At 68.0% G+C, this 57,671-nt stretch carries 44 protein-coding genes and 4 pseudogenes (1 of these 48 running past the window's edge); 33 read left to right on the forward strand and 15 right to left on the reverse strand.

All coding sequences use genetic code 11. The features are described from left to right. The coding region (gene qcrB / locus B0T44_RS19055; protein WP_077121856.1) for a cytochrome bc1 complex cytochrome b subunit at window positions 1-1,189 on the forward strand (1,189 nt) is incomplete at its 5' end. A gap of 58 nt (window positions 1,190-1,247) precedes the next feature. Here qcrB and B0T44_RS19060 read toward each other — a convergent pair. After that, a complete protein-coding gene (locus B0T44_RS19060; RefSeq protein ID WP_077121854.1) occupies window positions 1,248-1,736 on the reverse strand; it encodes a polyadenylate-specific 3'-exoribonuclease AS in 489 nt (162 codons plus the stop codon). A 156-nt stretch (window positions 1,737-1,892) separates the two neighbouring features. Between B0T44_RS19060 and B0T44_RS19065 the strand changes: the two genes are divergently transcribed. Continuing rightward, a complete protein-coding gene (locus B0T44_RS19065; protein ID WP_077121841.1) occupies window positions 1,893-3,278 on the forward strand; it encodes a class II 3-deoxy-7-phosphoheptulonate synthase in 1,386 nt (461 codons plus the stop codon). 295 nt (window positions 3,279-3,573) lie between these two features. On the opposite strand, the pseudogene B0T44_RS28155 reads toward B0T44_RS19065, so the two are convergent. Together B0T44_RS28155 and pknB are read right to left on the reverse strand one after the other, a co-directional pair. Further along, a pseudogene (locus B0T44_RS28155) lies at window positions 3,574-3,685 on the reverse strand (hypothetical protein); the annotation flags it as partial. Between the two features lie 131 nt (window positions 3,686-3,816). After that, window positions 3,817-5,763 (reverse strand): Stk1 family PASTA domain-containing Ser/Thr kinase, encoded by a 1,947-nt coding sequence (gene pknB / locus B0T44_RS19070; RefSeq protein WP_077121839.1) that lies wholly within the window; start codon window positions 5,761-5,763, stop codon window positions 3,817-3,819. 148 nt (window positions 5,764-5,911) lie between these two features. Here pknB and B0T44_RS19075 point away from each other — a divergent pair, with 148 nt between their 5' ends. Next, window positions 5,912-6,280, forward strand: coding sequence for an Rv2175c family DNA-binding protein (locus tag B0T44_RS19075; protein ID WP_077121837.1), 369 nt, complete (start codon window positions 5,912-5,914; stop codon window positions 6,278-6,280). Between the two features lie 78 nt (window positions 6,281-6,358). On the opposite strand, the gene B0T44_RS19080 is transcribed toward B0T44_RS19075, so the two are convergent. From B0T44_RS19080 to B0T44_RS19095, 4 genes are read right to left on the reverse strand one after another with little or no spacing between them, the layout of a single operon-like run. Next, complete coding sequence (locus B0T44_RS19080; protein WP_081512326.1) at window positions 6,359-7,423, reverse strand: phytoene/squalene synthase family protein; 1,065 nt, start codon at window positions 7,421-7,423, stop codon at window positions 6,359-6,361. After that, window positions 7,420-9,063, reverse strand: coding sequence for an alpha-(1->6)-mannopyranosyltransferase A (locus B0T44_RS19085; RefSeq protein ID WP_081512328.1), 1,644 nt, complete (start codon window positions 9,061-9,063; stop codon window positions 7,420-7,422). Before B0T44_RS19085 ends, B0T44_RS19080 begins: the two co-directional genes overlap by 4 nt. A gap of 60 nt (window positions 9,064-9,123) precedes the next feature. Further along, complete coding sequence (gene crtI, locus B0T44_RS19090) at window positions 9,124-10,824, reverse strand: phytoene desaturase family protein (RefSeq protein WP_081512330.1); 1,701 nt, start codon at window positions 10,822-10,824, stop codon at window positions 9,124-9,126. Continuing rightward, window positions 10,821-11,957 carry a polyprenyl synthetase family protein gene (locus B0T44_RS19095; RefSeq protein ID WP_077121848.1) on the reverse strand — a complete coding sequence of 379 codons (1,137 nt, stop codon included), beginning with the start codon at window positions 11,955-11,957 and terminating at the stop codon, window positions 10,821-10,823. Before B0T44_RS19095 ends, crtI begins: the two co-directional genes overlap by 4 nt. Before the next feature lie 90 nt (window positions 11,958-12,047). Here B0T44_RS19095 and B0T44_RS19100 point away from each other — a divergent pair, with 90 nt between their 5' ends. Continuing rightward, window positions 12,048-13,049, forward strand: a complete 1,002-nt coding sequence (locus B0T44_RS19100; RefSeq protein WP_077121846.1) for a methylenetetrahydrofolate reductase — start codon at window positions 12,048-12,050, stop codon at window positions 13,047-13,049. 309 nt (window positions 13,050-13,358) lie between these two features. Here B0T44_RS19100 and B0T44_RS19105 read toward each other — a convergent pair whose 3' ends face one another. The 5 genes from B0T44_RS19105 to B0T44_RS19125 form a co-directional block, all read right to left on the reverse strand. Continuing rightward, window positions 13,359-14,621 (reverse strand): glycosyltransferase family 2 protein, encoded by a 1,263-nt coding sequence (locus tag B0T44_RS19105; protein ID WP_077121833.1) that lies wholly within the window; start codon window positions 14,619-14,621, stop codon window positions 13,359-13,361. A 391-nt stretch (window positions 14,622-15,012) separates the two neighbouring features. After that, on the reverse strand, window positions 15,013-15,702 hold the full coding sequence (locus B0T44_RS19110) for an LppM family (lipo)protein (protein ID WP_245839715.1): 690 nt from the start codon (window positions 15,700-15,702) through the stop codon (window positions 15,013-15,015). A 158-nt stretch (window positions 15,703-15,860) separates the two neighbouring features. Then, complete coding sequence (locus B0T44_RS28725) at window positions 15,861-17,030, reverse strand: carotenoid biosynthesis protein (protein WP_425436892.1); 1,170 nt, start codon at window positions 17,028-17,030, stop codon at window positions 15,861-15,863. Then, the gene (locus tag B0T44_RS19120; RefSeq protein WP_077121831.1) at window positions 17,027-18,592 is read right to left on the reverse strand and encodes a phytoene desaturase family protein; all 1,566 of its coding nucleotides are present in this window, start codon (window positions 18,590-18,592) and stop codon (window positions 17,027-17,029) included. Before B0T44_RS19120 ends, B0T44_RS28725 begins: the two co-directional genes overlap by 4 nt. 15 nt (window positions 18,593-18,607) lie before the next feature. Further along, window positions 18,608-19,219, reverse strand: coding sequence for a GNAT family N-acetyltransferase (locus B0T44_RS19125; protein WP_077121829.1), 612 nt, complete (start codon window positions 19,217-19,219; stop codon window positions 18,608-18,610). Window positions 19,220-19,403: 184 nt separating this feature from the next. On the opposite strand from B0T44_RS19125, the gene B0T44_RS19130 reads away from it, so the two are divergent. The 24 genes from B0T44_RS19130 to B0T44_RS19250 all read left to right on the forward strand — a co-directional run bounded on the left by B0T44_RS19130 (window position 19,404) and on the right by B0T44_RS19250 (window position 47,178). Further along, window positions 19,404-19,844, forward strand: a complete 441-nt coding sequence (locus B0T44_RS19130) for an SAV_6107 family HEPN domain-containing protein (protein ID WP_245839713.1) — start codon at window positions 19,404-19,406, stop codon at window positions 19,842-19,844. A gap of 124 nt (window positions 19,845-19,968) precedes the next feature. Beyond that, window positions 19,969-20,397, forward strand: a complete 429-nt coding sequence (locus B0T44_RS19135) for an SCO2097 family morphological protein (protein ID WP_077121825.1) — start codon at window positions 19,969-19,971, stop codon at window positions 20,395-20,397. A 458-nt stretch (window positions 20,398-20,855) separates the two neighbouring features. Then, window positions 20,856-21,287: a division/cell wall cluster transcriptional repressor MraZ gene (gene mraZ / locus B0T44_RS19140; protein ID WP_077121823.1), complete on the forward strand. Its 432-nt coding sequence runs from the start codon at window positions 20,856-20,858 to the stop codon at window positions 21,285-21,287. A gap of 239 nt (window positions 21,288-21,526) precedes the next feature. Next, window positions 21,527-22,522: a 16S rRNA (cytosine(1402)-N(4))-methyltransferase RsmH gene (rsmH, locus tag B0T44_RS19145; RefSeq protein ID WP_342749245.1), complete on the forward strand. Its 996-nt coding sequence runs from the start codon at window positions 21,527-21,529 to the stop codon at window positions 22,520-22,522. 105 nt (window positions 22,523-22,627) lie between these two features. Further along, window positions 22,628-23,581, forward strand: coding sequence for a cell division protein FtsL (gene ftsL / locus B0T44_RS19150; RefSeq protein ID WP_139795331.1), 954 nt, complete (start codon window positions 22,628-22,630; stop codon window positions 23,579-23,581). Continuing rightward, window positions 23,578-25,470, forward strand: a complete 1,893-nt coding sequence (locus tag B0T44_RS19155) for a peptidoglycan D,D-transpeptidase FtsI family protein (protein WP_077121512.1) — start codon at window positions 23,578-23,580, stop codon at window positions 25,468-25,470. Before ftsL ends, B0T44_RS19155 begins: the two co-directional genes overlap by 4 nt. A gap of 89 nt (window positions 25,471-25,559) precedes the next feature. After that, entirely contained in the window at window positions 25,560-27,164 is a 1,605-nt protein-coding gene (locus tag B0T44_RS19160; protein WP_081512332.1) for a UDP-N-acetylmuramoyl-L-alanyl-D-glutamate--2,6-diaminopimelate ligase, read from the forward strand. Continuing rightward, a complete protein-coding gene (locus B0T44_RS19165) occupies window positions 27,161-28,669 on the forward strand; it encodes a UDP-N-acetylmuramoyl-tripeptide--D-alanyl-D-alanine ligase (RefSeq protein ID WP_077121514.1) in 1,509 nt (502 codons plus the stop codon). Before B0T44_RS19160 ends, B0T44_RS19165 begins: the two co-directional genes overlap by 4 nt. Continuing rightward, complete coding sequence (gene mraY / locus B0T44_RS19170) at window positions 28,666-29,742, forward strand: phospho-N-acetylmuramoyl-pentapeptide-transferase (RefSeq protein WP_077121516.1); 1,077 nt, start codon at window positions 28,666-28,668, stop codon at window positions 29,740-29,742. The genes B0T44_RS19165 and mraY overlap by 4 nt, the downstream gene beginning before the upstream one ends. Before the next feature lie 49 nt (window positions 29,743-29,791). Then, the gene (gene murD / locus B0T44_RS19175; RefSeq protein ID WP_077121518.1) at window positions 29,792-31,243 is read left to right on the forward strand and encodes a UDP-N-acetylmuramoyl-L-alanine--D-glutamate ligase; all 1,452 of its coding nucleotides are present in this window, start codon (window positions 29,792-29,794) and stop codon (window positions 31,241-31,243) included. Continuing rightward, on the forward strand, window positions 31,240-32,655 hold the full coding sequence (gene ftsW, locus B0T44_RS19180; protein ID WP_077121520.1) for a putative lipid II flippase FtsW: 1,416 nt from the start codon (window positions 31,240-31,242) through the stop codon (window positions 32,653-32,655). Before murD ends, ftsW begins: the two co-directional genes overlap by 4 nt. Window positions 32,656-32,678: 23 nt before the next feature. Beyond that, window positions 32,679-33,842 carry an undecaprenyldiphospho-muramoylpentapeptide beta-N-acetylglucosaminyltransferase gene (gene murG, locus B0T44_RS19185; RefSeq protein ID WP_081512341.1) on the forward strand — a complete coding sequence of 388 codons (1,164 nt, stop codon included), beginning with the start codon at window positions 32,679-32,681 and terminating at the stop codon, window positions 33,840-33,842. Between the two features lie 98 nt (window positions 33,843-33,940). Continuing rightward, window positions 33,941-35,380 (forward strand): UDP-N-acetylmuramate--L-alanine ligase, encoded by a 1,440-nt coding sequence (murC, locus tag B0T44_RS19190; protein WP_217697575.1) that lies wholly within the window; start codon window positions 33,941-33,943, stop codon window positions 35,378-35,380. Window positions 35,381-35,386: 6 nt separating this feature from the next. Continuing rightward, on the forward strand, window positions 35,387-36,079 hold the full coding sequence (locus B0T44_RS19195) for a cell division protein FtsQ/DivIB (RefSeq protein ID WP_342749241.1): 693 nt from the start codon (window positions 35,387-35,389) through the stop codon (window positions 36,077-36,079). Between the two features lie 382 nt (window positions 36,080-36,461). Next, complete coding sequence (gene ftsZ, locus B0T44_RS19205) at window positions 36,462-37,760, forward strand: cell division protein FtsZ (RefSeq protein WP_077121526.1); 1,299 nt, start codon at window positions 36,462-36,464, stop codon at window positions 37,758-37,760. 44 nt (window positions 37,761-37,804) lie between these two features. Continuing rightward, complete coding sequence (gene pgeF, locus B0T44_RS19210) at window positions 37,805-38,533, forward strand: peptidoglycan editing factor PgeF (RefSeq protein ID WP_175648146.1); 729 nt, start codon at window positions 37,805-37,807, stop codon at window positions 38,531-38,533. Next, window positions 38,530-39,285: a YggS family pyridoxal phosphate-dependent enzyme gene (locus B0T44_RS19215; protein WP_077121530.1), complete on the forward strand. Its 756-nt coding sequence runs from the start codon at window positions 38,530-38,532 to the stop codon at window positions 39,283-39,285. The genes pgeF and B0T44_RS19215 overlap by 4 nt, the downstream gene beginning before the upstream one ends. 102 nt (window positions 39,286-39,387) lie before the next feature. Further along, window positions 39,388-40,197 (forward strand): cell division protein SepF, encoded by an 810-nt coding sequence (locus B0T44_RS19220; protein ID WP_077121532.1) that lies wholly within the window; start codon window positions 39,388-39,390, stop codon window positions 40,195-40,197. An 89-nt stretch (window positions 40,198-40,286) separates the two neighbouring features. Continuing rightward, window positions 40,287-40,589, forward strand: a complete 303-nt coding sequence (locus B0T44_RS19225) for a YggT family protein (RefSeq protein ID WP_077121534.1) — start codon at window positions 40,287-40,289, stop codon at window positions 40,587-40,589. 69 nt (window positions 40,590-40,658) lie between these two features. Next, a complete protein-coding gene (wag31, locus tag B0T44_RS19230) occupies window positions 40,659-41,507 on the forward strand; it encodes a DivIVA-like cell division protein Wag31 (protein WP_077121536.1) in 849 nt (282 codons plus the stop codon). Window positions 41,508-41,570: 63 nt separating this feature from the next. Beyond that, window positions 41,571-41,768 carry a hypothetical protein gene (locus B0T44_RS19235; protein WP_077121538.1) on the forward strand — a complete coding sequence of 66 codons (198 nt, stop codon included), beginning with the start codon at window positions 41,571-41,573 and terminating at the stop codon, window positions 41,766-41,768. A gap of 285 nt (window positions 41,769-42,053) precedes the next feature. Then, window positions 42,054-45,197, forward strand: coding sequence for an isoleucine--tRNA ligase (gene ileS, locus B0T44_RS19240; RefSeq protein WP_077121540.1), 3,144 nt, complete (start codon window positions 42,054-42,056; stop codon window positions 45,195-45,197). A gap of 59 nt (window positions 45,198-45,256) precedes the next feature. Continuing rightward, window positions 45,257-46,291, forward strand: a complete 1,035-nt coding sequence (locus B0T44_RS19245) for a hypothetical protein (protein WP_139348019.1) — start codon at window positions 45,257-45,259, stop codon at window positions 46,289-46,291. 365 nt (window positions 46,292-46,656) lie between these two features. Then, window positions 46,657-47,178 carry an NlpC/P60 family protein gene (locus B0T44_RS19250; protein ID WP_438269032.1) on the forward strand — a complete coding sequence of 174 codons (522 nt, stop codon included), beginning with the start codon at window positions 46,657-46,659 and terminating at the stop codon, window positions 47,176-47,178. 10 nt (window positions 47,179-47,188) lie between these two features. Here the strand turns inward: B0T44_RS19250 and B0T44_RS19255 are convergent, their stop codons facing one another. After that, window positions 47,189-48,064, reverse strand: coding sequence for a UTP--glucose-1-phosphate uridylyltransferase (locus B0T44_RS19255; protein ID WP_077121544.1), 876 nt, complete (start codon window positions 48,062-48,064; stop codon window positions 47,189-47,191). A gap of 601 nt (window positions 48,065-48,665) precedes the next feature. Between B0T44_RS19255 and B0T44_RS28595 the strand changes: the two are divergent. From B0T44_RS28595 to B0T44_RS19270, 4 genes and pseudogenes are all read left to right on the forward strand, one after another. After that, window positions 48,666-49,913 (forward strand): annotated as a pseudogene (locus B0T44_RS28595) (DNA polymerase IV); the annotation flags it as partial. A 399-nt stretch (window positions 49,914-50,312) separates the two neighbouring features. Then, window positions 50,313-50,498: pseudogene (locus B0T44_RS28600) on the forward strand (DNA polymerase IV); the annotation flags it as partial. Between the two features lie 26 nt (window positions 50,499-50,524). Continuing rightward, a complete protein-coding gene (locus B0T44_RS19265; RefSeq protein WP_483869948.1) occupies window positions 50,525-51,112 on the forward strand; it encodes a WKL family lipoprotein in 588 nt (195 codons plus the stop codon). Between the two features lie 156 nt (window positions 51,113-51,268). Further along, window positions 51,269-54,556: an arabinosyltransferase domain-containing protein gene (locus tag B0T44_RS19270; RefSeq protein WP_245839690.1), complete on the forward strand. Its 3,288-nt coding sequence runs from the start codon at window positions 51,269-51,271 to the stop codon at window positions 54,554-54,556. A gap of 19 nt (window positions 54,557-54,575) precedes the next feature. Here B0T44_RS19270 and B0T44_RS19275 read toward each other — a convergent pair. Continuing rightward, window positions 54,576-54,701, reverse strand: a pseudogene (locus tag B0T44_RS19275) (type II toxin-antitoxin system Phd/YefM family antitoxin); the annotation flags it as partial. Window positions 54,702-54,721: 20 nt separating this feature from the next. Next, window positions 54,722-55,651 carry an EamA family transporter RarD gene (rarD, locus tag B0T44_RS19280; RefSeq protein WP_077121548.1) on the reverse strand — a complete coding sequence of 310 codons (930 nt, stop codon included), beginning with the start codon at window positions 55,649-55,651 and terminating at the stop codon, window positions 54,722-54,724. A 35-nt stretch (window positions 55,652-55,686) separates the two neighbouring features. Between rarD and B0T44_RS19285 the strand changes: the two genes are divergently transcribed. Further along, window positions 55,687-57,671 carry the 5' portion of a cation-translocating P-type ATPase gene (locus B0T44_RS19285; protein WP_077121550.1) on the forward strand. It continues 454 nt past the right edge of the window, so the window shows 1,985 of its 2,439 coding nt (coding positions 1-1,985); the start codon lies at window positions 55,687-55,689; its stop codon lies beyond the right edge, outside the window.

Here is a 57,671-nt window from a genome sequence, read left to right on the forward strand (position 1 = left end):
GCTGTTGATCCTGGCGATGTTCGAGGGGTTCTTCGGGTATTCACTGCCCGATGACCTGCTCTCGGGTACCGGGCTGCGGGCCGCGTTCTCCGGTATCACCATCGGTATCCCGGTGATCGGCACCTGGATGCACTGGCTGATCTTCAACGGCGACTTCCCGGGCGACATCATCATCCCGCGCCTGTACGTGGCGCACGTGCTGCTCGTCCCCGGCATCATGCTTGCGCTGATCGCCGCGCACGTGGCGATCGTCTGGTATCAGAAGCACACGCAGTTCCCCGGTCCGGGCCGCACCGAGAACAACGTGGTCGGCGCTCGTATCGTGCCGGTGTTCGCCGCCGATCAGGGCGCGTTCTTCGCGTTCACGCTGGGCTTCATCGGGCTCATGGGTGGCGTTATGACGATCAACCCGATCTGGAACCTCGGCCCGTACAACCCCTCGCAGGTGTCGGCGGGTTCGCAGCCGGATTTCTACATGATGTGGACCGACGGCATGGCCCGCCTGATGCCTGCCTGGGAGCTGTACCTGGGGCCCTACACCATCCCCGGCGCGTTCTGGGTGGCTCTGGTCATGGGCTTGGTGTTCACGGTGCTGATCGCCTACCCGTGGATCGAGCGGAAGCTCACCGGCGACACCGCACGGCACAATCTGCTGCAGCGGCCGCGTGACGTCCCGGTCCGCACCGGCATCGGCGCGATGGCGATCACTTTCTACTTGGTGCTGACCCTGTCCTGTATCAACGACATCATCGCGCTGAAGTTCGATATCTCGCTCAACGCCACCACCTGGATCGGCCGCATCGGACTCCTGCTCGGCCCGCCGATCGCCTACTTCCTGACCTACCGGTTCTGCCTCGGCTTGCAGCGCAGTGACCGCGCGGTCCTGGAGCACGGTATCGAGACCGGTGTGATCAAGCGGTTGCCGCACGGTGAGTACATCGAGGTGCATCAGCCGCTGGGCCCGGTGGACGAGTACGGGCATCCGATTCCGCTGGAATACCAGGGCGCGATGGTGCCGAAGAAGATGAACAAACTCGGCGCGGCGGGCCAGCCCGGTACCGGCAGCTTCCTGCGGCCGGACCCCTGGCAGGAAAGCGAGCAGCACTTCGCCAACGAATTGGAGGAGGAGCACAAGCAGCTCACCGCGCTGAAGAAGGTTCAGGAGCGCGCCGACATCGACGAGCACTGACCCGTCGTAACGACACAGGCCCCCGAGTGACGGCTCGGGGGCCTGTTCCGTTTCCGGTTCAACGCCGCCGGGAAGCCTCGATGGCCTCATACTTCGCCAGATTGTGCCTGGCATCGGCGAGAGCGTCATGCGCATCGGGGGGCACCGGCGGCAGCGCCGGACGGCCATAGCACTCCCAATGCTGGCGCAGCTCATTGGTGTAGCGGGGCAGCGCGGTCGGCAGGTCGACCATCGAACCCCACAGCTGGCACAGCGCGACATGGTCGTAGGCCCCGACCCACGCCCACAACTCCGGTTGCACAGTCGGGCGCGGCACCAGGAACCGATACAGGTCGTCGCGGATCTGCGCCCGGGTACGCCACAGCGGGGACGTGGGAGCGGGTAGCTTCGGCAGCACATGACGGCGTACCCACGGCCCCGCCCGTTCGGCGTCGAACTCGTTGGACACCGCGTAATACTCGCGTCCGTCCTCGCAGACCACGCCGATCGAAATCAGATCAATGGTCCTACCGTCTTCGATGAACTCGGAATCGTAGAAGTACTTCAAGTAATCGGTCTCCTCGCCGAAATCTGTGTAACGGGTCGAGATTACGGGCCGGCGCGGACCGAACGGTACGTCGGGCGGCGGGACCCGACCCACAATGGAGCGGGATGAGGAGGGCGCCGTCGAACCCGCACCTCACGCGGTCCGTATCCTGAATGAGTGAACTGGACCGTCGACGTGCCCATCGATCGTTTGCCCGAACTGCCCCCGCTGCCCACCGAGCTGCGCAAACGGCTCGACGACGCGCTGGCCCGGCCTGCGCTGCAACAGCCGTCCTGGGACAGCGAGCAGGCGGCGAACATGCGGACGGTACTCGAAAGCGTGCCACCCATCTGCGTGCCCGCCGAGGTAGAGGAACTCCGCGCCCGCCTGGCCGAAGTGGCGCGCGGCGAAGCGTTCCTGCTGCAAGGCGGCGACTGCGCCGAAACCTTCGCAGACAACACCGAGCCCCATATCCGCGGCAACATCCGCACCCTGCTGCAGATGGCGGTCGTCCTCACCTACGGCGCCAGCCTCCCCGTGGTGAAAGTCGCCCGTATCGCCGGCCAGTACGCCAAACCCCGCTCATCCGACACCGACGCACTGGGCCTGAAATCCTATCGCGGCGACATGGTCAACTCGCTGGCACCCGACGCGGCGCTGCGCGAACACGACCCGTCCCGGCTCGTCCGCGCCTACGCCAACGCCAGCGCCGCCATGAACCTCGTCCGCGCCCTCACCAACGCGGGCATGGCCGACCTGCACCGAGTGCACGACTGGAACCGCGATTTCGTCGCCCAATCCCCGGCAGGCGCCCGCTACGAAGCGCTCGCCGAAGAAATCGACAAAGGCCTGCGGTTCATGACCGCCTGCCGCGTCAACGACCCCAGCCTGCAATCCGCCCGCATCTACGCCAGCCACGAAGCGCTCGTGCTCGACTACGAGCGCGCTATGCTCCGCCTCGGCGAACACCCCTCCGGCGAACAGATCCTCTACGACCTGTCCGCCCACTTCCTGTGGATCGGCGAACGCACCCGGCAACTCGACGGCGCCCACATCGCCTTCGCCGAACTCCTCGCCAACCCCATCGGCCTCAAAATCGGCCCCACCACCACCCCCGACCAAGCCGTCGAATACGTCGAACGACTCGACCCCAACAACGAACCCGGCCGCCTCACCATCGTCTCCCGCATGGGCAACTCGCGGGTCCGCGACATCTTGCCACCCATCGTGGAAAAAGTGCAGGCCACCGGACATCAGGTCATCTGGCAGTGCGACCCGATGCACGGAAACACCCATGAAGCCTCCACCGGCTTCAAAACCAGGCATTTCGACCGGATCGTCGACGAGGTCCAAGGGTTCTTCGAAGTGCACCGTGCGCTCGGCACGCACCCCGGAGGCCTGCACATCGAACTCACCGGCGAAGACGTCACCGAATGCCTCGGCGGCGCGCAGGACATCTCCGACCTGGACCTGTCCGGCCGCTACGAAACAGCATGCGACCCCCGCCTCAACACCCAGCAGTCCCTGGAACTGGCCTTCCTGGTAGCCGAAATGCTGCGTTGATCGGCGCGCTGGCACGCGCGTGTTCGTGGCCCTCTAAGGCTCGCGTTTCAGCCCTCGCGGTGCATGCGCGAGTGCCGGACGTTCGTCCGTCCCGGTGCTCCTAGCTGCGAGGGCTGAAAAGCGAGCCGGGCCGCGAACGAGCTCGTAAGACTCGCCCTGGGCGGGGCTGGGTGAGTAGGTGAATAGGGTGTGGGCGCGGCATCATTCCAGATCGTAGATTCGTACCCCTACAAGAGTGGCCTGTCCACAACAGACTGCCCGTTTCCGCACGCATCCGGCCGGACCTCGTTTGCGGTCCGGCTGCGACGTTGCGCAGGCCTTCGCGTACCAGCGCCTGGGCGAAGCACGGTGGCGGTGGCGGTGCCGTCGCCTGCGACGTCGTCGGTCTTCTCGGCGACTTCCTCGACCGGATCGGGTCGTGTGTCGGCAATGACTGAGCATGCGCAGGAGTTTTGCTGAGTGGGGTTCAGTACAAACCACCTGTTCCGCTCACCCAGCCCCCATCTGAGGTAGACCGATCAGGGGCTGGGGAGGCGTATCACGGCAGAGCCACGATTGTGACCGTGGATCCTTCCTCCACGTTCGCGTTCACTGCGGGCGTCTGAGAGACCACCACAGAGGAATCCAGCGGTGCCAGCTGGCGGACTTTTACCTGCAGGCCCAGCGCTTCCAGGGTGCGGCGGGCTTCGGCGACCGACTGGCCGAGTACTTCCGGCATGGTGATGGCTTCGCAGATCACCAGGGTCACCGGGGAGCCGGAGTCGACGGTGGTGCCTGCTGCGGGGTCGGTGCCGATGACGCGGCCTGCTTCGACGCTGGGGTCGAATTGGGGGCGGGTGCCGGCGACGGTGATGCCGAGCCGATCGAGGGCTTTGCGTGCCTCTTGTTCGGTTTTCGCGCGCAGGTCCGGCAGTCGTACGGGTTTGGCGCCGTTGCTGGTGTAGACCTTCACTTGCGCGCCCATGGGCAGTACGGTGCCGGGGGCGGGTTCGACGCGGGCGAGGGTGCCTTCGGGGGCGGGGCTGCCCACTTCGCCGGAATCGACGGGTAACAGCCCCTGGTCGCGGATCAGTTGGTCGACCTTGTCGAGGTCGTCGCCTGGGCTCAGGTCGGGGACGCGGGGTTTGCCGCTGGAAACCAGGATCGACACGGTTGATCCTTTGGTGACGCGGGCGCCTGCTCCGGGATCGCTGCCGACTACGTTGCCGACCGGGATGGTGTCGGAGGCTTTCTGCCGAATGTCGGTCTCGAAACCTGCGGCGCTCAGTTCGGCGGCAGCGGTATCGGTGTCCAGGCCGGCGATCGGTGGCACAGAGGAATACCGGCCGACGCCCAGCCACCAGCCGCCGATGCCGACGAGCAGGGTCAGGACCGCGACGATCGCGATCCACAGCAGCGCGGTGCGCCGGGATCTGGCGCGGTCGTCGGCGTACGGCGAGTGCGGGCCCTGCGGGTGGTGGCGGGGCGGTGGTGGCGGGATGTATTCCGGCGCTGCGTGGTATTCGGTGCGGGGGGCTGCGGTGGTCACGACCCTGGTGGGTTGCGGCTGCTGGGCCTGTGGGGCAGGACCTGCCTGGCGTGTGCCGGCCTGCGGCGCGGCTCGGAAGGAGGCGCTGAGGTGTTCGGCCGATTCCTGTGGGGCGGGCACCCGGTAGGCGGGCAGGTCCAGGGTGCTCGCTATGGAACGCAGCTCGGCGGCCATCTCGTTGGCGTCGGCGAACCGGTGCGAGGGCTCGCGCGCGGTGGCGCGGGCGACCAGCCGGTCGAACTCGGGCGGCACCCCGGCGATCAGTTCGCTCGGACTGGGCACATCGTTTTCGATGCGCTGGTACGCCACCGACAGCGAATTGTCGCCGGTGAACGGGACCTGCCCGGTGAGCAGTTCGAAGATCAGCACACCGAAGGCGTAGACGTCGCTGCGGGAGTCGGCGGTGCCGGAGGTGACTTGCTCGGGGGACAGGTAGGCGGCGGTGCCGAGGATGACGCTCGCCGAGGTGGTGTTGGCCGCGGCGACGGCCCGTACCAGACCGAAGTCGGCGATTTTCACCTCGCCGGAATCGGAGATAAGCACGTTCTCCGGTTTGACGTCGCGATGTACCAGGCCGGCCTTGTGCGCGACGCCGATCGCTGCGAGGACCGGTTCGGCGACCGCATATACCGCGTGCGGCGGCATCGGGCCGCGTTCGCGCAGCAGCTCACGGAGGGTGCCGCCCTCGACCAGTTCCATGATCAGGAACGGGTGTTCCCCGTCGACGCCCTGGTCGTACACGGCGACCAGGGAGGGGTGTTTGAGTTTGGCGACCGCCCTGGCCTCGAATTCGAACCTGCTCAGGAACTGGGGGTCACCGGCGAATTTGGGGTCCATCACCTTGATCGCGACCGGACGGTCCAGGCGTGTGTCAACCCCCCGGAACACCATCGACATCCCGCCCCGCGCGATGGGTGCGTCGATGCGATAGCGTCCTTCCAGCATCTGGCCGATCACTAGATGTCCTCCGGCTTTCCCAACCTTCTCCCCCTCGCGGCGTGCGCGACAAGAGACCGGCCGCGCTCTGCGGCCCTCACGATGGTATCGGCCGAACGTTCGCGGGTGTCTCACGCAGGCCATGCCTGCAGCGTCTACCGTTATCGGCGTGAGTGCATTTCCCTGCAGTGACGATGTCCTGCCCGCCTCCGTACCGTTGATCCCGCTGCCCGATGTCGCCGACCGGCTCGGCATCGCGGTGACCAAGGTGCATCAGATGCTGCGCGACAATCAGCTGCTCGCGGTCCGCCGCGGCGGGGTGGTCGGCGTCCCGGACGTCTTCTTCGACGACAGCGGCACGGTGATCAAACACCTGCCCGGCCTGATCACCGTGATGCGCGACGCGAAGTACACCGATGAAGAGATCCTGGAATGGATCTTCACCGACGACGACTCTCTCCCCGGTAAACCTGTGGAAGCCCTCCACGGGCCGCTGGCGCGCGAAGTCCTGCGCCGGGCCGCCGCCGAACCGTTCTGAGCCACAGCGTCGCGCCGTCGCCCGTTTCGGTCCACGGCGCGGCCTCGACCTGCCGTGACGGGCGCCTGGTCGCTGGGCTCAGCGCTGGACCAGCGCGGCTAACGCAACACGCAGACGCTGGTGGGTGGGAACTACGGCGCGGCGGTCGAAGACCTGGTAGTCGGCTGCCTCGATCCGGTCGAGAAGGGCCGAGTAGAGGGTGCGCGCGGTGCGGATAGCAGGCCGCGCCCGTGGGGCGAGCAGGTAAACGCCCGGGTCGGCGCGGCGGTAGAGGTCGCGGTTGAGGGCGATGAAATGCGCCAATGCGTGACGCACCCGGCGCTCGGTGCGTCCGGTGCGGCGGCAGTGGGCCAGCAGGCCGTCGTCGACACCGAAGGCAGCGAGTTCGTCGGCGGGCAGGTACACCCGGTCGCGGTCCAGGTCCTCGCCTATATCGCGGAGGAAGTTGGTGAGCTGGAAGGCGTCGCCCAGCGCGGCGGCGGCAGGTTCGGCGGCGGTGACCGGGCCGACGGTGCCCAGAATCGGCAGCATCTGCAGGCCGATCACGGCGGCCGAACCATGCATGTACTCGTTCAGTTCGGTCATGGTGGCGTACCGGTTGCGAAACAGCGGCGAGCCGGGGACGTCCATGCGCATCGAGTCCAGGAACGCCCAGAAATGCCGCGGGTCGATGTCGTAGCGCCGGATGGTGTGGGTCAACGCCCGCAGGATGTGCGCCAGCTGGTCGTCTGCTCCCTGCGGCCCGAACACCGGCTCGTGCTGGTGCAGCGCGGTCCGTAGCCGCTGTTCGATCCGATCGATAGCTGCTGCGGGGTGACTGCCGGGTGTGCTGCCGTCCGGCCGGAGATCGGAAGGAGGCCTTTCGGTTCGGGCGGTACCGGTGGGCGCTCGCTCGCGGCCGCGGTCTCCGCTTGCGTTCCGGAGAGCCGGGGTGTCGACGATATCGTCCACCACCCGCGCGAACGCGTACAGGGCGTGCACCGCGGGGCGGCGTTCGGGCGCGAGCAGGCGGGTCGCCAGAAAATAGGTGCGGCCGTGTTCGGCCGCGATCCGCCGGCACAGCCGATAGGCGGCAGCCGTCTCGGGGTCGGTTCCGGGAGCGGTGCGATGCAGACGGACGGTGGTCGGCTCGGCGCCGTTCATGGGCGGGCGGCGATGGCCGGTTCGACGCTCGGTCTGGTGCTGCGCAACCGCAGTGGGTCGACGGTGCGCAGCGACAGCGCCGCCACCCCGGCGGCGAACGTCGCGGCCGCCACATGCCAGAAGTTGTACAGTCCGATCGATCCGTCCGGCTGGAATACCAGCATCAACCAGGTGCACAACCCGACCAACGTCATCAACGTCGCGGTGGACAGCGCGAACGCGGCGGCCAGCGCCAACGGCCACGAGTAGTACCAGGGCAGCGCGGCAGGGGAGAGGATGATGATCGCGACGAACGCGATGAGGATGCCGAGCACGGCGTCGCGTTCGGTGAGCTTGAACCGCCACCATGTCCAGACCAGCACCACCATCAGCACGGCCGCACACAGCATGCGCGTCACCTCGAGCACCGGTTCGAGGGAAAGCGAGGTGAACCAGGTGGTTGCGTGCGCCATGATCGTGGGCAGCGACAGCCAGTTGATGATCTTCTGTGAACCCGACAGCGCGGTCAGCCATCCGATACCGACCCCGGCGATCGCCGACGTGGCGACGAACACCACGGCGAACACGCTCAGGCCGAGTCCGGCGATCTTGGCGAACATCACCGCGGGATGCGGTAGCGGTTCCCGGCCCTCTTCGGCGCGCCGGTCGCGTTCGTGCAACATCCAGATCCACACCAGGAACGGCAGCGCCACCCCGGCCGTGGCCTTGATCGCCACCCCGATCGCCACCACCACGATGCCTGCCACATGGTGGCGTTCCAGCACCAGTGCGATACCGGCGCACATCAGGCCGACCATCAGCATCTCGTTGTGCACGCCGCCCATCAGGTGGATCAGCACCAGCGGGTTGAGCACCGCCAGCCACAGTGCGACTGTGGGTTTGCCGCCCAGGTGTTTGGTCAGATACGGCACCGCCCACATGATCAGCGCCAGCCCGGGTAGCATCACCAGCCGCAGCGCGATCGTCCCGGCTACGACATTGTCGCCGGTGACGGCGGTGATGCCGCGGCCGAGCAGCAGGAACATCGGGCCGTACGGTGCGGTGGTGGTGGTCCAGACGGTGCTCACGTTGTCCAGCAGCACGCCGGGGTTTGCGACCGGCCCCACCTTGTAGGGGTCGAACCCGTCACGCAGCAGTGCGCCCTGAGCCAGATACGAGTAGGCGTCGCGGCTGAACATCGGCACCGAGAACAGCAGCGGGAAGGTCCAGATCCCGACGATGGCGCGCAGTTCGTTCAGCCGGACCCCGCTACCGGGCCGGTCACCGCTACCGATGGTGGCGCGGCCCAGTCGCACCCAGGCGGTGATCATCAGCAGCACGCCGATCCAGACGAACATCATCGACAGCGCGTAGCCGTGCCCGAATCGCAGCCACGACAGGTGCATCGCTTCCAGCAGCGGGTCCCGTTTCCGGACACCGCCCGCGCCGAATCCGCCGAAGGTGATCATCACCGCGCCGACGAAGCCGAGCAGGGCTGCGTGCCCTTCGGGGCTGCGCAGGAAGTCGGTGCAGAACCGCAGCCAGGCCAACACGGAGGAGCCTGCTTGTCTGCCGGGTGCGGCGGTAACGGGTGGTGTCGCGGCTTCGCGGGTGATCACGGTATGTGGCGTGGTGGTGGCGCTGCTGTCGGGGGGTGGCATATCGTGTCGGTCCCCCCAGGGTGGGTCGGCGGTCGCAACCGCGGGCGAATAGGTCGGCGCTCAGTCTACGGCGTCGGTGGGTGAGGTCGTCTGGATGGTCGGCGGATTTGTGGTGTGGGCGCTGCGATTTTGCCCGATGACCCGCTGGGCCGCGAGTTTTCCCGACAGCAGCACGGTCGGCACGCCGACACCCGGTGTGGTGCCGCAGCCGGCGAGCACGATATTTCCACCGCCGCCAGGGAAGTTGGACGGCCGGAACGGGCCGGTCTGGCGGAACAGATGTGCCGCCGAGAACGGGCTGCCTGCCAGCATGCCCTGCGACAGCCAGGTGCGCGGGGTGTCCAGATGGTCGACGACGAAACCGGTGGTGACACCGCGATAGCCGCGCTGTTCGAGCACGCCGAGCACTTCGTGCAGATAGGCGGGGCCGAGCCGGTCCCAGTCCAGCGGTGCCGCGTCCAGATTGGGGCAGGGGGCCAGTACCGAGAACGGTTCGTGCCTGCCGTCGGGGCGGTCCAGGTAGAGGCCGGGATCGCTGAGCGCGGGCCGGGTGAGCAGCAGGGAAGGATCGCTCATCAGCTTGCCGCCGCGGCGCGGTGCGATTTCGGCAAAGGTGGTATCCCAGGCCGCGCCGAAGTCGATGGTGTGATGTGCTCGCACCGGCCACTTTTCGGTGACCGAGGTGGGGATGGTGCCGTGGGCGACGACCGCAGACGGGGCCGCCCGCAGGCTGCGTCGGCGGTGCAGCCCCAACCGATCGATGGAGCCGATATCAGCGGTGACGACGACAGCGTCGCAGTCCAGCACCCGCCCATCGGCGAGCCGCGCCCGGCGCACCCGTCCCGGCTTGCGTTGCCCTGTCCAGGACCGCCGTCCCCGGCCGGTGTATTCGAAACCGGTCACTGCCACGCCGAGCTCGAGCGTGCCGCCCGCTGAGGTGAACGCCCCCGCCATGGTCTCGGCGATCGCCCGCATCCCGCCTTCGGGGAAGTACACGCCCAGCGACGTGTCCATATGGGGGATGGCCCCGTACACGGCCAGCGCCTGAGCAGGTGACATACCCGCGTACAACGCCTGGAAGGTGAACAGCCGCGCCAGCCGCGGATCACCGAGAATCCGGCCGACGCGCGGCCCGAGCCTGCCGAACCCGCCGAGCCGCACCAACTCGGCCAGCGCGGCCCGTTTCCGTGGCAGCCGCACCATATCCAGCGGCGAATCGAAGTTGGTGTCCATGAACTCGGTGAACTCGGCCTGGTAGATCCGGCCGAGCCAGGCCCGTAACCGGCGATAGTTCGCCACCTCGGCCGGGCCGCAGACGCGAGCCACCTCGGCCGCCATCTGCTCGGCGTCACTGAAGACCCGCATATCGCTGCCGTCGGCGAACCGTGCGTGATAGGCGGGCGTCAGCCGGTGAATCCGCAACGGCGGCACGGCGCGGTCACGGCTGCAGCCCACTGCCGCCAGCGCATCGTCGATCAACTCGGGCAGTGTGAGCACCGTTGCGCCGGAGTCGATGTCGTAGTCGGCGAACCGGTAACGCCCCACCCGGCCGCCCACATGGTCGGCCCGCTCCACCACGGTCACCGCGCGGCCCGCACCCTTCAGATACAGCGCCGCCGCCAGTCCCGCCAGCCCGGCCCCGACCACCACGACCCGGTCGGACGGCCCGTCGACGGTCCGTACGGGTGCCTTACCTGATGCCTGTCGCTGTAGGTGGTCGCATCGTCCGGCGTGCGCAGCCGGCGTCCCGGCTGTGTTCATGCGGTGCGCCGGGTGGCGGCCAGAGCCATTGCGCGCAGGCGTTCCTTGGCGGGTTCGGTGGCCGAGCTCGCGTCGATGGCGGCGAGGGCGCGGTCGGTGAGGTCGGTGATGCGGGCTTCCACCGCGTCATGGGCGCCCAGTTCGATCAGCACGGTCCGCAACCGTGCCACCTGCTCGCCGCTCAGGTCGGTGCCGATGCTGTTACGCAGCAGAGCGGCGGCGATGGGATCGGTGCGGTCGGCGCGGGCCAGCGCCTCGGCGAACAGTACCGTGCGTTTGCCTTCGCGCAGGTCGTCACCGGACGGTTTACCGGTTACCTCGGGGTCGCCGAACACGCCGAGCAGGTCGTCGCGCAGCTGGAATGCGATACCGATGTCGGTGCCGAAGGCGCGGTAGGACTCGATCAGCCCAGAGCCGGCGTCTGCGAGGACCGCACCGAGATGCAGTGGGCGTTCCACTGTGTAGGCAGCGGTTTTGTAGCGGTTGATCCGCAGCGCTGCCGTCACCGATTCCTCGCCCGCGGCTTCGCCCCGGATATCGAGCAACTGACCGCCGAGCACCTCGGTGCGCATCTTCGCCCACACCGGTGCGAACCGGCCGATCGCGGCGTCGTCGAGGCCGGAGGCGTGCACCATATCGTCGGCCCAGGCCAGCGCGAGATCGCCGATCAGGATCGCCACCGAAACCCCGAAGTGTGCGGCGTCGCCGGACCAGCCCGCGTCACGGTGACGTTGTTCGAAGTCGACGTGCACTGTCGGGAAACGGCGGCGGGTGCGCGAGGAGTCGATGATGTCGTCGTGGATCAGTGCGCACGCCTGCACCAGTTCGAGCGCTGCGCACGCGGTCAGCACGGCCCCGGCTTCGGCCGAGTCGGGGGAACCGCCCGCGCCGAGCCAGCCGGTGTACGCGAACGCGGGTCTGGTGCGTTTGCCGCCGCGCAGCACGAACGATTCCAGCGCCGCGGCCGCGTCGACGAAGACCGGGCCGAGACGGGCGACGGTATCGCGTCGACCGGCGAAGAAATCGGTCAACGCCTGTTCCACGGCGGCGGCGAAAGGCGCCGTCCCTGGAATGGCCGAAGCAGGGCTCGGCCGGGTCGGGGTACCGGGTCCGGCGGACAGGGTGGCCTCCAAGATCGTTCCAACGCGCTGGTCGTGATCGAAGATACGCGTACGCTCCGGCGACCCGCCCAGGTGGCGGGCGGTCACCTCTACACTGGACCGGTGACTTTCGACAACGCCCGGGGACGTTCGACCCCTTATCGGCCGTCCCCGACGTCGCCGAATGTCTCGGCGACCCCTTCGGTCGTGCAGAGCTTGCAGTTGCATTCCGGCAGTGCTGTGCCTTTCTCGGTGGAGTTCTCCCCGCCCAGGGATGCGGCAGGCGAGGAGCGGCTGTGGCGCGCTGTGCGCACATTCGAACGGATGCATCCGGCGTTCATCTCGATGACCTACGGCGCGGGCGGCACCACCCGCGACCACACCGTTCGCATCACCGGTGAACTCGCCGAGGAAACAACCCTGCTGCCGGTCGCGCATCTGACCGCCGTCGAACACAGCGTCGCCGAACTGCGTTCCATTGTCGGCGCTTACGCCGATTCCGGTATCCGCAACATACTGGTACTGCGCGGCGACCCGCCCGGCGATCCGCTGGGGGAGTGGCACAAACATCCCGACGGCGTCGAATACGCCGAAGAGCTGGTGCGGATCGTGCGCGACCTGGGCGATTTCCATGTCGGTGTGGCCTCGTTCCCGCAGGGCCACCACCGTTCGCCCGACCTGGATCACGACACCGCCCACCTGGCCGCGAAACTGCGTGCGGGCGCGGAGTATTCGATCACCCAGATGTTCTTCGACGTGGAACACTATCTGCGCCTGCGTGATCGGCTCGTCGCGTTCGACTCGGTCGAGGGTGCCAAACCGATCATCCCCGAGCTGATGCCGATCACCTCGCTGCGCACTGTGAAGCGCGCGGAGGAACTGTGTGGGCGCCCGCTGCCGCAGGCGGTGCTCGACCGGCTGCACCGCGCCGCAGGCAACGGAGCGGAAGAGGACCGCGCCGCGGTCCGCGAGGTCGGCATCCAGATCGCTACCGAGATGGGTCAGCGACTCATCGACGAGGGCGCGCCCTGCCTGCATTTCATCACCCTCAATTTCGCCAAGGCGACCAGCGAGGTGCTCACCAACCTGGGCTACGGCGTCACAGCGGCCCCAGTCAGCGCCTGAGTGCGCCTTCGCTCCGGACGTACCTCCGCCTTCGCTCCGGCCATGCGCATTTATGTCTACATTCCGCATAACGCGCGGCTGGGCGGGGTCTGCCTACCTACCGCCTTTGCGTCGGGCGTGCGGCCCGCGTATCTTCTCGCACTCGCTCCGGCGTATCTCCGTTTTCGCTCCGGCCATGCGCTTTCAGGCGTACCTTTCGTATTCGCACGGCTGTGTGCAGTCTGCCTGGCTACCACCTTCGTGCCGGACGTGCGGGTCTGCGCACATCCGCTTTCGTTCCAGCCATGCGCGGCCCGGGTATATCGGCTGTTATGGAGTACTTGTAGGTCCGGGCATGCCGGACCGGGCAGCTCCTGCCCTGGGCAGGCGTCTGCCTTTCCACCGCAGGGATCCTTGCCGGTGGGCGCGATGGGATCGCGCCCACAGTGTCAGGTACGCGGCGACGGACACCGGATGCGCGGACGCTGCCACCAGATCGGCGGCCCTCGGCGGGTCACCCGTTTCGATACCTCGCGCCAGCAAGCGGCCCACTACCGCGGCGACGTAGCCGAGCGCACCGACCCGGCGTAGGCGCGCGCCCCCGAATACGGCCGCCAGTGGTGGGAGCAGGAAGGCCAGCGCTGCCAGACCACCGACGACGGCCCCGGCTGCGACCGATCCGCGGTAGGCCGACCAGAGCCAACGGCTGTAGCCGGCCTCGAGTTCGGCCGCACCGCGATACATCCGGGTCCGAGCCGAGGGTCCCGCCGCGACCGCGGTCGTCCGGTAGCCGCGCCTGCGCAGGTGCCGGGCGATATCGAGGTCCTCGGTGGCACTGGACGCCACCGCCGCATGCCCGTCGATCGCGCGGTAGGCGGCGGCGTCGAACACCAGGAACTGTCCGCACGCCACCGCCGTCGACGGCCGAATGCTCCGGCCGGATACCGTCATCGGCAAGGTCGCCGCCCACGACCAGCACAGCAGCGGTTGCACCAGTGCTTCGGCCGCCGACCCTGTTTCCTGTAGCGGCCAGGGCGACACCAGCGCCGCCCTGCGTGCACGCAGCTCGCCAACGGCTGCCGCGACAGCATCCGGCGCCACCCGCACATCGGCATCGACGAACACCAACGCCTGCGGCCGGCCGGTCTCGGCGGTTTCCTGGGCCTGGCGGGTATCCGCCGCTTCTCCGTGCGTTTCGCCGAACGCGATATCGGCGAGCCGGGCGCAGGCAGCTGCTTTCCCGGTCCAGCCGGGCGGAGGCCCGCCGATGCCGCGAACCACGGTGAACCGCGGGTCGCCGTCGATCGCCGCCTCCGCCGCTGCATAGGTGCCGTCCCCGGAATCGTCGTCGAAGATCAACACCCGCATCCTCGGAATCCCGGTCTGCGCGCGCAGATCCGCGATGAGACCGGGCAGCTGTTCGGCCTCGTCCCGCGCGGGTACACACACCGTCACCTCGTCTTCGACAGGTGACGGTGCGCGCACCAGTCGCGCCATGGTGATTCGGTTCCACCCGGCCAACGCGGCGGAAAACACCGCCAGCCCGGTTCCTACGGCCACGGTGCGCTGCAACACGGACCGGTCGTGGGTCATAGCACCACGCGCCCCGCACGCTGTCGGCCGAGCTTCCACCAGATCCCGCATGGGGGCCGGTCGCCGTATCGGGTCACCGGATGTGGTGGTCTGTGCGGCAGCCGACGACGCGGCGCCCGCTTTGTCGCCGGGGACAGCCTGCGGATTCGGTAGTGGTCTGCGCGGGTCTGCGGGCGGTTCTTCCATGTACCGACACTGCTACCCGCGGGATCAGGTGAGCGGCGCGTACAACGGTGGAGCCGGCGCAGGTGACCGGCGCGGCCGAGATGATCGCGTCCCACAGCGTGCGCCGCGGGCGCAGTATTTCGTGTGGGAACTCCCGCGGCTCCGCCGGGACCGGCCCCAACGCTTCCGCTGTGGCCGCTGCGGCCCACCGATGGGGTCGTCGTGTTCATTCGTTGCGGACGTGCTCCCACCAGCGGCGCAGGGAAAAGCCCTGTGGGGCGCCGGGGGCGGCGGGGTTGCGGTCGAGGTAGGCGAGGGCGGCGATGATGGCGGCGACGGCGAGAGTGACACCGCCGACGATGCCCGCCCACCCGCCGAACGAGCGGGTGTTGGGGTCGGCGTAGCCGACTTCGGCGCGTACCGTGCTGACCTCGCCGGACGGCAGTTTCCAGGAGACGATGGACTCGCCCTCCCTGGTTCCGTTGGTCTTGGCAACCCGCGCCGGGAACGCGACGCTGAGCTGCACGTCCGAACCGTGGGGTGGCACCGATTCCAGATCGATCCGTCCATCCAGGCTCACCAGATCGCCGTTGCGGCGGAACTGTAGCTGGAACATGCCCGAGGTTTCCTCGGACAGCTGCTCGAGCTGCTGTACCTCGCCGAAGGACAGGTCATCGAAATACACTTCGCTGCCGACGTAACCGTCCTGGTCGTACGGTTCCACCCGTACCTTCGTGGCCAGTGATTCGGGCACCTCCAACTGCGGTCCTTTGTCCTCGCTGTTCTCCGGCACCACCGCCGCGACGATCCGCCCCGACACCCGGTCATTGGACGACACACCCATCGACGTCTGCACGCGCAGGCATCCGGTGAGCGCGGGTACCAGCAGCGCCGCCAACAGGAAGACGGCCGTCACCCGCGCACGCAGGGAGTTCCGGGCACCCGGCGGGCGAGGCGAAAGGACCGGGGCGTCTGGTACGGCGGGGGAGGGACTCGGCTGCACGGGTAGATATCGTGCCAGGCGCGACGCAGCGGATGCCACGCGACGGGCGCAACGACGACGCGGATACCGCCTCACCGGAACCGGATACGCTCGTTCCCGCCCCGCACCAGCCGGATCAGCAACCCGACACCGAGCCAGGCCAGCCCCAGACCGCCGTAGACCGCCGAGACGGGCAGGCCGAGGAACACCGCGTGCGCCAGCATCGAACCCAGCCACGTCCACAGGAACATCGCCACCGCAACGCCCACCGGTCCGTCGCTCGCATCACCCGGCGCAACCCGCTCCCACACGGTGAGCAGCCCTGCCATGACCAGCGCCACCGCGAACCACCCGAGATAGTTGGTGTACGGGATATGGCTCATCCCCGGCAGCCCGGTATCCGTGACACACCAGGCCCACTGCCCGTCGGCTACCATCTGCGGATCCAGGAACAGATCCCAGCCGACGGCCCCCGCCGCCAGCACCACCATCCGCACCGCGGGCCGCCGCACCAGCAGCCCGGCGATCACCCAGATCGGGTAGATACCGCCCGTCCACGCCAGCGGAACCACCAGCGGCACGTCGGCAAGCGCAGGCCCGAGCCGGTCGAGCGCATAGGAGTAGCACCCGTACGGGATACCGGTCGCGGTCCCCGCGATCTCCGACAGCAACCCGAGACCCGAGACGATCACCAGGAACCCGAGAGCGTAGGCGGCACCACGAACCGCGGCGGCGTGCGCCAGAGCAGTCCCGGCCGCCAACAAGACAACGACCACCGTCACCTGGTCCCGCGCCGCTCCCGTGACCAGTGGATAGGCGATCTGGGCCAGGATCCACAGCATCAGTGAAACAGCCGGAAACAGAGCACGTTTCCGCTGTCGGGCACCCTGCAGCAGCGCCGTGCGCCGGTCCGCGTCCGTCGATCGCGCGGTCGCCGGGCGGTGCCTGCGCAACGCCTTCGCCGTCGCGGCGACCACTCCGGTGCGGTAGCGCGCGGAGGGAGCACGCCCGGCCGCCGCTGCTGTCTCATCGGCATGAGAGCGGGCATCTGCTGAAACCGGGCCGGTCTCGAGCGATGGGCGCGCCCCCTGATGTCGGTCCGAGCCGCCTGGCAGATGCTGTGCCCGGTCGGTATGCGGTCCGCCTTCGCGCCGTTGGCGCGGACTGGATGTGCTGTCTTGCGGTGAGACAAGGTTCGTCGCGTCCTCGTGACGCTGCCCGCTCGCGTGATCCGGCGGCGTCGCGTCGCGTCGATCGTTCATCGCCGCCGCAGCCGGCCAAGTCCGCCGAGATCGCGCAACACCAGCCGGGCGGCGCTGCGGCCGCTCGCCCCGGACACGCCGCCGCCGGGATGGGTGGAGGCGCCGGTGAGATACAGTCCCGGCGCACCGGGTACTCGCTGGCCGGACAGTTCCGGCAACGGCCGCCACATCAGCATCTGATCCAGTGTCATCTCCACATGCATGACGTTGCCGCCGCGCAGACCCATTTCCCGCTCCAGATCGACCGGTGTCTGCACGAACCGGTGTCGCACCGTGTCGGCGAAACCGGGAGCGAACCGGTTCAGTTCGCCGATGATCCGGTCGGCTTCGGGGCCGGCGTGGTCGGCCCAGTCCCGTCCGCCGGACAGCCGGTACGGATGCCATTGCGCCCACAGCGACAGCTGATGTTCGCCCGATGCGGCGATGCTCGGGTCGAGGGCGCTGAAACTCATCGCCAGCACCACCGGCCGCGGCGGCAGTTCACCGGCAAGGGCGGCGCCGTGCGCGAGCCGCAGCTGTCGCCGATCGGCGACCAGGAACTGCAGGCCCCGGGCCGATTCGCTGCTGTCGGCGCCCGGATAGTGCGGTAGTGAACTCGTCGCAAGCCGGACCACCATGCCGATACCAGGGCCGACCCGGATCCGTCGCTGCCAGTCGTCGAGCGCAGCGGCATCGAAACCACCCGCGCGCAGCAGGTCGAGGGTGGTCAGCACGTGGGTGCCCGCGATCACCGTGTGGGTGAACAGGCTCCGGCCCGATGCCGTGCGCACCCGCCAGCCGGAACCGTCTTTGTGCAGCGCGGTCACCGCATCGCCCGCGGTGACCGTCCCACCGTCGGCGCGCAGCCGGGCCACCAGCGCCGCGCTCAGCGCACCGCTGCCGCCGACCGCCCGGCCCGGCGCAATAGTGTGCATGAGCGTGGCGAATCCGACCATCGGGGCCGTACCCGGTTCCGACATCGGCGGTCCGGACTGGGCGCCGAACCAGGCCAGCGAAGCTTTGAGCCGCTCGTTGTCGAACAGACTGTCCAGTAGTGCGTCCCCGGGCTGCAGGAACTCGCGTGAGAGTGCGCTGCCGCCGCCGGGAGCGTTCAGCCCCCAGAACGAGCGCAGCAGCCTGCCCGGTGTCGGCCCACCGCCGAACGAGCGCATCACCCGCGCGCTGCGCGGGCCCCACACCTCGACGAAGCGGCGGTAGGCGTCGGCGTCATGGTGGCCGCAGGCGGCGGCGATCGACGCGCACGTGCGATCGAGGTCGTGGTGGAACACGATCGGCGCGGCGCCCGTTTGCGGGCAGGCGGGGGTGAAACCCCAGGGATCGCAGTCGATATAACGCAACCCGAACCGCGCCAGCTCCAGTTCCTCGATGATCCCGGTGTGCCGGATCATCAGATGGGCCGAGGAACCGCGGTCGACCAGATGCCCGGGGAATCGCGGCACCGTCGACACCGCACCGCCGAGCACCTCGTCGCGTTCGAGCACCTCGACACGGTGTCCAGCCCGAGCCAGATAACAGGCCGCGACCAGGGCGTTATGGCCTGATCCGATCACGACAACACTCATCTGAACCTCACAGCCTCACAGCGGCAGCCGACGGCCCAGGATCGCGAAGTGCCGGTTGTCACCGGCGAATATGAAATTCCTGATCACGTCATCGAATCCGTGCCGCCGGTACAGCCGCCAGGCGCGGTTGTCCTCGGCGTGCACTTCCGGTGTGGACAGCAGCACCGCGCGTTCGGGCCGGTCGCGCAACAACCGGCGCAGCAGGATCGCGCCGATCCCGCGACCCTGCGCTGAGGGGTGCACATGCAGTTCCGTGAGTTCGAAATAGTCGGCCAGCAGTTCCCGCGCCGAATGCTCCGGCCAGCCCGAACGCCGCATCCCGGCATGCACCTGCTGCTGCCACCACTGCTGCGGGCCTCCGTGGTAGCCATAGCCTATGGCCACAATGGGCGCGCTGCGTAGATCGACAGCACCGGCATCATCGGGCAGTACCGCCGCGACGGCCTGCCAACCGGGCCGCGTGGTGTGTTCGGTCCACATCGGCGCGCGATGGTGCTCGGTGCCGCGCGGGTAGTCCATGGCCGCGACATACACCGCGAGCGCGTCGGGTAGCCGCGAGCGCAGCGCGGCGACGGAGAGGTCGACGACGACTGGTGCGGGGGTGTGATTGGGCTTGACGGCAGTCATTGCTCTTTCGCGGTCGCGTTCGGGCCCTGAAGTTTGTCGGTGGGCGTCTCTATATTCAAGCTCGAGCCAAACGATCGAATACCTGTTCGTCTTCGCCGCAGGGGCTGCATGGGTCAGGCCAGCGTGCCATACGCCGGAACAAGAGCCTGCTCGGAGGCGGGGGCGACCGGTGAAGGGACGGCTGATGACGGATCGAAATGTTCATCCGGGGCAGCCCGGCCGAGCGGGAATGCTACTGCAACGCGCCGACGGGCTGCTGCTGCAGGCGGCAGCCGAGGAGGACCCACGCGAGCGGTTCCGCACCGCCTACCTGGCCGCATTACGGGGTGCGGGCGCGATACTCGCCCTCACCGGAGCCGATGCGGCACCGCGTGCGCGCTCGCGCAATGCCTGGGTGATGTTACAGCGCGCGGCGCCCGAGTTCGTCATGTGGTCGGACTACTTCAGCGCCCGATCCGATACCAGGGCCGCACTGGAGGCCGGGCTGCCGCGGGAGGTGTCCGGCGGGCAGGCCGACGAGTTCTGCTCCCGGGTCGGCGCCTTCCTGCACGATGTGGAGGATCTGATAGCTCCCGCCGCCCGATTGCGGCCCGTGGTGGACCAGGGCTTTGGAACGAGGGCGTGAGTTATCGGCGAGTAGGTGGTACGGCCCTGATCGAACTCGTATCATTAGGGACAGATAGCCGCCAAGGGGTTATCTGTCGTCTACCCGGAGACGACAGCCACGTCCTAGTGCCGGGGGAGGTACCGTGCCACTCTCCGAGCACGAGCAGCGCATGCTCGAACAGATCGAGAGCGCGCTCTATGCTGAGGATCCGAAGTTCGCCTCGTCTGTCCGTGGCGGACGCCTTCGTACGACCTCGAGTCGACGCAGACTCCAGGCCGCGGCGCTGTTTGTCCTCGGCCTGTTCCTACTCGTCGCCGGTATCGCCGCTCCGGTGAAGCCCGGCGGCTTTCCGATCATCAGCTTGATCGGTTTCGTCGTCATGTTCGGCGCCGGTGTGCTGCTGCTGCTCGGCGGCGCCAAGCGCAAGCCGGGTGAGCGCGGCGGCGACTCGCCACGCCCCGGTGCGTCCGGCTCGCCCAGCGGCCCTGGCGCGCGCGGACGGCAGCGCCGATCCGGTGGATTCACCGAGCGGATGGAAGACCGCTTCCGGCGCAGGTTCGAACAAGACTGAGTCGCGCACGACTGGAGCGAAGGCGAAGCGCACCCGGCAAATCTTCAGCCAGCAGACGGGCAACGGCGGTGCCGTACCGGTCATCCGGTGCGGCACCGCCGTTTCTGCGTCCTGGCAAGGATGTTTTCCACATCGCCCCACCAGCGCCCCCCACCCTCCCCCACTGCACCGCTCAGGGGGTCGTATTCCGGCGTTTGCTGGAAGTTTCCCGGTGGAAGTGTACTGATGGTCCGAGGACGCGCGGGCCTAGGCAAAACACCGGAAAAGTTCTCCCACCTAGTGATAGCTGGGGTGACCTGCGGAATCGCCGAAGCGGGGAGCCAGATCACCCCGTGTTTCGATTGAAAGTGGGGGAAAGTGGGGTAATGTGGAGCGCGCACTACAGGAGAGGCCGTAAGGCGCTCGGCCGGACCATCCGGCCACACACATCCGAGGTGGTCCGGTAGGAGGGTGTCGGGATGTTTCTCGGTACCTATACACCTCGGCTGGACGATAAGGGGCGACTTACGTTGCCTGCGAAGTTTCGAGACGATCTGGCGGGAGGGTTGATGGTCACGAAAGGGCAGGACCACAGCCTTGCCGTGTATCCCAAGGAAGAGTTCACCGTGCTCGCCCGCCGAGCTACTTCGGCGTCCCGTAGCAACCCCCAGGCTCGCGCGTTCCTTCGGGCGCTCGCGGCCGGAACAGATGAGCAAAGCCTGGATGCGCAGGGCCGGATCGTGCTGTCGGCGGACCATCGTCGCTACGCCAACCTGTCACGGGATTGCGTCGTGATCGGCTCGGTCGATTTCCTCGAGATATGGGACAAGCAGGCGTGGGAGTCCTACCTCGCCGAGCACGAGGAGGACTACGCGCAAGCAAGAGACGAGGCGTTGGGCGGAATTTTCTAGCCCCTACGAGTGCCACGAGGCCTCTGCCCGGACGCGGACCCTGACGTACTTCCCCGACGCCAGGTGCCGCTTCGGTCAGAGACCTCGCGGCATTCGTATCTGCCCGAGCGTTCCCATTCGGCACGGCCTCCGATCGGAGCGGCCGGCGATCACAGCAACTATCCGACAGCAGCGGTGTCTGCGGCAGCACACCGCGGTACCAGGCGACCCGAACACGGTGCGCGACGAAGCGAGGCAGGATCCGGGAGGTCGAGGTGAACCGTGAAGGGCACGGCTCCCGTCATATTCCGGTTCTGCTCGAACGCGCAGGCGCACTGCTCGATCCCGCACTCGGCGCTCCCGGTGACGTCTACCTCGACGCCACCCTCGGCCTCGGCGGGCACGCCGAGTACTTTCTGCGCACCCATCCCGAGCTGCGTCTGATCGGCCTCGACCGCGATACCGCGGCGCTCGAATCGGCGGCCGAGCGGTTGCGTCCCTATCGGGACCGCATCACCCTGATACACACCCGCTACGACGGCATTACCGACGCGCTGGCCCAGGCCGGTCTGCCCGTCACGGGCTCGGTCAGCGGCATCCTGATGGATCTCGGGGTCTCGTCGATGCAATTGGACTCCGCCGAACGCGGTTTCGCGTACTCGGTGGACGCGCCGCTGGACATGCGGATGGATCCCACCACCGGCATCACCGCCGCCGATGTACTCAACACCTATAGCCACGGCGAACTCGCCCGAGTGCTGAAAGCCTACGGTGAGGAGCGTTTCGCCGGCCGTATCGCCGCCGAGATCGTGCGCCGCCGCGCGCGGCAGCCGCTGCGCAGCAGTGGTGAACTGGTGCAGCTGCTCTACGACACCATTCCCGCCGCGTCCCGTCGTACCGGTGGGCATCCGGCCAAGCGGACCTTCCAGGCATTGCGGGTCGAGGTCAACGGCGAGCTCGATTCGCTGCGGGCGGCGCTGCCTGCGGCACTGGACGCGCTCCGTCCAGGAGGGCGGATCGTCGTCATGTCCTATCAATCGCTCGAGGACCGGGTGGTGAAACAGGAACTGGCGCAACGGTCTGCGTCCCGCACGCCGATCGGCCTGCCAGTGGAACTGCCCGGAATGGGGCCGGAGTTCCGGATACTCACCCGCGGCGCCGAGCAGGCGAACGAACGCGAGATCGAGGACAACCCGCGTGCGGCGCCGGTGCGGATGCGCGCGGCCGAGCGGATCGCGCAGAGGGAACAGCGATGACGACCGGAGGCGGGTGTTCCGCAAGAAAACAGGAGGCCGAATGAACGATCGCGGATCACTGCTGCGTCCGATCGTGCGGACACGCCGGCCCGGGGGGAGCACGGCATGAGTGTGCGGACACGTAGCGGTGACATGGGGCGGGTGGCGCGGCGCGTGCAGGCGGCGCAACGAGTGAAATCCGGTGCCGCACAGCGGGCGTATACACGCCGGCGCACGCGTGCCGAAGGACAGCCGGGGGGCTCGATACTGCCCATGCGCTCGGGAAACGGGATGGCCGGGCGGATCCCGTTCGTCGCGGCGATCCTGGTCATGCTCGGCTGTGGTCTCGCACTGACTTTGTTGCTGACCACCCGGGCGGCCGAGGACAGCTATCTGCTCAGCGATGCCAGGGAAGTCAACCAGGCGCTGGCCGACGAGCGGGCCGCCCTCCAACGAGAAGTGGCCGTGGCCGATTCGGCGCCCGAACTCGCCGCCCGAGCCAGGGAACTGGGCATGATCCCGGCCACCGACCCTGCTCGCCTGATGGTGGCGCCGGACGGCACGGTCACCGTGATCGGTGAACCCGAACCAGCCCACGGGCAGCCCGTACCGCCCCTGAACCCGTCGCCGACGTCGCCCGCGCCGCGGGGTCAGTCGCCGCACGGGGAGCGGATCGTGCCGGTCACGACGTCGCGGCAGCCGGAGCCGGGGCGCGACGAGCGGGTCAGCGCAGCCCCACCCGCGGAAGCCCAGCAGGACTCGGATCAGGCAGCGCCCGGCGACACTCCCACCCCGTCCGGCGAGGTCGCGCCCAGTGGCGCCCCCGCAGGCAGTGATCCACAGCAGGCCGCCCCGAATCCGGTACCGCCACCTGCGCAACCGGAAGGCCCCGCACCGCAGGCGCCCGCGAACGCAATTCCGCCCGCCGCCGAGGGCGCGGGCGAGCAGGCACCGCATCCCGCCCCAGCCGGACCCGGGCAGGGGCAGCCGGGCGGCGGCGAGCCGGTGCAGGCGCGGCCCGCTCCCGCGGCCGATATCGCGGCCGGCCCGCTGCCCGCGGCTGGTGAGGGATCCCGATGAAGCGTTCCGGTTCCGCGCCGCGCCGCGGGCGTGGATCCTCGGCCCCGAGGCCGAGGGGCACGGCCGCGCCCGTGCTCGACCGGCCGTTACGCATCAGGCTGGGCGTCGGCCGGGTGGTGATGCTGGTGGCGCTGGTGGTCGTGGCGCTGCAATTGCTGTGGATCCAGAGTATTGCCGCGCCTGGCCTTTCTGCGCAGGCGGCCAGCCAGCGCACCGCTCACAAGATCGAACACGCCACCCGAGGCCCCATCACCGACCGCAACGGGAAATCACTGGCCTTCACGATCATCGCGCAAGCCCTGACCTTCCAACCGGTCCGGGTGCGCAAAGACCTCGCCGAAGCCAAGGCCACCGACGACACCGCCCCGGACCCGGAGCAGCGGCTGCGCGATATCGCCGCGACCATCCACCGGAAGCTGGGTGACAAGGGGCTGGGGGGTCTGTCGGAAGACGAACTGCTGCGCAAGCTGCGCAGTGACGAAACCTTCGTCTACCTCGCTCGCAAGGTAGACCCCCGGATCGCGGGCGAGATCAGAGACGAATTCCCCGAAGTCGGCGCGGAACGCCAGGACCTGCGCGAATACCCCGGCGGTTCGCTCGCCGCCAATGTCGTCGGCGCGACCGGGTGGGATGGGCACGGCCAGATCGGACTGGAATCGGCGATGGATTCCGTGCTGGCGGGCACCGACGGTTCACACACCTACGACCGCGGCTCTGACGGCGCGGTCATTCCCGGCAGCTGGCGCGACCGCCAGCCCGCCGTCGACGGCAATGGGGTCGAACTGACCTTGGACTCGTATCTGCAGTACTACGTGCAACAGCAGGTGCAGCAGGCCAAGGACAAGTCCGGCGCCCGATCGGCCTCCGCGGTGGTGCTGGACGCCAAGACCGGCCAGGTACTGGCGATGGCCAACGACAACACCTTCAACCCGGCGCTGGGACCCCAGTACTGGGCTTCGGCCGACCTGGGTAACCCGTCGGTGACGCAGCCGTTCGAACCCGGATCGGTGAACAAGATCGTCACTGCGGCGGCGGCCATCGAATACGGGCTGACCTCACCCGATGAGGTGCATCAGGTGCCGGGCCGGATCCATATGGCCGGGGTGACCGTCGGCGACGCCTGGGAACACGGCACCATGGAGTTGACGACCACCGGTATCTTCGGCAAATCGTCGAATGTGGGGACGCTGATGCTGGCCCAGCGGGTCGGTGAGGACCGGTTCGCCGATATGCTCTCCCGTTTCGGCCTCGGTAGACGGACCGGGGTCGGGCTGCCCGGTGAGAGCTCCGGTGTGGTGCCCGACCGCGACCAGTGGTCCGGCGGCACGTTCGCGAACCTGCCGATCGGGCAGGGCCTTTCGATGACCACCCTGCAGATGACCGGCATGTATCAGGCGATTGCCAACGACGGTGTGCGGGTTCCGCCGCGGATCGTCCGCGCCCAGATCGCCCCGGACGGTACCCGCACCGAGGAGCCGACCCCGGAGGGTGTGCGGGTGGTGAGCGCGGAGACGGCACGCACCCTGCGCACCATGTTCCAGGCTGTCACCCAGAGTGACCCCACCGGCGTGCAGACCGGTACAGGCCCCGCGGCCGCTGTCGAGGGCTATCGGATCGCAGGCAAGACCGGCACCGCTCAGCAAGTGGACCCGGCCTGCCAGTGCTATTCGACCTCGTCGCACTGGATCACCTTCGCCGGAATGGTCCCCGCCGGCAACCCCCGCTACGTGATCGGGATGATGTTGGATGCGCCGGTACGCAGCGCCGACGGCAGCGGCGGCCAGTCCGCGGCGCCGCTGTTCCACAACATCGCCTCCTGGGTATTGCAGCGTGATCGCATCCCGCCGTCCATCGAACCGGCGAAGCAGTTGGTGCTGCAGGCACCGTGAATCGGTGAACCGCGTGCCCGCCCGAACCGGGGCGTCGGTAACCTGACTCGTCGTTCTAGTACGCGCTCCACATCACAGAGAGGAACCCTGTGCCCGCGCAGTCCAGCCAGCATGCGCTCCGGCCGGTCAGGCCGCCGTCGACGCCGCTGTCCGACCTGCTGGAACTGATCGACGCCCGATCCGGCGCGCCGCTGGCCGAAGAGCTGGCAGGGATCGCGATCACCGGTATCGAGCAGCGGTCGGAGGCCGTGCTGCCTGGTGACCTGTTCGTCGGGCTGCCGGGTTCCCGCGCACATGGCGCCCGCTTCGCCCGTGCCGCCGTGGAACGCGGCGCCGCCGCCGTGTGCACCGATGCCGAGGGCGCGGAACTGGCGGGCGAGCTCGGCGTACCGGTACTGGTGCGTGAACGGCCCCGCGCGGTGCTCGGCGAGCTCTCCGCCGCCGTCTACGGCAATCCCTCGGACCGGCTGCGCATCGTGGGTATCACCGGCACGTCCGGCAAGACCACCACCTCGTATCTGGTGGAGGCGGGTCTGGCCGCAGGCGGGTTGGCCACCGCACTGATCGGCACCATCGAAACCCGGATCGGCGGCAAGCGGGTGCCGAGTGCTCTGACCACGCCAGAGGCGCCGCAGCTGCACGCCATGTTCGCGCTGATGGTGGAGCAGGGCGTCGACGCGGTGGTGATGGAGGTGTCCAGCCACGCGCTGGCGCTCGGCCGCGTCGACGGGGTGCGTTTCGCGGTCGGCGCATTCACCAACCTGTCGCAGGACCACCTGGACTTTCATGCCGATTTCGAGGACTATTTCGCCGCCAAGCGGCGGCTCTTCGCACCGGATTCGCCGGTGGCGGCGCGCACCGCGGTCATCTGTGTCGACGACGCGTGGGGCCGCAGGCTCGCCGATGAGCTCGGAGAACCGGTGCGGGTGTCGACGACCGGTCAGGCCGACTGGCACCTGGCCGCACCTGCCCGCGCAAGCGGCGGCGAACAGGAGTTCACCGCGGTCGGTCCGGGTGGTGAAGTCGACGTGCGGCTGCGGCTGCCGGGGAGTTACAACGTCGCCAACGGTCTGCTCGCCGTCGCCGTATGCGCGGCCACCGGTGTCGCGGCGCGGATCGCCGCGCCCGCGCTGGCGATGGTGGACGTGCCGGGCCGGATGCAGCGGGTGGAGCGCGGACAGCAGTTCCTCGCGCTGGTCGACTACGCGCACAAGCCCGCCGCCTTGGAATCGGTGATCGCCACCTTGCGCGCGCACTTGGCCGATACCGGCAGTGCGGGCAGGCTCGCCGTGGTTGTCGGCGCGGGCGGCGACCGCGACCCCGGCAAACGTACGTTGATGGGCGCGGCGAGCGCACGCGGCGCCGATCTGTTGATCATCACCGACGACAATCCCCGCTCCGAAGACCCGGCCGCCATCCGGGCGGCGCTGCGCGCGGGTGCGGAGACCGTTCCCGCCGGTCAACGCGGCCGGGTTCGCGATATCGGCGACCGGGCCGCTGCCATCGGCGCCGCGGTCGAGTGGGCGCGTCCGGGGGACGTGGTACTGGTCGCCGGTAAGGGACACGAGGCAGGGCAGGAGATCCACGGCGTGAAATATCCGTTCGACGACCGCGAGGTGCTCGCGGCGGCTATCGAATCGCTCCGGCAGCGGAATCCGCAGAGCACGGACGCGGAGGACTTGACGTTTTCATGATCGAGATGACACTGCGGGATATCGCCGGCGTCGTGGGCGGCACGCTGCACGACGTCGACGACCCGGAGGTGACGGTGACCGGTTCGGTCGAATTCGATTCGCGCCGTGTCGGTCCCGGTGATGTATTCCTCGCCCTGCCGGGTGAGCGCGCCGACGGCCACGATTTCGCGGCCGCAGCGATCGAGGCAGGTGCGGTCGCGGTGCTGGCGGCCCGGCCGGTGGGAGTGCCCGCGATCGTGGTTCCCCCCGCGACCGAACCGACTCCGTCGAGTTCGCTGGTGCTGGCCGGGGATTCGGACGGTTCGGGGGCCGCGGTGCTGGCCGCGCTGGCCGCATTGGCCAGGGCGAGTGTGCAACGGCTCGCCGCAGGCGGGTTGACTGTCGTCGGCGTCACCGGATCCTCGGGTAAGACTTCAACCAAGGATCTGCTGGCGGCCGTGCTGGCCCCGCTCGGCCCGGTCGTGGCCCCGCCCGGATCGTTCAACAACGAACTCGGCCATCCATGGACGGCGTTGCGTGCCGACGCGTCGACCCGGTTCCTGGTGCTGGAGCTGTCTGCCCGCGGACCCGGCCATATCGCTGCCCTGGCGCAGGTCGCCCCGCCGTCCATCGGTGTGGTGCTCAATGTCGGCACGGCGCATCTGGGCGAATTCGGCAGCCGGGAGGCGATCGCGGCGACCAAGGGCGAATTGGTCGAAGCGCTGCCTCGGACCGGGTTGGCTGTGCTGAACGCCGACGATCCGCAGGTTGCCGCTATGGCGAGCCGCACCCCGGCCCGGGTGGTCATGGCCGGACAGTCCGCGAATGCCGATATCCGGGCCACCGATATCACCCTGGACGACCAGGCCCGCGCGCGTTTCACCCTGCACACCCCGGCGGGCAGCACGGCGGTGCGCCTGGCGGTGCATGGCGAACATCAGGTGGGCAACGCGCTCGCGGCCGCGGCCGTGGCGTTGGAATGCGGCGCCGATATCGACACCGTTGCCGCCGCTCTGTCCGGCGCCCACGCTGCCTCGGCCCGCCGGATGGATGTGCGAACCACCGAGGCAGGCGTCACCGTTGTCAACGACTCCTACAACGCCAACCCCGATTCCGTGCGCGCCGCGCTCAAAGCCCTGGTCACCATGTCGCGTGCGGGAGGAGAACCGCGGCGCAGCTGGGCGGTGCTCGGTGAAATGGCCGAACTCGGCGAGGAATCGGTGGTCGAACACGACCGGATCGGGCGGCTGGCGGTCCGCTTGGACGTGGACCGGCTCGTGGTGGTCGGCACCGGACGACCCGCCCGGGCGATGCATCAGGGGGCGGTGATGGAAGGCTCATGGGGCGAGGAATCGGTCCTCGTCCCCGATATCGAGGCGGCTGTCGCGCTGCTCGACGACGAGCTGGAGGCAGGCGATGTGGTGTTGGTCAAGGCTTCGCAGTCGGTCGGCCTGTGGGCCGTCGCCGAGCATGTGACCGGCGACCGGCAGGCAGCTGGGCGGGGTAGCGCGGAGGCAGTGCGATGAGACAGATTTTGTTCGCGGCGGGGATCGCGCTCGCGGTGTCGATCCTGTTGACACCGCTGCTGATCCGCATCTTCGCCAAACAGGGTTTCGGCCAGGAGATCCGGGTCGACGGCCCGGCCAGCCACCAGGCCAAACGGGGTACGCCCACTATGGGCGGTGTTGCCATCATCATCGGTATGTGGGCCGGGTACCTGGGTTCGCATCTGATCGGGATCGGTTACGACGCCGAAGGTCCCACTGCTTCGGCGCTGCTGGTGCTCGGGCTGACCACCGCGCTCGGTGCGGTCGGGTTCATCGACGACTTCATCAAGATCCGCAAACAGCGCAACCTCGGCCTCACCGCGGCGGGCAAATACATCGGGCAGCTCACGGCCGCGGTTACCTTCGGTGTGCTCGCCCTGCAGTTCCGCGGGGAGAGCGGGCTGGCGCCCGCGAGCACGCATCTGTCGTATGTCCGCGATATCACTACGGTGTCGATGGGCGTGATCGTGTTCCTGGCGTTCGTCTGCCTGGTCGTCGTGGCCTGGTCCAACGCGGTGAACCTCACCGACGGTCTGGACGGCCTGGCCGCAGGCTCGATGAGCCTGGTGCTCGGTGGCTACGTCATCATCACCTTCTGGCAGTACTACCACGCCTGCGAGACCAAACCGGAGACCGGCTGTTACAACGTCCGTGACCCGCTGGACCTTGCCCTGGTCTGCGCGGCGGGTACCGCGGCGTGTATCGGCTTCCTGTGGTGGAATGCCGCGCCCGCCAAGATCTTCATGGGCGACACCGGTTCGCTGGCCCTCGGCGGCCTGATCGCGGGTATCTCCATCACCACCCGCACCGAACTGCTGATGATCGTCATCGGCGCGCTGTTCGTCGCCGAGGCCGCCTCGGTGGTGCTGCAGGTGGCGGTGTTCCGCACCACGCGCAACAGATTGTTCAAAATGGCGCCGTTCCACCATCATTTCGAGCTCAGCAAATGGGCAGAGACTACGGTGATCATCCGGTTCTGGTTGCTGGCCGCGATGGCATCGGCGGTCGGTCTCGGCTTGTTCTACAGCGAATATCTCTCGGCGGTCGGGTGAATTGACGATGGTCGAACATTCTCCGCGAGCTCTGCGCTCACCGGGTCCGATGCTGGAATTCCTGCGTGGCCGCGACGTGTTGGTCGCCGGATGGGGCGTCTCCGGACGCTCGCTGGTGGAACCGTTGTTCGATATCGGCGCCCGCCCAGTGGTCACCGACAGCGGCGCCACGGCACTGGCCGAGGCGGCGGAACTGGGCCTGGACGTGGCCACCAGTGCCGAACTGGAGGCTTCGCAAAGCGCTACCTGGTCCCGGTTCGCGCTGGTGATCACCAGCCCGGGCTGGCGGCCCGACTCTCCGGTGCTGGCCTCGGCGGTGGCCGAAGGTATTCCGGTATGGGGCGATGTCGAATTCGCCTGGTGGGTCGATCAGGCCAGGATCTACGGGCCGGTTCGTAAATGGCTCGTGGTCACCGGCACCAACGGCAAGACCACCACCACCTCGATGGTGTATTCGATCCTGCGCGCGGCCGGTATCGCCAGCGTCGCCTGCGGCAATATCGGGCTGCCCATCCTGGACGCGCTGCGCCGCAATCCCGGACCGCAGGTGCTCGCTGTGGAACTGTCGTCGTTCCAGCTGCATTGGGCGCCGTCGGTGCGGCCGGAGGCCGGTGTGGTGCTCAATGTCGCCGAGGATCATCTGGACTGGCATGGTGGTCTCGACGCCTATGCCGCTGCGAAAGCGCGGGCGCTACTCGGCCGGGTCGGGGTCGTCGGGCTCGACGACCCGGTGGCCGCGTCGCTGGCGCGTCGTTCCAAGGCCCGCCGTACCGTCGGTTTCCGTGTCGGTGTTCCCGCCGACGGCGAATTGGGCGTGGTCGACGGCAAACTGCTCGACCGCGCCTTCACCAAGGCTGCCATCCTGGCCGAGGCCGGCGAGATCAGCCCGCCCGGGCCGGCGGGTATCGCGGATGCGCTGGCGGCTGCGGCGCTGACCCGGGCCATCGACGTCGCGCCCCAGTTCGTGCGCGAAGGACTCGTCGAGCACAAGGTCGGCCCGCACCGTGCGGCGCTGGTGCGTGAGCTGGGCGGCGTGGTGTTCGTCGACGATTCCAAAGCCACCAACCCGCATGCGGCGCGTTCCTCGATCCTGGCCCACCAGCATGTGGTGTGGATCGCGGGCGGACAGCTCAAGGGTGCGAGCGTGGAGGAGCTGATCGAGGAGGTTGCCGACCGGCTGATCGGCGCGGTGCTGATCGGTGTCGACGCCCCGCGCATCGCGGCCATGTTGGCGCGACACGCGCCGCAGGTCCCCGTCGTCGAAGTGAGCACGGGAGACCATGCAGGCATGGGCGGCCACACGAATGGTTCCGGCAATGCCGACGCTGTGATGACCCGTGCGGTGCGCGCGGCGGCCGAGTTCGCCGGTCCCGGGGATACCGTGCTGCTGGCGCCCGCGGCCGCGTCGCTGGATATGTTCGCTGATTACGCCCACCGTGGTCGCAGCTTCGCCACCGCGGTGCAAGCCCTGGAAGACGAGGACCTCGGGCGGCGGTTATGAGCCCGCGCGGCGCTCGGCAACCGCAGCTCGGCCGCTTCGGCGCCTGGCTGGCGCGTCCGCTGGCGTCGTTTCACCTGATCGTCACCATCGCCATCCTGCTCACGGTGCTCGGGCTGGTCATGGTGCTGTCGGCATCGAGCGTGGAGGCCTACACCGACGGCGGTTCGCCGTATTCGCTGTTCATTCAGCAGACGCTGTTCGCCTGTGTCGGCGCTGTGCTGTTCTACCTCGCGTTGCGGGTGCCGTTGAAATGGCTGCGGCAGCTGTCGTTCCCGCTGTTCGCGCTGTCTGTTCTCGCCCTGGTGCTGGTCTTGATCCCCGGTATCGGAACGCAGGCCAACGGCGCGCGGCGCTGGATCGACCTCGGGCTGTTCTCGGTGCAGCCGTCGGAGGTCGTCAAGGTGACCTTCGTGGTGTGGGGCGCGCATCTGCTGGTCTCCCGGCGCGCGGAGCACGCCCCCCTCAAGGACCTGCTGGTGCCGCTGGTGCCCGCAGGCCTGCTGGTGTGCCTGCTCATCGTGTTGCAGCCGAACCTGTCGACCACCATCGCCGTGGGCATCGTGCTGGCTGCCCTGCTGTGGTTCGGTGGCCTGCCGGTGCGGCTGTTCGTCACCATCATGATCGCCGGTGTGCTCGCCGCCGGTGTGCTCGCGTTGTCGGCCGGCTACCGCTCCGACCGGATGCGTGCCTTCTTCAACCCGACCGACGACCCGCAGGGCATCAACTATCAGGCGCGGCAGGCGATGTTCTCCCTCGCCGACGGCGGGATCTGGGGCCGCGGACTCGGCCAGAGCCGCGCCAAATGGAACTATCTGCCCAACTCGCACAACGACTTCATCTTCGCCATCATCGGCGAGGAGCTCGGCTTCCTCGGCTGCGCGCTGGTGCTCGGTCTGTTCGCGCTGTTCGTCTACACGGGCCTGCGGATCGCCGCCCGCTCGGTGGACCCGTTCCTGCGCCTGCTGACCGCGACCGCGACCACCTGGATCACCGGGCAGGCCTTGATCAATATCGGCTACGTGGTCGGTTTGCTGCCGGTGACCGGTCTGCAGCTGCCGCTGGTGTCGGCGGGCGGTTCGTCGCTGGCGATCACCTTGCTGATGTTCGGGATCATCGCCAACGCCGCCCGGCACGAACCCGAAGCCGTTGCCGCGCTGCACGCAGGCCAGGACGGCCGGGTCAGCAGGTTGCTGCGGCTGCCCAAACCCGAGGTGTACGTCCCGGCCCGCGCCGAAGCCCGGACCCGTTCCGCCCCGCGCGGCCGAAGCGGGGAACGCAGGCAGTCCGCGCCCCGAACCCCAGCCCGAACACGCGCGGCCAACAGCCGCAGCACCGGCTCACTCCGGGCCACCAGGGCCTGGGAGCCGAACTATCCGGTCAAACACGCAAGAGAACGGGGAAGATCCAGGTGAGTGCAAGCCAGTCCGCGAACGATATCCCGGAAACGGGTGCGGGCCGGGGCGGAGAGTCGACGGATGCGGGCCGGCGCGCGGACGGTTCCGCGCTGTCGGTGATCGTCGCAGGCGGCGGCACCGCAGGTCATATCGAGCCTGCCCTGGCCGTCGCCGATGCGCTGCGCCGCATCGATCCGGCCATCCGGGTCACCGCACTTGGCACCGAGCGCGGCCTGGAAACCCAGTTGGTTCCCACGCGCGGCTACCCGCTGGAGTTGATCCCGCCGGTCCCGCTGCCCCGTAAACCCACCGCCGATCTACTGCGGCTGCCTGGTCGGGTCCGGGCCTCGGTGGCCGAAGCCAGGGCGATCATCGACGCCGTACATGCCGATGTGATCGTCGGGTTCGGCGGATACGTCGCGCTGCCCGCCTACCTGGCTGCCGGTCGCGGGGCGCTGCGGCGCAGGCGGGCAGTGCCGGTGGTGGTCCATGAAGCCAACGCCAAGGCCGGTATCGCCAACAAGGTGGGCGCCCGCCGCGCCGCCAGGGTGCTGGCTGCGGTCCCCGGTTCCGGGCTGGACGCAGATGTCGTCGGCATCCCGGTGCGCTCGGCGATCACCTCACTGGACCGGGCCGCGTTGCGCGCCGAAGCGCGTGCGCATTTCGGGCTGCCCGCGAGCGGGCCGGTGCTGCTGGTGTTCGGCGGCTCCCAGGGTGCGCGCTCGCTCAACGAAGCGGTATCGGGGGCAGCGGAGCAGTTGGCGGCGGCCGGTATCTCGGTGCTGCACGCACACGGCCCGAAGAACACACTCGAACTGGCCACGGTGTCGCCTGATGCGCCGTACGTCGCCGTACCGTATCTTTCCCGAATGGATCTGGCCTACGCCGCCGCCGACGCGGTGGTCTGCCGGTCCGGGGCGATGACCGTGGCCGAGGTATCGGCAGTCGGTCTGCCCGCGGTGTACGTGCCGCTGCCGCACGGCAACGGCGAGCAGGAACTCAATGCCCGGCCCGTGGTAGCCCACGGGGGTGGCAGAATTGTCCCTGATTCAGAATTGACGCCCCGGTACGTGATCGATGAGGTGATTCCGCTGCTCATGGACCCCGCACGGCTGAACGAGATGGGCCGAGCCGCCGCAGGCGCCGGCCATCGTGATGCGGCTGACGAGGTGGCGCGCATCGTGCTGCGGGTGGCGAACCGGTGACCGACGAGCAGCGGGGCGCCCAGGTCTCCCCGGTTTCCGGTTCGGCCGCCGACACGAGCAGCGGCGCGGACCTACCGCCGGAACTGCGGCGGGTGCACATGGTCGGTATCGGCGGGGCCGGTATGTCCGGTATCGCGCGTATCCTGCTCTCCCGCGGTGGCGCGGTATCGGGATCGGATGCGAAGGAGAGCCGCGGCGTACTCGCCCTGCGGGCACGGGGCGCGCAGGTGCGTATCGGTCACGACGCCGCCGCGCTGGATCTGCTGCCCGGCGGCCCCACCGTAGTGGTCACCACCTATGCGGCGATCCCGAAGACCAACCCCGAACTGGTGGAGGCGCACCGCCGGGATATCCCGGTGTTGCTGCGCCCCGCGGTGCTCGCGTCGCTGATGAACGGGCATCGCACCCTGCTGGTTTCGGGTACGCACGGTAAGACCTCGACCACCTCGATGCTGATCGTTGCGCTGCAGCACTGCGGTCTCGACCCGTCGTTCGCTGTCGGCGGCGAGCTCAACGAGGCGGGTACCAACGCTCACCACGGCAGCGGCGATATCTTCGTCGCCGAGGCCGACGAAAGCGATGGGTCGCTGTTGCAATACGACCCCGATGTCGCGGTGGTGACCAATATCGAGTCCGATCACCTGGACTTCTTCGGTTCCGACGAGGCTTATGTCCAGGTGTTCGACGATTTCGCCGACCGACTGGCCCCCGGCGGGCTGCTGGTGGTGTGCTTGGACGATCCCGGTGCGCTCGCACTCGCAGGGCGGGTCCGGAATCGGCTGACCCAGCGGGGTATTCGGGTACTCGGCTACGGCTCCGGCGAGCAGGCCGACGCACCGGTTCCCGTCGGTGCGCGGCTGCACAGCTGGGAACCACGAGATGTCGGCGGGCTGGCCCAATTCCAGCTGGCAGGCGAACCGGCGCCGCGTACATTGCGGCTGTCGGTACCGGGCAGGCATATGGCGCTCAACGCGCTGGCCGCGCTGCTCGCCGCGCAGGCATCCGGCGCCGATATCGACGAAATCATCCAGGGGCTGGAAGGTTTCGGGGGAGTGCACCGCCGCTTCCAGTTCGCCGGCCGCGAAAACGGTGTGCGCGTCTTCGACGACTACGCCCATCACCCCACCGAGGTTCGCGCGGTGCTCGGCGCTGCGGCTGCGCTGGTCGAACAGGAAGCCAGGGACGGTGCCAGGTCCCGGCAGGGCCGGGTGATCGTGGTGTTCCAGCCGCATCTGTACAGCCGCACCGCAACGTTCGCCCGCGAATTCGGTTCCGCGCTAGATCTGGCCGACGAGGTGGTCGTGCTCGACGTCTACGGCGCCAGGGAAGAACCGCTGCCCGGGGTGAACGGTGCCCTGGTGGCCCAGGCGGTGACCAAACCGGTGCATTACCAACCGGATATGTCGCGGGTGGGCAGGCAGGTCGCGGGACTGGCATTGCCCGGTGATGTGGTGATCACCATGGGCGCAGGCGATGTGACCATGCTCGGCTCTCAGATCCTGGACGGACTACGCGCGCGTCCGCAGTACGGGCGGTGACCGGCAGTGCGATCCGGAGCCGAACTGTTCGGTGCGATCGGGTGGCGCGGGATCCGGATGTGGGCGTTGCCGGTGGTGTGCCTGATGGTGACGCTGGGCGCGGTCGCGTGGTTCACGCCCGCGCTTGCTGTGCGGGAGGTGCGCGTCAGCGGTCTGACCACGGTGCCGGAAGACCAGGTGCGGCAGCTACTCCGGATCCCGGACGGATTGTCGGTGCTGCGGGTCGATACCGGTGCTATCGCGGAGCGAGTGGCGACGATCCCGAAGGTAGGTTCGGTACGTGTGCAGCGAATGTTCCCGTCGACGGTTCAGGTGACCGTTACCGAACGAACGCCGGTGCTGTACTACGACAGTCCCCAGGGCGCGCATCTGCTGGACGCCGCGGGCGTCGAGTACGCTGTCGAGCCCGCGCCGATCGGTGTGCCGCGTCTACTCACCGAGCATCCCGGCAGCACCGATCCGGTGTCCCGGGCCGCGGTCGAGGTGGTGGCCGCGCTACCGCCCGCGTTGAACGTGCAGGTGGACGAGGTTGCCGCCGGGTCGGTTTCGGATATTTCGCTGAAACTGCGCGACGGCCGCACGGTAGTGTGGGGAAGCAGCGACGACGCCGAGCGCAAATCCGCGGTGGTCATGCCGCTGTTGACCCAGCCGGGAACCGTATTCGATGTGTCGAGTCCCAGTCTGGTCACGGTAAAATGATCGCCACCCATCGCGCTCGGTTCGACACCGCTTGTGCTCGGCATGTTTTCGGTGATCAACGGGCGCCGGATGGGGGTGCGGGAGGCGTTCGCCGACGTGGATGCTTGTTACGGGGCAACCGATCACGGTACGACGTACGGTGTGCCGGCACGAGCGAGATCACGCAAGTTTCTGGTTCTCGTCTCGGCGCGCCTGCGGGCGGATCGTGTCGGCTGCGAATAGCGTTCCGCACCAGTCGGATACTTGACATAACGACAACCCTATGGTTGAGCTTTAGGGTTTGCCCGAGCCGCGTGCCGACGGGACGGTCCGTCCCTGGCGCGCGGTTCGGTGCCGAGAATCCGAAAACGACAGGCTTTGGATCGAAGGAAGGCGAGAGCCCATGACGCCCCCGCACAACTACCTTGCAGTGATCAAGGTCGTCGGTATCGGCGGCGGCGGCGTGAACGCCGTCAACCGGATGATCGAACAGGGACTCAAGGGAGTCGAGTTCATCGCGGTCAATACCGACGCTCAGGCACTGCTGATGAGCGATGCCGACGTCAAACTCGACGTCGGCCGGGAACTCACCCGCGGGCTGGGCGCCGGGGCCGACCCGGAGGTGGGCCGCAAGGCCGCCGAGGACCACAAGGACGAGATCGAAGAGGTGCTCAAGGGCGCCGATATGGTCTTCGTGACCGCGGGCGAGGGCGGCGGCACCGGCACCGGCGGCGCGCCCGTCGTGGCCAGTATTGCGCGCAAACTCGGTGCGCTCACCATCGGCGTCGTCACCCGCCCGTTCTCCTTCGAGGGCAAGCGGCGCGGCAACCAGGCCGAGGTGGGCATCAATATGCTGCGCGAATCGTGCGACACGCTGATCGTCATCCCCAACGATCGGTTGCTGCAGCTCGGCGATGCGGCAGTAAGCCTGATGGACGCTTTCCGCTCCGCCGACGAAGTGCTGCTCAACGGTGTTCAGGGCATTACCGATCTGATCACCACCCCCGGTCTGATCAACGTCGACTTCGCCGATGTCAAAAGCGTGATGTCCGGCGCGGGTAGCGCGTTGATGGGCATCGGCTCCTCCAGAGGCGAGGGCCGCTCGGTGAAAGCGGCCGAGGCGGCGATCAACTCGCCGCTGCTGGAAGCATCGATGGACGGCGCGCACGGGGTACTGCTCTCGATCGCGGGCGGTTCCGATCTCGGCCTGTTCGAAATCAACGAGGCGGCCTCGCTGGTACAGGAAGCAGCTCATATCGAGGCGAATATCATCTTCGGCACCGTGATCGATGATTCGCTCGGAGATGAGGTGCGCGTCACAGTAATTGCCGCCGGTTTCGACGGCGGCGGCCCGGCGCGACGCACTTTCGACAGCGCAGCCGCCCGCGGTTCCCTCAGCTCGGGGCGCGCGAGCGAGCTCGGTCAGTCGCGGTCCGGTGAGCTCGGCCAGAGCCGTTCGAGCGAACTCGGCGCGAGCCGCACCGGCGAGACACCCGCCGCGCGGCCCACCGAGATCGGTTCCGCCGCAAGCACGGGCACCTCGACACGCGGTCCTGTACCCAGCTACCGCGACACCGAACGGACCCGGCCGCAAGCCGATCCGATCTCCTCGTACAGCAGCCGCAGCCAGTTCCAGTCGCAGGAACCCGGCGACGATGATGACGACGACGACGTCGACGTCCCATCGTTCATGCGCCGCTGAGCAGCCAGGGCTTACACCCGGCTGCGCCTACTAGGCTCGGTGTTATGACAATGGCACCGGTTCTCACCGTTCGGCGGGTTTTCACCACCCGGGCCGGCGGGTTCTCCGCCCCGCCCTACGACTCGTTCAATCTGGGCGACCACGTCGGCGACGACCCGGCGGCCGTGCAGCGTAATCGCGAACGGCTGGCCGAGACCATCGGCGTGGCGCCGCAGCGGCTGGTGTGGATGGAACAGATCCACGGGCGCACCGTCCACATCGTCGACGGGCCGCGGCCGGAACCGGTTCCCGCCACCGACGCGCTGGTCACCACGACGCCTGAACTGGCACTGGTGGTACTGACCGCCGACTGTGTACCGATACTGCTCTCCGACGACGCAGCCGGTGTGATCGCCGCCGTGCACGCCGGACGGGTCGGCGCCCGGATCGGCATCGTGCCGCGCGTGCTAGAGGCCATGATGTCGCTGGGCGCGCGCCCGGAGCGTATCGGTGCGCTGCTCGGCCCTGCCGCCAGCGGAAGACAGTACGAGGTGCCCGCCGAGATGCGCGCCGACGTCGAACGACACCTGCCCGGCAGCGCAACCACCACGGTGCGCGGTACACCGGGTCTGGACCTGCGGGCCGGAATCCGCCGTCAGCTCACCGAAGCCGGGGTCGGCGCGATCGCGATCGACCCCCGCTGCACCATCGAAGACACGGCTCTGTTCAGTCACCGCCGTGGTGCGCCGACCGGGCGGCTCGGCGGCGTCATCTGGATGCAGGCGGCGCGATGAACGATATCGATACCGGATACCGCACTACGCCGGCCGCGGACCGCGCCGCGGAGCTCGAAAGCAACCTCACCCGTTTACTGGCCCGTATCGATGCGGCGTGCGCGGCCGCGGGCCGGGACCCGGCGACGGTGCGGCTGCTTCCGGTGACGAAGTTCTTTCCCGCCGACGATATCGCGATCCTGTACCGGCTGGGCCGCCGCGAGTTCGGCGAATCCAGGCCGCAGGAAGCCGCGGCGAAAGTGGCGGCGTTACCGGGCCTCCTGGGTATCGGCTGGCATATGATCGGCCGTCTGCAACGCAACAAGGCCCGTCAGGTGGCGCGCTGGGCGCATACCGTGCACTCGGTGGACAGCATCCGCCTGGCCGATGCGCTGGACGCGGCGACGGTGGCCGCGCAAGACGCGGGCGAGCGGGATACCCCGCTGCGGGTGCTGATTCAGGTCAGCCTCGACGACGATCCGAGCCGCGGCGGTATTGCCTTCGGTGCGGTTTCCGAGCTGGCGGATCATCTGGCGCGCTCGCAAGCGCTGGTGCCTGCGGGTCTGATGGCCATCCCGCCGCTGGACGCCGACCCGGCCGCGGCGTTCGCCGGCTTGGCCGCCGCGCACGACCGGTTGCGTACCGAACATCCGGGTGCCGTCGAGCTCTCCGCGGGCATGTCGGATGATCTTGAAACGGCCATCGTACATGGGTCTACCTGTGTGCGTGTCGGTACGGCGGTGATGGGCACCCGACCGATAACCTCGAGGTAGCAAAAAACCTCATCAGTCACTTTTGACACATATGCTGGGACCGAGAGGGCTGAGCAAGACTTCAACACCCGGCCGTCACCGGGGCCGAAGGAAGGTCGACCAATGAGCACGCTGCACAAGTTCAAGGCGTACTTCGGCATGGTTCCGCTCGAGGATTACGAAGACGACTACGTCGACGACCACCGCACCCCTCGTGGCGTGGACGAGCGTGGCACGCGCAGGCCCCGTGACTACTCCTCCCGCGACTATCCCGCGCGGGACTACGCCGATCGGGCGGACTACGGCGTCGACCGCTACGCTGACGACCGTTACACCGACGATCGCTACGAGCCCCCGGAGTACCGTGAGCCCGGATACAAGCCGGCCTACCAGCCCGGCTACCCGGCCGCTCGCCGGGACGACTACCCGGGTGATGCCTACGCCGACGACCGTTACGAAGGTCCCCGGCGGCCCACCCGGATCGACTCGGCCGCTTCCAGTCGCATCAGGGCAGGCGGCGCATCCATGCTGCGCGGCGCTACCCGGGGTGCGCTGGCTGTCGATCCCGAGGCCGAGGAGCGGCGACTGGAGGAGCGGATGCGTCCCGACCCGGTCACCGCACGCCGTCCCGCGATCTTCGAGGACGGAGGTCCCTTGTCCAAGATCACGACGCTGCGCCCGCGCGATTACAGCGAGGCTGCGATCATCGGCGAACGCTTCCGTGAGGGCAACCCGGTGATCATGGATCTGGTCGATCTGAGCAATGCCGACGCCAAGCGGCTCGTCGACTTCGCCGCGGGGCTGGCATTCGCGTTGCGTGGCTCGTTCGACAAGGTAGCGACCAAAGTGTTCCTGCTCTCACCGGCTGATGTGGACGTTTCGGCCGAGGAGCGCCGCCGGATCGCAGAGACCGGGTTCTACAACCAGAAATAAGGATCGGGGCCGGGGGGTGACCAAGACGCGAACCGTATCGGTCGGCGCGGCCATTTTGCGCCGCGCCGATTTTGCGGCAGAGTGAGGTCGTGGCCTTGTTCGCGGTGCTGTACCTCGTGCTGTTCATCTTCTGGCTGTTGCTGATCAGCCGGGTGATCGTGGAGTTCATTCGAAGCTTCGCGCGTGACTGGCGTCCCAGCGGGCCCGTGGCCGTCGTCCTGGAGGTGATCTTCACGATCACCGACCCTCCGGTAAAGCTGTTGCGGCGGTTGATTCCACCGGTATCACTGGGCGGAATTCGGCTCGATCTGTCGATTATGGTCCTGCTATTCATCGTCTTCATCCTGATGTCGATTGTGGACAGGCTCGGGCAGCCGGTAGCTCCGGTGTGACAGAATGGGCCCAGTAGACAGCTCGCCAGATCTGCTAGATCTCCACATGACGCGCGAAGGGATCCTTCCATGCCGCTGACCCCAGCCGATGTGCACAACGTCGCGTTCAGCAAACCGCCGATCGGGAAGCGCGGCTACAACGAGGACGAGGTCGACGCCTTCCTGGATCTCGTGGAGCAGGAGCTTTCCCGTCTGATCGAGGAGAACGCAGACCTGCGCCAGCGGGTCGCCGAGCTCGACGCCGAGTTGGCCGACGCCAAGAAGAATCGTGGCCCGGTCGGCCCGAGTGCCGTGAAACAGCCGGTACAGCAGGCACCCCCACCGGAGCCGATCAAACCCCCGGCACCGACACCACCTGCGCCGATGCCCCCGGTGCCCGCCGTTCCGTCGTCACCGGACGCGAGCGCCGATGCGAATCTGCAGGCCGCCAAAGTGCTCAGCCTCGCCCAGGAGATGGCCGACCGGCTCACCAGCGATGCGAAATCGGAAGCCGAGAGTTTGCTGTCGAATGCCAGGGCCAATTCCGAGCGCCTGGTCGGTGACGCGCGGACCCGCTCGGAAGCGATGATCGCCGACGCCCGCCAGAAGTCGGATGCGATGCTGTCGGACGCGCAGACCCGCTCGGACACCCAGCTGCGCCAGGCCAAGGAGAAGGCCGACGCCCTGCAGGCCGATGCCGAACGCAAACACACCGAGATCATGGCCACCATCAACCAGCAGCGCAATGTGCTGGAGAGCCGGATCGAGCAACTCAAGACTTTCGAACGCGAATACCGGGTACGGTTGAAGTCCTATCTGGAATCGCAGCTCGAGGAGTTGGAGAACCGTGGTTCGGCTGTCCCGGTCGACAGCGGCGAGGCGTTCGACACCGGAGCGAATGCCGCACTCGCACCCTCGTTCGCCAAGGGCGGCAAGTAACCTGAGCAAATAGCCTGAGACCGGAGGCGTACACCGGCCACCTGGCATCCCCTGGGGGTCATCATGCTCGTCTTGACGCTGGTTTTTGCCGCGCTCGGCTTTGCGCTGCTCGTGGCGGCGCTGACCACCGGCTCCGTGATCTGGGCGTGGGGCTGCATCGTGGTGTGCGTGATAGGTGCTGTCCTGTTGCTGGTGAGTGCATTGTCGATACGCAGGCCGGATGACGAGATCCCGCAGCAGGGCAGGCACGCCAAGCGCTGACAATGGGTTTGACCGTTCTGGGTAGAATCAAACATGCATACGGCGATGATCCGGCTATCACCGGGGAGTCTTCGGAAGAACGGCGCGGCGCCGGGCGTGGCCGCGCTCAGTAGAACCGAACGGGTGAGCCCGTCACAGCTCGTAACGAGAGGTCCGTCGGCGGCTGGTCCTGACCGATGGGCAAGCGGGGTGGTACCGCGGTATCAGCGCACCGAGCGCTGAAATCGTCCCCGTGCCGGAATCCATCCGCGCCACGGCGCGCAGGCACGAGGAGGCGTATCCGCGATGGCGGACACCCCAAGCAGCAGCGCATACCCCCGCGTCCGTCTCGGCGCGGCCGGTGCATCCTTCCCCGAGCTGGAGCGCAGTGTGCTCGACGCTTGGGCTGCCGACGACACCTTCCGCGCCAGCATCGAGCACCGCAGCGCGTCCGCATCGGCCGCCGGCGAGTTCGTCTTCTACGATGGCCCGCCGTTTGCCAACGGTCTGCCGCATTATGGTCATTTACTCACCGGCTATGTGAAGGATCTGATTCCGCGTTTTCAGACGATGCGCGGTAAGCGGGTCGATCGCCGTTTCGGTTGGGACTGCCATGGTTTGCCCGCGGAAATCGAAGCGGAAAAGCAGCTCGGTATCACGGACAAATCACAGATCGATGCCATGGGACTCGCGGAATTCAACGCCGCGTGTAAAACGTCGGTGCTTCGGTATACCGGGGAATGGCGTGACTATGTGACCCGGCAGGCGCGGTGGGTCGACTTCGACAACGACTACAAGACGCTTGATCTCGACTTCATGGAGTCGGTGATGTGGGCGTTCAAGTCGCTCTACGACAAGGGCCTGATCTACCAAGGTTTCCGGGTACTGCCCTACAGCTGGTATGAGCAGACACCGCTGTCCAATCAGGAGACCCGGCTCGACGACGCGTACAAGATGCGTCAGGACCCGGCGGTCACTGTGGATATGGTGCTGCGGGTCCCGGCCGAGCATCCGCTGCACGAACTCGACGGCGCCAACGCGCTGATCTGGACCACCACGCCGTGGACGCTGCCGTCGAACCTCGCTGTGGCCGTGCATCCGGACGTGCGCTATGTGCACCTGCGTGGGGCCGACGGCAAACGCTACGTGCTGGCCGCCGAACGAGTCGCCCACTACGCGCGCGAGTTCGGGGAGGACCCGCAGGTGCTGGGCGAATACGATGGCGCGGCGCTGGTGGATCTGGACTACACCCCGCCGTTCGATTTCTTCCTCGGTCACCCGCGTGCGCATCGGGTGCTGTCGGCCGACTACGTCACCACCGACTCCGGTACCGGCATCGTGCACCTGGCACCCGCGTTCGGTGAGGAGGATATGGAGGTCGCCGGCGCCAACGGCATCGAACTGGTGCAGCCGCTGGACCCTGGCGGCAAGTTCACCTCGATGGTTCCCCCGTACGAGGGCCTGATGGTGTTCGACGCCAACCCGGTGATCATCTCCGACCTCAAGGCCGCGGGCAAGGTGCTGCGGCACGAGACCATCGAGCATTCCTACCCGCACAGCTGGCGGTCGGGACAACCGCTGATCTACATGGCGGTACCGTCCTGGTTCGTTGCGGTCACCCAGTTCCGTGACCGGATGGTCGAGCTGAACAAGCAGATCACCTGGGTGCCCGAACACATCCGCGACGGCCAGTTCGGCAAATGGCTGGAGGGCGCGCGCGACTGGAACATCAGCCGCAACCGCTACTGGGGCAGCCCGATCCCGGTGTGGGTCTCCGATGACCCGGCCTACCCACGGATCGATGTCTATGGTTCGCTCGATGAACTCGAACGTGACTTCGGGGTGCGCCCGCCCGACCTGCACCGGCCGATGATCGACGAGCTGACCCGGCCCAACCCGGACGACCCGACGGGTAAGTCGACCATGCGCCGGGTGCCGGAGGTGCTCGACTGCTGGTTCGAGTCCGGGTCCATGCCGTATGCCCAGGTGCACTACCCGTTCGAGAACAAGGACTGGTTCGACTCGCACTTCCCCGGCGATTTCATCGTCGAGTACAACGGCCAGACCCGAGGCTGGTTCTACACCCTGCACGTGCTCGCGACCGCCCTGTTCGACAGCAACGCCTTCAAAACCGTAGTCGCGCACGGGATCGTGCTCGGCGAAGACGGGCTGAAGATGAGCAAGTCCAAGGGCAACTACCCGGATGTGAACGAGGTGTTCGACCGAGACGGCTCGGATGCGATGCGCTGGTTCCTGATGAGTTCGCCGGTGCTGCGCGGCGGCAACCTCATCGTCACCGAACGCGGTATCCGCGAAGGGGTGGGTCATGCGTTGCGCCCGCTGTGGAACGCGTGGACGTTCCTGCAGCTCTACGCCGCACAACCCGGTGTGTGGCGCACCGATTCGCCGCATGTGCTCGATCGCTACATCCTGGCCAAGCTGGCGCAGACCAGGGAGACGATCACCGCTGCGCTGGAGGACTACGATATCGCCGGTGCCTGCGAGGAACTGCGCGCCTTCGCCGACGCACTGACCAATTGGTATGTGCGCCGGTCGCGTTCGCGGTTCTGGGACGAAGACCGTGATGCCGTGGACACCCTGCACACGGTACTCGAGGTGGTCACTCGGCTGGCCGCGCCACTGCTGCCGCTGATCACCGAGGTGATCTGGCGCGGCCTGACCGGCGGGCGTTCGGTGCATCTGGCCGATTGGCCAGCCGCCGACGAGCTGCCGCACGATGCGGAGCTGGTCGCGGCGATGGACGAAGCGCGGACGGTGTGCTCGACTGTGCTGAGCCTGCGCAAGGCGCAGAACCTGCGGGTGCGGCTACCGCTGGCCGAGGTCACCATTGCCGCAGGCGACGCCGAGCGGCTGCGCCCCTACGCCGACATCATCGCCGACGAGGTCAACGTCAAGAAGGTCGATCTGACCACCGATGTCGCCGCTCACGGCCGGTTCGAGCTGGTCGTCAACGCGCGCGCGGCAGGCCCCCGGCTCGGGAAGACCGTGCAGGCGGTGATCAAGGCGGTCAAGGCAGGAGAGTGGTCGGAGACCGCCGACGGTGTGGTCACCGCGGCCGGGGTGGAACTGCTGCCCGAGGAGTACACCCAGCGTCTGGTCGCTGCCGAACCCGAATCCACCGCGGCCCTGCCCGGCAATGCCGGCCTGGTCGTGCTGAATTCGGTGGTCACCGAGGAACTGGAGGCCGAGGGCTGGGCGCGCGATCTGATCCGCGATCTGCAGGAGACCCGCAAATCGCTCGGTCTCGATATCTCCGACCGCATCGCCGTAGTCCTGGACGTGCCCGCCGAGCGGCGGGCGTGGGCGCATGCGCACCGTGACCTGATCGCGGGCGAAATCCTGGCGACCGAGCTGGAATTCGGTGATCCGGGTGCGGACGCGGCCAAGGTCGTCGGTGGTGTTCGGGTCGCGGTGGCCAAGGCGGGCTGAACCGGGATGGTGAATCGCCCGATATGACCGGATACCCGGGCACGCTAGGCTGAGTTGCCATGGGCTCGAATGATCCTCATGAATGGTGGAAGTCGGCGCCGGAGGGTCAGCCGTCACCGCATCCGGCGGCATGGGGGACTCCGCCGGATGCGGTGACGCAGCGGGATGCACCAGCGCCCGGTCCCGGGTACGCCCAAAATCCGGTCCCGGGGGCTGGTTTTCCGCCTCAGCCTGTTTCCGGCGCCGGCTTCCCGCAGCAGCCGGTCTCCGGCGCCGGCTATCCGCACCCGCAGGTTCCCGGTGCAGGACATCAGCAGCAGCCGGTTTCGGGCCCGTGGGAAGTGCCGCCGCTGGAGCATGCGACGGGTTCCGGACCGGGGGGACCGAACAAGAGTTCGGGGCCGCTGATCGCCGCACTCGTCGTGGTGGTGGTGCTGGCGTTGGCAGGTGTTATCGGTCTCGTCGCCCTGCGCAGTTCCGGTGACGACAAGGCCACTGCAGCATCGGTGTCAGGGTCGGCAACGACATCGCAGGTCACGTCCACCACGGCTGTCCCGACGACCACCGCACCCGGCGGTCCCTCCTCGGCGGATCCGCAGTTGCGTGACGTGGCCCCGGTTTCGGTGCTCGGCCCGGTCTGGCAGGACTCGGACGACGTCTATGTGATGGCGTTTCAAGGTTGGCCCTTCGCCTTTCGCGCGGGCGGCAGTTGGGGGTGCATGCGCGGTTCGATCGAGGCGATTCCCGACGCGCAGGCCTGGTCGTGCATCGATGAGGGCAACCCGGCCGCGAAGCAGCGGGTCAACGTGATGCTCCGAGAATGCCCCGACGGCTGTGATGACGCTGTGCGGGACCGGTACGACGCCGAATGGCTGGACGAGCCGGAGCGCGCCACCATTTTCGACGACCGCACGGTGTATGTGGAGGATCTGTCCAATCAGCGCGGCCTGTACGGCGTCGACCTGAGCCGGTATGTGGCAGACCGTTCCGGTGGGGAGTTGAGGTGGCAGGTGGGGGTGTACGCGGAGTCGCCGCCGCACACCAAGGACACGGTGCTCAAGATCCTGAACGATATCGTCGGCCAGACTCAGTGACGCCGGTCGGTGACGTGCGGGCCTGACCGGTTGCTCTCTGTTCCCTGGAACACTGGCCCGACAGCAATAAGAGTGATGTAAATCACACGCTGGAAGTTTGCTGAAAAGATGGCAAGTGTCAGGGGTGCGCGGCACAATCAGCGGTGTTACTGCTGGGGCAGAAACGCTCTGCTGTTGTAGCAGTTGTCATCGGTACGGATGTTCTACCTGAAATACGTTGCGTTGGGCCGCACTATGCCCGGCGCACGTGCTGTGGTCTGCGGTATCGACTCCCACGACACGGTCGATGCTGCATGTTAGCCAGGCTGCCGGACGGCGGCCTGCAACCAGGCCTGCAGAAGGGTGAGCACGTGATCGCAACACGATTGCGCCGAGCAGCTTTCGGTGTTCTTCTCAGCGCGTTCGCCGTATCCACACTCGTTGCACCGGCATGGGCCGATACGGGCAGTGGGTCGGGTTCCGGATCCGGATCGGGCTCCGGTTCGGCGTCCGGTTCCGGGTCAGGGAGCTCCAGCGGATCGGCTGCGCTGCCACTGCCGAGCAGCACCGGGCTCGGTGCCTTGGCGGCCGCGTTCACCCAGCTCGGAAAACCCTACGAATGGGGCGGCATGGGGCCGAACTCGTGGGATTGCTCGGCGCTGGTGCAGTGGGCCTTCCGGCAGGTCGGCGTCCGGTTGCCGCGCACCACCTGGGAACAGGCCAAGGCGGGCACTCCCGTACCGCGATACGCGTTGTCGCCGGGGGATGTGGTGATATTGAACTCCGATGCCTCGCATGTCGGCATCTACGCCGGGTTCGGCGAGGTCTTCAACGCCTACGGGCGCGGTGTGCCGGTCGGGTTCACGCCGCTGGACGAGTTCACCATCTACAGCATCCGCCGCTTCTGAACGGCCCCGCTCAGTCGACCAGCTGGCGCAGCCGCGGGCCGTAATCGGGGTGGGCGAGCGCCGAAGCGAACTGCGCGACAAGATAATCGGCCGGGTTGCCGGTGTCGTACCAGCGTCCCTGGATGACCTGGCCGTACACCGCGTGATTCTCGGCGAATGCGTTGATCGCGTCGGTGAGGTACACCTCGCCGGTGCGGTGGGTGTACCAGCGCTCGGTCTGCACCCGCAGCTCCTCGATGATGCCGGGGGTGACAACGTAGCCGCCGATCGCGGCGTACGCCGATGGCGCATCCTCCGGTTTCGGCTTCTCCATCAGACCCGAAATGCGCAGCAGGCCGTTGTCGAGGTCCTCGTGCACCAGCGGGACGCCGTAGCGCTGCGATTCGCTGGGATCCATCGGCATCAGCGCCAGCACCGGGCAGCCGGTGGTTTCGTAGGCGGTGATGAGCTGCTGGGCGCGCGGCACCTCGGCGACGAACACATCGTCGGGCCACAGCACCAACATGGGCTCGTCGCCGAGCGCGCGAGCCGCGTTCAGCACCGGAGTGCCGTTACCGTACGGGCCGTGCTGGTCCAGATAGGTGATGTGGCCGAGGCGCGACAGCTCACCGACCTCCTCCACCGCGTCGGCGTAGGCGGTCTTCCCGTCGGAGCGCAGCTGCGCTACCAGCGCCGGATTGGGGCGGAAATGGTCCTGGATGAGCGATTTGCCGCCGCTGACCACGATGGTGATATCGGTGATCCCGGAAGCGACCAACTCACGCACGGTGTGCTCGATCACCGGCTTGTCGCCGACCGGAAGCATCTCCTTGGGGATGGCCTTGGTCAGCGGAAGCAGGCGGGAGCCGATACCGGCGGCGGGGATCACGGCCTTGCGGATCATCATTATCCGATCATCACATATCTGCCGCCGGGTCGACCGCCTGTCCCGGCGCGGCGGAAGTATCCACCCCGAGCGGTTCCCGGGATGGGGTGTCAGGGCAGATACGGGGCACGGTTGTCGCCGTAGCCGCGGTAACCGGTGGAAACCCTGGAGCAACCGGATAGCGACGAGTAGGCGCAGCGGTCCCGCGGACGGGGCGACGTGGTGGTACGGCTGCCGTGAGATGTCGGTGGGCGGGCGTAGATTCTGCGCTCGTGGACACCGATCCGGCGAGCTGCGTCCTGGCCCGACCGCAAGGAGACGGCCCCCAGGTGGGGCGATATGGGCATCGATGTCCGGGAGTCCCGCACCCGGTGGGCACCGGGTCGGGCGGCCGAGGGCGCGGGTACGGTTCCATGCCCGCCGGGACCGTTCGGGTCACCGCTGGGATGGATGCACACCGTACGGGGGGCCAACCGACTGCGGCGAGCGTGCACCGGGGCAGGAAACACCGGGCGACCCGATGGTGAGCGATCAGCATCCGGCCTCCGGCGCAGCCTGGGTCATCGGCGGGACGGAGCCGGAGTACGAAGAAACTTCCCGCCGCTGGGTGCTGCATATCGATATGGACGCGTTCTTCGCCTCCTGTGAGCAGCTGACCCGGCCGACGCTGCGGGGACGTCCTGTGCTCGTCGGTGGGACCGGTGGGCGGGGTGTCGTGGCGGGGGCGAGTTACGAGGCGCGGGTGTTCGGGGCGCGGTCGGCGATGCCGATGCATCAGGCGCGGCGGCTGGTCGGGATGTCCGCCGTGGTGGTGCCGCCGCGCGGGACGGTGTACGGGGAGTTGAGCACGCAGGTCTTCCAGACGTTGCGCGCCCGGATCCCGGTTCTGGAGACGCTGTCTTTCGACGAGGCGTTCGGCGAGCCCGCGGAGCTGGCTGGGGCGAGCACCGAGCGGGTCCGGGCATTCTGTGAGCAGCTGCGGGCGGACGTGCGCGCAAGCACCGGGCTCGTCGCGTCGGTCGGCGCAGGCACCGGGAAACAGCTCGCGAAAATCGCCTCCGGGCTGGCGAAACCGGACGGTGTGCGGGTCGTCTCGCCGGGCGAACAGCATGCGCTGCTGTCCGCCCTGCCGGTGCGCAAGCTCTGGGGGATCGGCCCGGTGGCCGAGAGCAGGTTGCGCTCACTCGGTATCGACACCGTCGGCGCGTTCGCCGCGCTGCCCGAAACCGAAGCGGTATCCATCCTCGGTGGCAGTATCGGCGCGGTACTGCACCGGCTGGCCCGCGGTATCGACGACCGGCCGGTCACCGAACGCGCCGAAGCCAAACAGATCAGCGCCGAGACCACCTATGAACACGATCTGGTGACGATGGCCCAGCTGCGCCCCGCCATCGAGCAGATGGCCGCGGCCGCGCACCGCCGCCTGAGCCGGGACGGCCGGGCCGCCCGCACGGTCGTGCTCAAACTCAAACGCTCCGATATGAGCATCGTGACCCGCTCCACCACTCTGCCGTACGCCACCGAGGACCTCGCGGCTCTCACCGCTGCCGCCCAACGCTGCGCCATGGACCCGGAACAGCTGGGGCCGATCCGACTGGTCGGCGTCGGTTATACAGGTTTGTCCACGGTGCGGCAGGAATCGCTGTTCCCCGAGTTGGCCATGGCAGGCCCAGCCGGTGGCGCGGGAGCCGATGATGAGAGTGCGTCCACCTTCCGGGACGACCTCGGTGACGCGGCGGACCGCACGGGTCGATCGGTGCGATCGCCGGACCGGGCAGCGGATACGCCCGAAGCCGGGGCACAACCCACAGCAGGCAGTGGTAGAGGCGGCGCCGCGAACTCTACGAATCGGACCGGCGGGCGCGCACCCGACCCGGTGCCGAGGGGAACAGCCGGAAATTCTGTCGCGGACACTGTTGCGCGCCATGGCGACGGCGGTGCCGGGTGGTCGATACGCAGCTCCGATAGCAGCCACCAGGAGCCGATCGCCGGGCAAGGCTCGAGTGACGGTGCGGCGGCGAGCGAGGTAGGTGAGCCGGGACAGGCGGCAGGTCGCGTCCAGGGACCTCGGGGCCGTGCATCGTTTGCGAGGGATGGTGAGGACATCGGTGGCAACGCCGCGGTTCCCGAGGACGTCGCAATCAGGCGTACCGGAAGGAACGATGGTCCGAACCTCGGAACATTCACACGGCCCGATGCCATGAGCGCTGGACGCGCCGCCGTCCGGGACGCGGGGGAAGCCGTGGGGCGGGGAGGAGAGCCCGCACAGGTGGACTGGCGGCCGGGTACCGACGTCCGGCACACCGAGTACGGGCACGGGTGGGTCCAGGGGGCCGGGTACGGGGTGGTGACGGTGCGGTTCGAGACCCGCTCGACAGGACCGGGTCCGGCGCGTACGTTCGCTGCCGACGATTCCGAACTGGCCCGGGCCGACCCGCTCGACAGCCTGCGCTGAAAGTCGCCGGGTAGCCTTGGTACCCCGTGCAGCGTCGCCGGTTTCGGTGGGGCTGCCGCAGTGCACGACACACCGACCCCTCGAACGCAAAGGACGAGCAGTTGAAGCTTCGCAAGACCGGACGTATCGCGATCGCCGGCCTGGCCGCCGTGGCCGCGCTGACCATGACCGCGTGTGGCAGCGATGACTCGGACTCCGACACCAAGTCCGACAAGTCGACCAGCCAGCAGGCGACCACGACCGCGAACGCTCAGGCCGAGCTGCCGCCGGTGCCGACACCTGCCGATCTGAACGCTCAGCTGCAGCGTGCGCTCGATCCGGCCGTGCCGAACGAGGAGAAGCTGGACATGGTGCAGGGCGCCGAGGCCGATCCCAATCTGCCCAGCCAGCTGTCGCAGGCCTACAAGCAGTCGGGCGCCACCATCGAGGTCACCGAGGTGAACTCCTTCGGCGACACCCTCAACGCCAAGGCCCGGTTCGTGATCGGCGACCAGGAGAACATCGTCGACGTGCCGTTCGTCGCCGAAGACGGCAAGTGGAAGGTCGAGCAGACCTGGGCGTGCGGCCTGCTGGCCCAGGCCCAGATGCAGTCGCCCGCCTGCGCCGCATCCTGACTCGCGTCATCGCCTGAGCGATAGGAAACGACCGGTGTCGGCCCCGGGCACCGGTCGTTTCGTCGTCCGCGCCGCGAGCTCCTGGCTCGTCGAGCACCTCCGTCCGCCTCGGTGCGCGGGGTTACGCCCCGAGGCGCCCCGCTAGTATCTGGCTCCGTGACTGACACGCTGGTGCGGGCAGGCGAGCGGCCCGGGGAGACAACCGAAGCCGACCCGACGCCCTCCGGCCGAGGCGGTTACGCCCGGCCGGTCGCGATCATCGCCGCACTCATCGGCGCGCTGTGTGCCCTCGCCGTCCCGTTCCTGCCGGTGCGTATGGAAGCGGCTACCGTCAGCTGGCCGCAGGACGCCGCTGACCGCAGTATCCAGGCCCCGCTGTTGTCCTACGCGCCCATCGGCTTGACCGCCGAGATCCCCTGCTCCGCGGTCTCGCAGCTGGCCGTATCCGGCGGGGTCGTGGTCTCGACCATCCCACACCAGTCGGCGGATATGGAGCGCTACGGCTTCGTCGTCAAGGTCGTCGCCGATACTCCGGAACGCCCGGGGCGAGTCGACGTCGTTTCACGAAACACGCTGCTGTGGTCGGCGCCGTTGGGCGAGGTCCGTGGCCAGGACTGCGCGCTGGCGATCGACGTCTCCGCGGCGGAGACCATGGTATCGGTGACCGGCGCCGGACCCGCCGGTGCCGTCGTCGAGCGTGATATGCGCCCGCAGGTGGTCGGTGTGTTCAGCGATCTGTCCGGCGCCGCGCCCAACGGTATGCGCGTCGATGTGCAGGTCGACTCACGCTTCTCCACATCACCCACCCCGCTCAAACTCGCCGTCATGGCGGTGTGCGTGCTGGCCACCCTGGTGTCGCTGGTGGCGTTGCATCGGCTGGACCGCACCGACGGGCGTTCCTCCCGGCGGTTCCTGCCGTCGCGCTGGTGGCGGCTGAAGCCGGTCGACTGGGTGGTCTTCGCGACGCTGCTGGTATGGCATTTCATCGGCGCAAACACTTCCGACGACGGCTACATCCTCGGCATGGCGCGAGGCGCCCAGAGTTCGGGCTACATGTCGAACTACTATCGCTGGTTCTCCGTCGATGAAGCGCCGTTCTACACGCCCTACACCGATGTGCTCGGCTGGATGACGAATGTGTCGACCGCCAGTCCGTGGGTGCGGCTGCCGGTGTTGTTGTCCGCGCTGGTCTGCTGGTGGGTGATCAGCCGAGAGGTGCTGCCGCGGCTCGGTGCCGCAGTCCGCGGCAGCAAGCTCGCGGTATGGACCGCCGCACTGGTGTTCCTGGCGTTCTGGCTGCCCTACAACAACGGCCTGCGTGCGGAATTCGTCGTGGCGACCGGCGTGATCCTCACCTGGGTCTCGGTCGAGCGGGCCATCGCCACCCGGCGGTTGCTGCCCGCTGCGCTGGCGATCCTCATTGCCGCGATGACGTTGACAGCCGCGCCGTCCGGGGTGATCTGTGTCGCCGCGCTGATCGCGGGTGCGCGCGCTGTGACCGCCGTTATCGTGCGCCGCGCCGCGACCATCGGATACCTGGCGCAGTTGCTGCCGTTGCTGGCCGTGGGCGTCGTGGTGCTGGTCGTCGTCTTCGCCGACCGGACGTTCGCTGCGTTCACCGAAATGTTGTACGTACACGACCGGATCGGTCCCGGCGAATCCTGGTTCTTCGAATACCTGCGCTACCAGTACTTGATCCAGCCCAGCGGTGACGGCTGGTTGACCCGGCGCTTCGGTGTATTCCTCATGTTCCTGTGCCTGCTGGTCTGCGTGGTCACCATGCTGCGCCGGGGCGGGCACCTCCCCGGCACGACGGCCGGGCCGTCGCGGCGCATCATCGGCATCACCTTCGGTGCCATGGTGCTGATGATGTTCGCGCCCACGAAGTGGAACCACCAGTTCGGCGTGTTCGCCGGCTTGGCTACCTGTGTCGCGGCGCTGACCGCTGTCGCGGTGAGCGCGCAGGTCATGCGGCCGGTGCGCAACCGGGCGCTGTTCGCGGCCGCGGTGTTCTTCACTCTGGCCATGAGTTTCGTCGCCGCCAACGGCTACTGGTACGTGTCGTCGTGGGGCATCCCCTGGTGGGACAAGCCGCCGTCGGTCGCGGGCTTCGGGTTCTCGACGTTCCTGGTCGGGCTGACGGTGCTGGCGCTGGCCGTGGCGGCCTGGTTCCACATCCGGCCCGGTACCGAGCCGCTACGGGACTCGGTGGCCGGACGTTTCGCCCGGATACCGGTGCTGGTGATCGTCGCGGCCGCGATGGTGGTGTTCGAGGTGGCGTCGTTCGCCAAGGCCGCGGTCGCCCAGTATCCGGCGTACTCGCTGGCGAAATCGAATCTGGCCGCGACCTTCTCCGGCGGCTGCGGGCTCGCCGACGATGTGCTCGTCGAGCCGAATCCGAACGCCTCCATGCTGCGCCCGCTGTCCAGCGATACCGCTGCCGCGCTGGCAGGTACCGAATCGGCCGGTTTCACACCGAACGGCGTCGCTCCGGTGCTGGTCTCCGAGGAGGTCGAAACCAGCACCGGCCGGGCCAATACCGTGTCCAACGATCCCGACGAGATCCGCGATGCCGCGAAGTCGGCGGGCTCGGTCTCCGACACCTCGCACGGTAGCGGTGTGAACGGCAGCAGCGTCCCGTTGCCGTTCGGACTCGACCCGGCGAACACTCCGGTGCTGGGCACCTACAGCCCGGCCGAGCAGGTTCCGGCCGCGCTGACCACCGGCTGGTACCAGCTACCCGGTATGGTCGACGGCAGCCGCGGCGACATTGTCGCTATCGCGGTCGCGGGCCGGATTCGTTCCGTCGACGCCGACGGGGTCGAACGCCCGGGCCAGCGGCTCGAGCTCGAGTACGGCACCGCCCAGCCCGACGGCAGCGTCGTGCCGCGGGGTCGTATCCTCCCGCTGGATATCGGCCCCGCACCGGTCTGGCGCAATCTACGGGTGCCGCTGGACCAGTTGCCCGGTGACGCCGATGTGGTGCGCCTGGTCGCCGAGGACAAAGATCTCGGTATCGACCAGTGGCTCGCCGTCACCCCGCCGCGGGTACCGCAGACGGTGACGCTGAACGAGCTGGTGGGCTCACAGACACCAGTGCTGCTGGATTGGTCGGTCGGCCTGAACTTCCCATGCCAGAACCACCTGCCCACCCGCTACGGGGTTTCCGAACTGCCGCAATACCGGATCCTGCCCGACCGAGGCGGCGCGGCCATCACCACGATGTGGCAAGCCCACGACGGCGGCGGCCCCCTCGGCTGGATTCAGTTGCTGTTCACCGCACGCACCCTGCCCGCCTATTTGGATCAGGACTGGGATCGCGACTGGGGTTCGATCGAGCAGTACATCCCGCTCGACCCGGACGCCGAGCCTGCGCGAGTCGCGGTCGAAGAGATGCGGCGCTCGGGCACTTGGTCGCCGGGTCACATCATCACCTCGTACTGAGTGCGGCCGCGGCGGGTGCGCGGCAGGGGATGATCTTGGCGACCGGACGATTGTCTTTCAGGATCTCGATTTCTTCGCCCGCCTCGACTCGGCGCAGTACCTCGGCTGTGTGGTTGCGTAAATCGCGGGCAGGAAGTGCGGCCATGCTACAACCGTAGCTTTTTGCTACGACTGTAGCTGTGGGCTGGGCTCCGAGTCACGGGCGCTACCGTCTACCCGTGTGCGGGCGCGGCGCGCGAGCAGGGCGTGGGCGGTGAAGACGACGAGCGCGGCCCAGATGAGGGCGAAACCGATCCAACGGGAGGCGGGCATCGGTTCGTGGGCGATGGCCACACCCCAGAACAGCTGCATTGCGGGGGTGAGATATTGCAGGATGCCCATGGTCGACAGTGGGACGCGGTGCGCGGCGACGGCGAACAACAGCAGCGGGACCAGGGTGACCGGCCCGGTGGCGATCATCAGGGCGGTGTGGGCAGCTCCCTCGCCGAATGTGGCGGTTCCGGAGGCGGCGAGCCAGATCGCGAAGGCCAGCGCGGCGGGCGCGGCGACCACGCCTTCCGCGGCGATACTGCGCAGCGCGTCCAGCGGGATCACCTTCTTCACCAGACCGTAGGTGGCGAAGGAGCAGGCCAGGATGAGCGCGATATACGGCGGGCTTCCGTAGTCGACCGTCAGCACGAGCACGGCCGCCGCACCGAGTCCCAGCGCCGCCCACTGCGCCTTCGCCAGCCGCTCCCGGAAGATCACCACGCCGAACGCGACCGTCACCAGCGGGTTGATGAAATAGCCGAGCGCGCACTGCACCACCTGCCCCGAGGTGACCCCGTACACGTACACACCCCAGTTCACGGCGATCGCGGCCGACGCCACCGCCGCGTAACCCCAGGTTTTGCGTGAGATCCGCGCCATATCCGGCAGCCGCCGGGTCACGGCGAGCACGATCAGCACCACGACCAGTGTCCACAGGATCCGCTGCGCCAGCACCTCGGTGGCGGGTGCGAACGCGAGCAACCCGAAGAATGCGGGGAACAAACCCCAGCTCGCGTATGCTCCGACGCCGAAAGTCACCCCGGGTACCGAACCGCTTCGCCGCATTCGTCCGACGGTACTTCTCGCCTAGGCTTGCGGTCATGCCGATTACCGTCCAGGCCGCGCGCGCCACCGGCCTCACCGCCACCGAGGTGGCGCAGCGTCGCCGCGACGGTCTCACCAACGACGTCCCCGACCGGGCGAGCCGTTCGGTACGCGACATCGTCCGCGCCAATGTCTTCACCCGGATCAATGCGATTCTCGGTGTGCTTTTCGTGCTGGTGCTGGCCACCGGTTCGCTCATCGACGGGATGTTCGGCCTGCTCATCGTGGCCAACAGCGCGGTCGGCATCATCCAGGAGGTCCGGGCCAAACGGACCCTGGACCGGCTGGCCATCGTCGGTCAGGCCCGCCCGACCGTGCGCCGTGACGGCCGCGCCGCACAGATTCCGCCCAAGGACGTGGTCCTCGACGATCTGATCGAACTCGGGCCGGGCGATCAGATCGTGGTCGACGGCGTTGTCGCCGAATCCGAACTGCTCGAGGTCGACGAATCGCTGCTCACCGGGGAAGCCGACCCGGTGCACAAGGAAACAGGCGCCCAGGTGCTGTCCGGCAGCTATGTGGTTGCCGGTTCCGGCGCCTATCGCGCAACCAAGGTCGGCCGCGACGCCTACGCTGCCAAACTGGCCGAGGAGGCCAGCAAGTTCACGCTGGTGAATTCCGAGCTGCGCAGCGGTATCAACACGATTTTGAAGGTCATCACCTTCCTGCTGATCCCCGCAGGCGCCCTCAGCATCTACAACCAGCTGTTCTCCAGCGGAGAAACGTGGCGGCCCGCGGTCACCGGCATGGTGGCGGCACTGGTGCCGATGGTGCCAGAAGGACTGGTGCTGATGACCTCGATCGCGTTCGCGGTGGGCGTGGTCCGATTGGGTGCCCGCAAATGCCTGGTGCAGGAGCTGCCCGCGATCGAAGGCCTGGCCAGGGTGGACGTGGTGTGCGCGGACAAAACCGGGACACTCACCGAGACCGGGATGCGGTTGGCCGAGCTCCGGATGCTCGCCGCCGCTGCCGAGATCGGGGTGGACGACACCGAGGCGCGCCGGGCGTTGGCTGCGATGGCGGGCGACGATCCGCGCCCGAACGCGAGCGTGCAAGCCATCGCCGAGGCGCTGCCCGAGCGGCCCGGCTGGCAGCATACCGCCGTCGCGCCGTTCTCGTCGGCGAAGAAATGGAGCGGCCTGTCCTACGCCGGCCACGGCAACTGGCTGCTCGGCGCGCCCGATGTCCTGCTCGGCTCCGATTCCGCCGACGCCGACACCGCCGAAGAACTCGGCGCGTCCGGGCTGCGCGTGCTGCTGCTGGCGCGCGCGGACCGCAGTGTGGACGCCGACGACGCACCGGGCACGGTCACCCCGGTCGCGCTGGTGGTGCTGGAGCAGAAAATACGCCCCGACGCCCGCGACACCCTGGACTATTTCGCGAGCCAGGACGTGGCGATCAAGGTGATCTCCGGCGACAACGCGGTATCGGTGGGTGCGGTGGCGGCGACGCTGGGGCTGCCCGGCGGCGACCATCCGGTAGACGCGCGGAAACTGCCGGAGGACCGCGACGAGCTGGCCGAGGAGCTGGAACGCAACAGCACCTTCGGGCGAGTGCGTCCCGACCAGAAACGCGCCGTGGTCGGTGCACTGCAGTCGCGCGGGCACACGGTCGCGATGACCGGCGACGGGGTGAACGACGTGCTGGCACTCAAGGACGCCGATATCGGGGTGGCAATGGGTTCGGGCAGCCCGGCCACTCGCGCGGTGGCGCAGATCGTGCTGCTGGACAACAAGTTCGCCACGCTGCCGTACGTGGTGGGGGAGGGCCGCCGGGTCATCGGCAATATCGAGCGGGTCTCGAACCTGTTCCTCACCAAAACCGTGTACTCGGTGTTGCTGGCGTTCCTGGTCGGGGCGGCCGGGGTGGGTTCGCAGATCTTCGGCTACGAACCGATCGGATACCCGTTCCTGCCGCGGCATGTGACGATCGCGGCCTGGTTCACCATCGGCATCCCGGCGTTCATCCTGTCGCTGGCCCC

This window comes from Nocardia donostiensis, from assembly GCF_002081715.1.
In the GTDB taxonomy this organism is placed as follows: Bacteria; Actinomycetota; Actinomycetes; order Mycobacteriales; family Mycobacteriaceae; genus Nocardia; species Nocardia donostiensis.

Bases quoted from the DNA above. Each gene is read 5' to 3' on its own strand.
- B0T44_RS19255 (WP_077121544.1), bottom strand. From the start codon at position 48,064: ATGATGATCCGCAAGGCCGTGATCCCCGCCGCCGGTATCGGCTCCCGC.
- B0T44_RS19080 (WP_081512326.1), bottom strand. From the start codon at position 7,423: ATGAACGGCGCCGAGCCGACCACCGTCCGTCTGCATCGCACCGCTCCC.
- B0T44_RS19120 (WP_077121831.1), bottom strand. From the start codon at position 18,592: ATGAGTGTTGTCGTGATCGGATCAGGCCATAACGCCCTGGTCGCGGCC.
- B0T44_RS19215 (WP_077121530.1), top strand. From the start codon at position 38,530: ATGAACGATATCGATACCGGATACCGCACTACGCCGGCCGCGGACCGC.
- murC (WP_217697575.1), top strand. From the start codon at position 33,941: ATGGTCGGTATCGGCGGGGCCGGTATGTCCGGTATCGCGCGTATCCTG.
- B0T44_RS19085 (WP_081512328.1), bottom strand. From the start codon at position 9,063: ATGCCACCCCCCGACAGCAGCGCCACCACCACGCCACATACCGTGATC.
- ftsW (WP_077121520.1), top strand. From the start codon at position 31,240: ATGAGCCCGCGCGGCGCTCGGCAACCGCAGCTCGGCCGCTTCGGCGCC.
- wag31 (WP_077121536.1), top strand. From the start codon at position 40,659: ATGCCGCTGACCCCAGCCGATGTGCACAACGTCGCGTTCAGCAAACCG.
- B0T44_RS19165 (WP_077121514.1), top strand. From the start codon at position 27,161: ATGATCGAGATGACACTGCGGGATATCGCCGGCGTCGTGGGCGGCACG.
- ftsZ (WP_077121526.1), top strand. From the start codon at position 36,462: ATGACGCCCCCGCACAACTACCTTGCAGTGATCAAGGTCGTCGGTATC.
- mraY (WP_077121516.1), top strand. From the start codon at position 28,666: ATGAGACAGATTTTGTTCGCGGCGGGGATCGCGCTCGCGGTGTCGATC.
- B0T44_RS19155 (WP_077121512.1), top strand. From the start codon at position 23,578: ATGAAGCGTTCCGGTTCCGCGCCGCGCCGCGGGCGTGGATCCTCGGCC.
- B0T44_RS19105 (WP_077121833.1), bottom strand. From the start codon at position 14,621: ATGACCCACGACCGGTCCGTGTTGCAGCGCACCGTGGCCGTAGGAACC.
- B0T44_RS19125 (WP_077121829.1), bottom strand. From the start codon at position 19,219: ATGACTGCCGTCAAGCCCAATCACACCCCCGCACCAGTCGTCGTCGAC.
- pgeF (WP_175648146.1), top strand. From the start codon at position 37,805: ATGACAATGGCACCGGTTCTCACCGTTCGGCGGGTTTTCACCACCCGG.
- mraZ (WP_077121823.1), top strand. From the start codon at position 20,856: ATGTTTCTCGGTACCTATACACCTCGGCTGGACGATAAGGGGCGACTT.
- ftsL (WP_139795331.1), top strand. From the start codon at position 22,628: ATGAGTGTGCGGACACGTAGCGGTGACATGGGGCGGGTGGCGCGGCGC.
- murD (WP_077121518.1), top strand. From the start codon at position 29,792: ATGCTGGAATTCCTGCGTGGCCGCGACGTGTTGGTCGCCGGATGGGGC.
- B0T44_RS19235 (WP_077121538.1), top strand. From the start codon at position 41,571: ATGCTCGTCTTGACGCTGGTTTTTGCCGCGCTCGGCTTTGCGCTGCTC.
- B0T44_RS19130 (WP_245839713.1), top strand. From the start codon at position 19,404: ATGACGGATCGAAATGTTCATCCGGGGCAGCCCGGCCGAGCGGGAATG.
- ileS (WP_077121540.1), top strand. From the start codon at position 42,054: ATGGCGGACACCCCAAGCAGCAGCGCATACCCCCGCGTCCGTCTCGGC.
- B0T44_RS19220 (WP_077121532.1), top strand. From the start codon at position 39,388: ATGAGCACGCTGCACAAGTTCAAGGCGTACTTCGGCATGGTTCCGCTC.
- rarD (WP_077121548.1), bottom strand. From the start codon at position 55,651: ATGCGGCGAAGCGGTTCGGTACCCGGGGTGACTTTCGGCGTCGGAGCA.
- B0T44_RS19245 (WP_139348019.1), top strand. From the start codon at position 45,257: ATGGGCTCGAATGATCCTCATGAATGGTGGAAGTCGGCGCCGGAGGGT.
- crtI (WP_081512330.1), bottom strand. From the start codon at position 10,824: ATGAACACAGCCGGGACGCCGGCTGCGCACGCCGGACGATGCGACCAC.
- B0T44_RS28725 (WP_425436892.1), bottom strand. From the start codon at position 17,030: ATGAACGATCGACGCGACGCGACGCCGCCGGATCACGCGAGCGGGCAG.